Origin of the sequence: Streptomyces sp. NPDC091292, assembly GCF_044757265.1 — a bacterium.
Lineage (GTDB): Bacteria > Actinomycetota > Actinomycetes > Streptomycetales > Streptomycetaceae > Streptomyces.
In genome coordinates, this window is sequence record NZ_JBIVUQ010000013.1 from 110,798 (window position 1) to 166,912 (window position 56,115).

General features: G+C 70.4%; 56 protein-coding genes and 1 pseudogene (2 of these 57 only partly in view). 16 read left to right on the forward strand and 41 right to left on the reverse strand.

The genetic code is table 11. The annotated features are described in order from the left end of the window. Positions 1-68 carry the start of an NADH-quinone oxidoreductase subunit B family protein gene (locus ACIQNU_RS29630; protein WP_301983200.1) on the reverse strand. Its footprint begins 487 nt before the window's first position, so only the first 68 of its 555 coding nucleotides appear in the window; the start codon lies at positions 66-68; its stop codon lies off the left edge, out of view. Positions 69-104: 36 nt separating this feature from the next. After that, entirely contained in the window at positions 105-464 is a 360-nt protein-coding gene (locus ACIQNU_RS29635) for an NADH-quinone oxidoreductase subunit A (RefSeq protein ID WP_007490928.1), read from the reverse strand. A 916-nt stretch (positions 465-1,380) separates the two neighbouring features. Between ACIQNU_RS29635 and ACIQNU_RS29640 the strand changes: the two genes are divergently transcribed. Further along, on the forward strand, positions 1,381-2,202 hold the full coding sequence (locus ACIQNU_RS29640; protein WP_401372260.1) for a C40 family peptidase: 822 nt from the start codon (positions 1,381-1,383) through the stop codon (positions 2,200-2,202). A gap of 74 nt (positions 2,203-2,276) precedes the next feature. Here the strand turns inward: ACIQNU_RS29640 and ACIQNU_RS29645 are convergent, their stop codons facing one another. Beyond that, entirely contained in the window at positions 2,277-3,332 is a 1,056-nt protein-coding gene (locus ACIQNU_RS29645; RefSeq protein WP_401372261.1) for a hypothetical protein, read from the reverse strand. A gap of 33 nt (positions 3,333-3,365) precedes the next feature. On the opposite strand from ACIQNU_RS29645, the gene ACIQNU_RS29650 reads away from it, so the two are divergent. Together ACIQNU_RS29650 and ACIQNU_RS29655 are read left to right on the forward strand one after the other, a co-directional pair. Then, positions 3,366-3,608, forward strand: coding sequence for a hypothetical protein (locus ACIQNU_RS29650; RefSeq protein WP_146481737.1), 243 nt, complete (start codon positions 3,366-3,368; stop codon positions 3,606-3,608). Next, the gene (locus tag ACIQNU_RS29655) at positions 3,605-4,051 is read left to right on the forward strand and encodes a DNA-binding protein (RefSeq protein WP_401372263.1); all 447 of its coding nucleotides are present in this window, start codon (positions 3,605-3,607) and stop codon (positions 4,049-4,051) included. Before ACIQNU_RS29650 ends, ACIQNU_RS29655 begins: the two co-directional genes overlap by 4 nt. Before the next feature lie 60 nt (positions 4,052-4,111). Here the strand turns inward: ACIQNU_RS29655 and ACIQNU_RS29660 are convergent, their stop codons facing one another. Next, entirely contained in the window at positions 4,112-5,425 is a 1,314-nt protein-coding gene (locus tag ACIQNU_RS29660; protein WP_401372264.1) for a geranylgeranyl reductase family protein, read from the reverse strand. A gap of 97 nt (positions 5,426-5,522) precedes the next feature. On the opposite strand from ACIQNU_RS29660, the gene ACIQNU_RS29665 reads away from it, so the two are divergent. Then, the gene (locus ACIQNU_RS29665) at positions 5,523-6,086 is read left to right on the forward strand and encodes a GNAT family N-acetyltransferase (RefSeq protein WP_401372266.1); all 564 of its coding nucleotides are present in this window, start codon (positions 5,523-5,525) and stop codon (positions 6,084-6,086) included. 141 nt (positions 6,087-6,227) lie between these two features. Next, a complete protein-coding gene (locus ACIQNU_RS29670; protein ID WP_401372267.1) occupies positions 6,228-6,593 on the forward strand; it encodes a PASTA domain-containing protein in 366 nt (121 codons plus the stop codon). On the opposite strand, the gene ACIQNU_RS29675 is transcribed toward ACIQNU_RS29670, so the two are convergent. From ACIQNU_RS29675 to ACIQNU_RS29685, 3 genes and pseudogenes are all read right to left on the reverse strand, one after another. Beyond that, positions 6,577-8,880, reverse strand: coding sequence for a hypothetical protein (locus ACIQNU_RS29675; protein WP_401372453.1), 2,304 nt, complete (start codon positions 8,878-8,880; stop codon positions 6,577-6,579). The genes ACIQNU_RS29670 and ACIQNU_RS29675 overlap by 17 nt on opposite strands. 18 nt (positions 8,881-8,898) lie before the next feature. Next, a pseudogene (locus ACIQNU_RS29680) lies at positions 8,899-8,991 on the reverse strand (zinc-ribbon domain-containing protein); the annotation flags it as partial. Positions 8,992-9,066: 75 nt separating this feature from the next. Further along, on the reverse strand, positions 9,067-9,765 hold the full coding sequence (locus ACIQNU_RS29685; RefSeq protein WP_401372269.1) for a demethylmenaquinone methyltransferase: 699 nt from the start codon (positions 9,763-9,765) through the stop codon (positions 9,067-9,069). A gap of 193 nt (positions 9,766-9,958) precedes the next feature. Here ACIQNU_RS29685 and ACIQNU_RS29690 point away from each other — a divergent pair, with 193 nt between their 5' ends. Next, the gene (locus ACIQNU_RS29690) at positions 9,959-10,981 is read left to right on the forward strand and encodes a chitinase (protein WP_401372436.1); all 1,023 of its coding nucleotides are present in this window, start codon (positions 9,959-9,961) and stop codon (positions 10,979-10,981) included. Positions 10,982-11,003: 22 nt separating this feature from the next. On the opposite strand, the gene ACIQNU_RS29695 is transcribed toward ACIQNU_RS29690, so the two are convergent. The 4 genes from ACIQNU_RS29695 to ACIQNU_RS29710 form a co-directional block, all read right to left on the reverse strand. After that, positions 11,004-11,453, reverse strand: coding sequence for an imidazolonepropionase-like domain-containing protein (locus tag ACIQNU_RS29695; RefSeq protein WP_401372271.1), 450 nt, complete (start codon positions 11,451-11,453; stop codon positions 11,004-11,006). A 28-nt stretch (positions 11,454-11,481) separates the two neighbouring features. Next, complete coding sequence (gene mqnC, locus ACIQNU_RS29700) at positions 11,482-12,681, reverse strand: cyclic dehypoxanthinyl futalosine synthase (protein WP_401372273.1); 1,200 nt, start codon at positions 12,679-12,681, stop codon at positions 11,482-11,484. 92 nt (positions 12,682-12,773) lie between these two features. Beyond that, a complete protein-coding gene (locus ACIQNU_RS29705) occupies positions 12,774-13,499 on the reverse strand; it encodes a prepilin peptidase (protein WP_401372275.1) in 726 nt (241 codons plus the stop codon). 6 nt (positions 13,500-13,505) lie between these two features. Next, a complete protein-coding gene (locus ACIQNU_RS29710) occupies positions 13,506-16,505 on the reverse strand; it encodes a BTAD domain-containing putative transcriptional regulator (protein WP_401372277.1) in 3,000 nt (999 codons plus the stop codon). Positions 16,506-16,883: 378 nt separating this feature from the next. Here ACIQNU_RS29710 and ACIQNU_RS29715 point away from each other — a divergent pair, with 378 nt between their 5' ends. Further along, on the forward strand, positions 16,884-17,192 hold the full coding sequence (locus ACIQNU_RS29715) for a hypothetical protein (RefSeq protein ID WP_401372279.1): 309 nt from the start codon (positions 16,884-16,886) through the stop codon (positions 17,190-17,192). Positions 17,193-17,246: 54 nt separating this feature from the next. Here ACIQNU_RS29715 and ACIQNU_RS29720 read toward each other — a convergent pair whose 3' ends face one another. From ACIQNU_RS29720 to ACIQNU_RS29765, 10 genes are all read right to left on the reverse strand, one after another. Further along, positions 17,247-17,729, reverse strand: coding sequence for a pilus assembly protein TadG-related protein (locus ACIQNU_RS29720; RefSeq protein ID WP_401372281.1), 483 nt, complete (start codon positions 17,727-17,729; stop codon positions 17,247-17,249). Beyond that, positions 17,726-18,178, reverse strand: a complete 453-nt coding sequence (locus ACIQNU_RS29725) for a TadE/TadG family type IV pilus assembly protein (protein WP_401372283.1) — start codon at positions 18,176-18,178, stop codon at positions 17,726-17,728. Before ACIQNU_RS29725 ends, ACIQNU_RS29720 begins: the two co-directional genes overlap by 4 nt. Next, a complete protein-coding gene (locus tag ACIQNU_RS29730) occupies positions 18,178-18,558 on the reverse strand; it encodes a TadE family protein (RefSeq protein WP_389880941.1) in 381 nt (126 codons plus the stop codon). Before ACIQNU_RS29730 ends, ACIQNU_RS29725 begins: the two co-directional genes overlap by 1 nt. Positions 18,559-18,647: 89 nt before the next feature. Then, complete coding sequence (locus ACIQNU_RS29735) at positions 18,648-18,893, reverse strand: hypothetical protein (protein WP_389879899.1); 246 nt, start codon at positions 18,891-18,893, stop codon at positions 18,648-18,650. Between the two features lie 215 nt (positions 18,894-19,108). Continuing rightward, on the reverse strand, positions 19,109-20,035 hold the full coding sequence (locus ACIQNU_RS29740) for a type II secretion system F family protein (protein WP_401372286.1): 927 nt from the start codon (positions 20,033-20,035) through the stop codon (positions 19,109-19,111). After that, complete coding sequence (locus ACIQNU_RS29745; RefSeq protein ID WP_401372287.1) at positions 20,032-21,081, reverse strand: type II secretion system F family protein; 1,050 nt, start codon at positions 21,079-21,081, stop codon at positions 20,032-20,034. Before ACIQNU_RS29745 ends, ACIQNU_RS29740 begins: the two co-directional genes overlap by 4 nt. Before the next feature lie 8 nt (positions 21,082-21,089). Then, positions 21,090-22,397, reverse strand: a complete 1,308-nt coding sequence (locus tag ACIQNU_RS29750; protein WP_401372289.1) for a CpaF family protein — start codon at positions 22,395-22,397, stop codon at positions 21,090-21,092. Further along, entirely contained in the window at positions 22,394-23,233 is an 840-nt protein-coding gene (locus ACIQNU_RS29755; RefSeq protein WP_401372291.1) for a hypothetical protein, read from the reverse strand. Before ACIQNU_RS29755 ends, ACIQNU_RS29750 begins: the two co-directional genes overlap by 4 nt. 13 nt (positions 23,234-23,246) lie before the next feature. Then, positions 23,247-23,975, reverse strand: coding sequence for a hypothetical protein (locus ACIQNU_RS29760; RefSeq protein ID WP_401372292.1), 729 nt, complete (start codon positions 23,973-23,975; stop codon positions 23,247-23,249). Between the two features lie 369 nt (positions 23,976-24,344). Next, positions 24,345-24,986 carry a hypothetical protein gene (locus tag ACIQNU_RS29765; protein WP_401372293.1) on the reverse strand — a complete coding sequence of 214 codons (642 nt, stop codon included), beginning with the start codon at positions 24,984-24,986 and terminating at the stop codon, positions 24,345-24,347. A 211-nt stretch (positions 24,987-25,197) separates the two neighbouring features. Here ACIQNU_RS29765 and ACIQNU_RS29770 point away from each other — a divergent pair, with 211 nt between their 5' ends. From ACIQNU_RS29770 to ACIQNU_RS29780, 3 genes are all read left to right on the forward strand, one after another. Continuing rightward, the gene (locus ACIQNU_RS29770; RefSeq protein WP_401372295.1) at positions 25,198-25,851 is read left to right on the forward strand and encodes a hypothetical protein; all 654 of its coding nucleotides are present in this window, start codon (positions 25,198-25,200) and stop codon (positions 25,849-25,851) included. A 29-nt stretch (positions 25,852-25,880) separates the two neighbouring features. After that, complete coding sequence (locus tag ACIQNU_RS29775) at positions 25,881-26,885, forward strand: hypothetical protein (protein ID WP_401372296.1); 1,005 nt, start codon at positions 25,881-25,883, stop codon at positions 26,883-26,885. A 375-nt stretch (positions 26,886-27,260) separates the two neighbouring features. Then, positions 27,261-28,391, forward strand: coding sequence for a hypothetical protein (locus ACIQNU_RS29780; RefSeq protein WP_401372298.1), 1,131 nt, complete (start codon positions 27,261-27,263; stop codon positions 28,389-28,391). Here the strand turns inward: ACIQNU_RS29780 and ACIQNU_RS29785 are convergent. The 5 genes from ACIQNU_RS29785 to ACIQNU_RS29805 all read right to left on the reverse strand — a co-directional run bounded on the left by ACIQNU_RS29785 (position 28,381) and on the right by ACIQNU_RS29805 (position 31,857). After that, on the reverse strand, positions 28,381-29,412 hold the full coding sequence (locus ACIQNU_RS29785; protein WP_401372300.1) for a hypothetical protein: 1,032 nt from the start codon (positions 29,410-29,412) through the stop codon (positions 28,381-28,383). The two genes, ACIQNU_RS29780 and ACIQNU_RS29785, sit on opposite strands and share 11 nt — an antisense overlap. Next, positions 29,397-30,071, reverse strand: coding sequence for a hypothetical protein (locus tag ACIQNU_RS29790; protein ID WP_401372302.1), 675 nt, complete (start codon positions 30,069-30,071; stop codon positions 29,397-29,399). The genes ACIQNU_RS29785 and ACIQNU_RS29790 overlap by 16 nt, the downstream gene beginning before the upstream one ends. A gap of 173 nt (positions 30,072-30,244) precedes the next feature. Beyond that, positions 30,245-30,781 carry a hypothetical protein gene (locus tag ACIQNU_RS29795; RefSeq protein ID WP_401372304.1) on the reverse strand — a complete coding sequence of 179 codons (537 nt, stop codon included), beginning with the start codon at positions 30,779-30,781 and terminating at the stop codon, positions 30,245-30,247. A 35-nt stretch (positions 30,782-30,816) separates the two neighbouring features. Next, the gene (locus tag ACIQNU_RS29800) at positions 30,817-31,437 is read right to left on the reverse strand and encodes a hypothetical protein (RefSeq protein WP_401372306.1); all 621 of its coding nucleotides are present in this window, start codon (positions 31,435-31,437) and stop codon (positions 30,817-30,819) included. Positions 31,438-31,551: 114 nt separating this feature from the next. Then, a complete protein-coding gene (locus tag ACIQNU_RS29805; protein ID WP_401372308.1) occupies positions 31,552-31,857 on the reverse strand; it encodes a WXG100 family type VII secretion target in 306 nt (101 codons plus the stop codon). A gap of 244 nt (positions 31,858-32,101) precedes the next feature. Between ACIQNU_RS29805 and ACIQNU_RS29810 the strand changes: the two genes are divergently transcribed. Further along, positions 32,102-36,712: an FtsK/SpoIIIE domain-containing protein gene (locus ACIQNU_RS29810; protein ID WP_401372310.1), complete on the forward strand. Its 4,611-nt coding sequence runs from the start codon at positions 32,102-32,104 to the stop codon at positions 36,710-36,712. Positions 36,713-36,802: 90 nt separating this feature from the next. On the opposite strand, the gene ACIQNU_RS29815 is transcribed toward ACIQNU_RS29810, so the two are convergent. Both ACIQNU_RS29815 and ACIQNU_RS29820 read right to left on the reverse strand, forming a co-directional pair. Next, entirely contained in the window at positions 36,803-38,641 is a 1,839-nt protein-coding gene (locus ACIQNU_RS29815; protein ID WP_401372438.1) for a protein kinase, read from the reverse strand. A 285-nt stretch (positions 38,642-38,926) separates the two neighbouring features. Then, positions 38,927-39,739 (reverse strand): menaquinone biosynthetic enzyme MqnA/MqnD family protein, encoded by an 813-nt coding sequence (locus ACIQNU_RS29820; RefSeq protein ID WP_401372440.1) that lies wholly within the window; start codon positions 39,737-39,739, stop codon positions 38,927-38,929. Between the two features lie 383 nt (positions 39,740-40,122). Between ACIQNU_RS29820 and ACIQNU_RS29825 the strand changes: the two genes are divergently transcribed. Next, complete coding sequence (locus ACIQNU_RS29825; protein ID WP_006138897.1) at positions 40,123-40,326, forward strand: cold-shock protein; 204 nt, start codon at positions 40,123-40,125, stop codon at positions 40,324-40,326. Positions 40,327-40,491: 165 nt separating this feature from the next. Here the strand turns inward: ACIQNU_RS29825 and ACIQNU_RS29830 are convergent, their stop codons facing one another. Both ACIQNU_RS29830 and ACIQNU_RS29835 read right to left on the reverse strand, forming a co-directional pair. Then, on the reverse strand, positions 40,492-42,036 hold the full coding sequence (locus ACIQNU_RS29830) for an alpha/beta hydrolase (RefSeq protein ID WP_401372311.1): 1,545 nt from the start codon (positions 42,034-42,036) through the stop codon (positions 40,492-40,494). A gap of 106 nt (positions 42,037-42,142) precedes the next feature. Next, positions 42,143-44,026, reverse strand: coding sequence for an AMP-dependent synthetase/ligase (locus tag ACIQNU_RS29835; protein ID WP_401372442.1), 1,884 nt, complete (start codon positions 44,024-44,026; stop codon positions 42,143-42,145). Between the two features lie 190 nt (positions 44,027-44,216). Between ACIQNU_RS29835 and ACIQNU_RS29840 the strand changes: the two genes are divergently transcribed. After that, on the forward strand, positions 44,217-45,104 hold the full coding sequence (locus ACIQNU_RS29840) for a MaoC family dehydratase (protein ID WP_401372313.1): 888 nt from the start codon (positions 44,217-44,219) through the stop codon (positions 45,102-45,104). Positions 45,105-45,167: 63 nt separating this feature from the next. On the opposite strand, the gene ACIQNU_RS29845 is transcribed toward ACIQNU_RS29840, so the two are convergent. From ACIQNU_RS29845 to ACIQNU_RS29860, 4 genes are all read right to left on the reverse strand, one after another. Continuing rightward, positions 45,168-45,521, reverse strand: a complete 354-nt coding sequence (locus ACIQNU_RS29845) for a DUF4229 domain-containing protein (RefSeq protein ID WP_401372315.1) — start codon at positions 45,519-45,521, stop codon at positions 45,168-45,170. 75 nt (positions 45,522-45,596) lie between these two features. Beyond that, complete coding sequence (locus tag ACIQNU_RS29850) at positions 45,597-46,121, reverse strand: GNAT family N-acetyltransferase (protein ID WP_401372317.1); 525 nt, start codon at positions 46,119-46,121, stop codon at positions 45,597-45,599. 27 nt (positions 46,122-46,148) lie between these two features. Continuing rightward, positions 46,149-47,312 (reverse strand): aminofutalosine synthase MqnE, encoded by a 1,164-nt coding sequence (mqnE, locus tag ACIQNU_RS29855; RefSeq protein ID WP_401372444.1) that lies wholly within the window; start codon positions 47,310-47,312, stop codon positions 46,149-46,151. A gap of 49 nt (positions 47,313-47,361) precedes the next feature. Further along, positions 47,362-47,817: an Lrp/AsnC family transcriptional regulator gene (locus ACIQNU_RS29860; protein WP_030351341.1), complete on the reverse strand. Its 456-nt coding sequence runs from the start codon at positions 47,815-47,817 to the stop codon at positions 47,362-47,364. A gap of 160 nt (positions 47,818-47,977) precedes the next feature. Between ACIQNU_RS29860 and ACIQNU_RS29865 the strand changes: the two genes are divergently transcribed. Then, the gene (locus tag ACIQNU_RS29865; protein WP_401372319.1) at positions 47,978-48,115 is read left to right on the forward strand and encodes a hypothetical protein; all 138 of its coding nucleotides are present in this window, start codon (positions 47,978-47,980) and stop codon (positions 48,113-48,115) included. Positions 48,116-48,162: 47 nt separating this feature from the next. Here ACIQNU_RS29865 and ACIQNU_RS29870 read toward each other — a convergent pair whose 3' ends face one another. The 3 genes from ACIQNU_RS29870 to ACIQNU_RS29880 all read right to left on the reverse strand — a co-directional run bounded on the left by ACIQNU_RS29870 (position 48,163) and on the right by ACIQNU_RS29880 (position 50,906). Then, positions 48,163-48,879 carry a UbiX family flavin prenyltransferase gene (locus tag ACIQNU_RS29870; protein WP_401372321.1) on the reverse strand — a complete coding sequence of 239 codons (717 nt, stop codon included), beginning with the start codon at positions 48,877-48,879 and terminating at the stop codon, positions 48,163-48,165. Between the two features lie 93 nt (positions 48,880-48,972). Further along, positions 48,973-49,791 carry a family 1 encapsulin nanocompartment shell protein gene (locus ACIQNU_RS29875; RefSeq protein WP_401372323.1) on the reverse strand — a complete coding sequence of 273 codons (819 nt, stop codon included), beginning with the start codon at positions 49,789-49,791 and terminating at the stop codon, positions 48,973-48,975. Continuing rightward, positions 49,788-50,906 (reverse strand): Dyp-type peroxidase, encoded by a 1,119-nt coding sequence (locus tag ACIQNU_RS29880; RefSeq protein ID WP_401372325.1) that lies wholly within the window; start codon positions 50,904-50,906, stop codon positions 49,788-49,790. The genes ACIQNU_RS29875 and ACIQNU_RS29880 overlap by 4 nt, the downstream gene beginning before the upstream one ends. A 355-nt stretch (positions 50,907-51,261) precedes the next feature. On the opposite strand from ACIQNU_RS29880, the gene ACIQNU_RS29885 reads away from it, so the two are divergent. Then, the gene (locus ACIQNU_RS29885; protein ID WP_401372445.1) at positions 51,262-51,840 is read left to right on the forward strand and encodes a rhomboid family intramembrane serine protease; all 579 of its coding nucleotides are present in this window, start codon (positions 51,262-51,264) and stop codon (positions 51,838-51,840) included. 48 nt (positions 51,841-51,888) lie between these two features. On the opposite strand, the gene mqnP is transcribed toward ACIQNU_RS29885, so the two are convergent. Both mqnP and ACIQNU_RS29895 read right to left on the reverse strand, forming a co-directional pair. Then, entirely contained in the window at positions 51,889-52,812 is a 924-nt protein-coding gene (mqnP, locus tag ACIQNU_RS29890) for a menaquinone biosynthesis prenyltransferase MqnP (protein WP_401372327.1), read from the reverse strand. Beyond that, positions 52,809-54,260: a menaquinone biosynthesis decarboxylase gene (locus ACIQNU_RS29895; protein ID WP_401372329.1), complete on the reverse strand. Its 1,452-nt coding sequence runs from the start codon at positions 54,258-54,260 to the stop codon at positions 52,809-52,811. The genes mqnP and ACIQNU_RS29895 overlap by 4 nt, the downstream gene beginning before the upstream one ends. A gap of 88 nt (positions 54,261-54,348) precedes the next feature. Between ACIQNU_RS29895 and ACIQNU_RS29900 the strand changes: the two genes are divergently transcribed. Beyond that, positions 54,349-54,753 (forward strand): PLD nuclease N-terminal domain-containing protein, encoded by a 405-nt coding sequence (locus tag ACIQNU_RS29900; protein ID WP_401372330.1) that lies wholly within the window; start codon positions 54,349-54,351, stop codon positions 54,751-54,753. 48 nt (positions 54,754-54,801) lie between these two features. Here the strand turns inward: ACIQNU_RS29900 and ccsB are convergent, their stop codons facing one another. Together ccsB and ACIQNU_RS29910 are read right to left on the reverse strand one after the other, a co-directional pair. Next, entirely contained in the window at positions 54,802-55,926 is a 1,125-nt protein-coding gene (gene ccsB / locus ACIQNU_RS29905; protein WP_401372332.1) for a c-type cytochrome biogenesis protein CcsB, read from the reverse strand. Continuing rightward, positions 55,923-56,115: the final stretch of a cytochrome c biogenesis protein ResB gene (locus tag ACIQNU_RS29910; protein ID WP_401372334.1), read on the reverse strand. The gene runs 1,580 nt beyond the window's last position; only the last 193 of its 1,773 coding nucleotides appear in the window; the start codon falls outside the window, past its right edge; the stop codon is at positions 55,923-55,925. Before ACIQNU_RS29910 ends, ccsB begins: the two co-directional genes overlap by 4 nt.

Sequence of the window (56,115 nt, forward strand, 5' to 3'; positions counted from 1 at the left end):
ACCCAGCCCGCGGCCTGTTCGACGGTGGTCAGCAGAAAACCGCTCGGCAGCTTCTCTTCGAGTCCCATTGGTGGCCCCTAGACCCCTCTATCCCTCGCGGGTTCTCAGTCCCATTCCAGGCCGCCGCGCCGCCATACATACGCGTATGCGACAAAGACGGTGAGCACGAAGAGCAACATCTCCACGAGCCCGAAAAGCCCCAGGGCGTCGAAGGTGACGGCCCAGGGGTACAGAAAGACGATCTCGATGTCGAAGATGATGAAGAGCATCGCCGTCAGGTAGTACTTGATCGGGAATCGTCCACCGCCGGCCGGTGTCGGCGTCGGCTCGATACCGCACTCGTACGCCTCTAGCTTTGCCCGGTTGTACCGCTTTGGACCGATTAGCGTGGCCATGACCACGGAGAAGATCGCAAAGCCTGCCCCGAGGGCTCCCAGTACGAGGATGGGCGCATACGCGTTCACCGCTCCTCGCTCCTCTCAGTCGGCACTGACTGCTACGGCGGGTTGAACTCACCCGCCCCACACATCCCATGGATCCCACGGGCCCCGACCATCTCGTAGATCATCGCGGCTCTGAAGATCGTGCTCATGTGAAGCAGGTCACAAGCCCAACTGCCGTGCATCCTATGCCTGAGGGTCTGTGATCTGCGACACGGGGTCCTTGATCGTCCTTGTGATCTCCACCACCCGGCCTCGGATCATGGGCTCGGCGGGCCGACGGCCTTCGTACGCGAAGCGCCCGAGCGGTCACCAGACGCGACAACTTCCCTCATTACCCCTGGTAGATGACGTTTCGCACTATCAAGGGGCGAGAGTCGGAGGCAAATTGGCGCTGGACGCGTGGCCCTGATAGAGGAGTCCGTTCACACCTCGGGGGGAGCCGGGGGGACAGGTGTGGACGACTTGCGCGTGTGCACACATTCACGAGCGATCCGCCGCGCGCGACGAGACCCGGCGGCAGCCGACGGCATCCGACGACACCCGACGACTCCGATCGACACCTGCCGACACCCGGGAAGCCACCCCGACGACACCCGAACGGACCCGTCGCGCCACCCCCGCGCGCCACCAGGGTCACCCGCACCGCGGAACCCAACAAGGACGCAGCACATCGTGAGACCGTTCCGTGACCTGTGCCACACCTGTGAAGATCCGGGAATGCGGGGCTTGGCCATCTGTGTCAACGGGTGGTAAGTGCAGGGCAATTCGGACGTAAATCAGAAAGCCCATGATCACAGGCATGATCACCCATGTCCGCATTGCCCGTTACGGCGTCAATAAAGAGCGACACGCCCGGGATTCAACCAACCTGTGAGCCAACTGTGGCGCAGCACACGTTTCTTGAAGGTAACGGCGACCCCCTGATACCGGTTGTCCCATGTCCCACACCGCTCACATACCCAGCCACCGGAAGCCCCGCCGCAGTGGCTCGAAGCTCGCACTGCGCGCCGGAGTTGCCGGTGGCGTCCTCAGCACCCTGGCAGTGGCCGGTGCGGCCGGGCCGGCGAACGCCGCCGAGCCCGTGACCGAGACCATCGAACTGCCCACGCTCACCGCCGATCTGGCCGTCCAGGTCGCCCACTCCGCGAGCGCCACCCAGCTCGCCGCGGTCTCCTACGAACTCCAGGCCGAGCAGGACGCGGCCACCGCGAAAGCCGCGAAGCAGGCCAAGAAGGACCAGGCGGACGCCGAACGCAAGGCGGAGGCCAAGAAGAAGGCCAAGGCCGAGGCGGAGCGCAGGGCCGCGGAGGAGCGCGCGTCGCGCACCGCCGAGCGCACCACGCTGAGCGCCCCCGCGGCCCCGTCCGCCGCCGCCAAGGGCAGCCAGGTCTCCGTGCCCTCCAGCGGCAGCGTCGCGGCCGTCATCAGCTTCCTGAAGGCGCAGCTCGGTGACGCGTACGTCATGGGCGGCACCGGACCGAACTCCTGGGACTGCTCCGGCCTAGTCCAGGCCGCGTTCCAGCAGGCCGGCGTGAGCCTGCCGCGCACCTCGCAGCAGCAGTCGACGGCGGGTACGCAGGTCGGTACGTCCAACCTCCAGGTCGGCGACATCCTCTACTGGGGCGGCGCCGGTTCCGCGTACCACACGGGTGTGTACATCGGTAACGGCCAGTACCTCGACGCGGCCAACCCTGCCAAGGGCGTGGTCGTGCAGGATCTGTCGGGCTACCCGGCGAGCGGCGCCATCCGCGTCCTCTGATCACAGAACAGAACAGACACCGAGGGCCGTCCTTCCCCAGCGGGAAGGACGGCCCTCGGTGATCGTGCGAAGGATCAGGCGGCCGGGGTCCCCGTGCCGGCCCGGCGGCGGTTCACGGCGAACAAGGCCGTGCCCACACCCGCCGCGAGCAGCGCACCCGCGCCGATCAGCAGGACGCCACCGGCGCCGGTGAGCGCGAGACCGCCGCCCGAGTCCGTACCCGCGCCGGAACCGGAAGTGGAACCGGAACCCGAAGTACCACCGGAGGCAGAGCCACCCTCGTCGCCGCCGCCCGTTGAGCCGCCGGTCGTCCCGCCGTCCGTCGCACCCCCGGACGTGTCGCCGCCCCCGGTGCCCGTTCCGTCGTCCGTCGGGTTGAGGACGATCCACGCGGTGTTGTTGGACTTGTCGGTCTCCCGGGGGTCCTCCCAGCCGGGGAGCCCGACCTTGCCCTTGGCGTTCTTCACGACCTTGTCGATACGGAACTCGAAGGGGAAGGTCAGCGACGCGTCCTCCAGGAGCGGGGTGTCGACCCAGCAGAGGTAGCCCCGCTCACCGTCGTTCAACGTGGTGTACGTGCACCGGTCGGGGCTCTTGGTGGCCTTCGCGCCCTGGGGAACCTTGATGGTGAAGGCGATCGGCTCACCGCCGGAGCGCAGCGTGCTGATCCAGGCGGCCCCCTTGTTGCGGAAACCGACCGTCACCGGGACGGTGTCCCCCACGTCACCCTTGCCCGAGGCGCCGGTCACCGCCAGGTCGTAGGTGTTGTTGGTGGGGAAGTCCATTTCGGCGTACCGGGTGTAGTCGCCGGGCTCGGTGCCCTGGACCTCCTTCAGACCGAGGACGGGTCCGGTGCCGGGCCGGTAGTCCTTGGCGGACCGCAGGGCCTTGGCCTGCTGCGGCGAGACCGCCGAGAAACCGTAGTTGAAGATGTCGAACAGGGCGAAATCGGCGCTCTTCGCCCGGACGGGCTCCGTGACCTCATAGGCGGCGCCCGCCTTGAAGGTGCCGGGGAAGGTGCAGATGGCGGTCGTGCCCTGGCGCAGCAGGGAGCCGTCCGACACCGTCTCGTAGGAGCAGTTGCTGTACGAGTCGGGGAAGCTCAGCCCGCGCGAGCCGCCATCGGCCAAGAAATTTCCTACCAGTGGTGTTACGTTTTGGATATGAGCAGCCACGCAGCCCATCAGGCCGCCGAGCGGGCCGGTAAGAGATCCGTGTCGCTGGCGCAATCGTTGATCAAGGAAGTCGAAGAGCGCACCGGCAAGAACGGCTTTTCCTCCGTTGTGGCCGAAGCCCTGGAGGAGTGGCTCGCCGCGCAAAAGCTCCGCGAGGTCGTGGCCGCCGACCGCAAGGCGTTCGGCCCTGTCTCCGCCGAAGCGCGGCGGCAGGCGGAACAGGAGTGGTGAGCAAGCGCCTCAAGATCAAGGCCAAGAGCGAGGGCACGCTCGTCCTGGACGCCCAAGGGCTCTCGCTGCACGTCGACGGCGACGAGGGGATGCGGGCGCGCGTCGAGGTCGCTCAGCGCAGTGGCCGACGAGTGGCGCTGTCCGCCCTGACACCCCTGGAAGTCCGCCGAAGCGGAGAGGCCGCCAAGCGGCTGCAGTACCTACTGTCACGCTTCGACGTGAAACCGGTCAGCGACGCGGTGATGGACGCCGCGGCACAACTGCTGGACACCTCGGGCCTTGACGGACACGAATGCCTCGTGGACGCACTCGTGGTGGCCACGGCCGCGCTCTGCACACCCCCGGTGCTGCTCGTCACATCCGACAAGTCGCACATCCCGGCCCTCTGCAAGGCTGCCGAGGAACTTCCGGGCTCGCCGCACGTGAAGATCGTCAACGTCTGAGCGTGCAACCGTGTACGCCGGGCCGCTCGGCCTTGTGCCGCGCGACCCGGCCTCGAACGATCACGCCTTCGGAGCCACCTTGCTCAGCACGTTGATGATCCGGTCGCTGACGTCGCCGTGCGTCGGGTCCGTCAGGTTGGCCAGCATCTTGAGCGTGAAGCGCATCAGCATCGGGTGGGTCAGACCGCGCTCCGCGGCGAGCTTCATGATCTTCGGGTTGCCGATGAGCTTCACGAAGGCGCGGCCCAGCGTGTAGTAGCCGCCGTAGGTGTCCTTGAGGACCTTCGGGTAGCGGTGCAGGGCGAGTTCGCGCTGCGCGGGGGTCGCACGGGCGTGGGCCTGCACGATGACGTCGGCGGCGATCTGCCCCGACTCCATGGCGTACGCGATGCCCTCACCGTTGAACGGGTTCACCAGGCCGCCCGCGTCACCGACGAGGAGCAGGCCCTTCGTGTAGTGCGGCTGGCGGTTGAAGGCCATGGGGAGCGCGGCGCCGCGGATCGGCCCCGTCATGTTCTCCTCGGTGTACCCCCACTCCTCCGGCATCGAGGCGCACCACGCCTTGAGCACCTCGCGCCAGTCGAGTTCCTTGAACGCGGCGGAGGTGTTGAGGACGCCGAGCCCGACGTTGGACGTGCCGTCGCCCATGCCGAAGATCCAGCCGTACCCGGGCAGCAGCCGGTCCTGCGGGCCGCGCCGGTCCCACAGCTCCAGCCAGGACTCCAGGTAGTCGTCGTCGTGCCGGGGCGAGGTGAAGTACGTGCGGACCGCGACGCCCATCGGGCGGTCCTCGCGGCGGTGCAGGCCCATCTGGAGGGACAGGCGCGTGGAGTTGCCGTCGGCGGCGACGACCAGCGGGGCGTGGAAAGTGGCGGGCTTCTTCTCCTCGCCGAGCTTGGCGTGGACACCCGTGATACGGCCGGTGCGCTCGTCGGTGATCGGGGCGCCGACATTGCACCGCTCGTACAGGCGCGCGCCCGCCTTCTGGGCCTGGCGGGCGAGTTGCTCGTCGAAGTCGTCGCGCTTGCGGACGAGTCCGTAGTCAGGGAAGGAGGCGAGATCCGGCCAGTCGAGCTGGAGGCGGACACCGCCGCCGATGATCCGCAGACCCTTGTTACGCAGCCAGCCGGCCTCTTCGGAGATGTCGATACCCATCGCGACCAGCTGTTTGGTGGCGCGCGGCGTGAGGCCGTCCCCGCACACCTTCTCGCGCGGGAAGGCGGTCTTCTCCAGCAGCAGGACGTCCAGGCCGGCCTTGGCGAGGTAGTACGCCGTCGTCGATCCGGCCGGCCCGGCCCCGACGACGATCACATCCGCCCGATGTTCCGAGGCAAGGGGTTCGGAGGAGCGGGGTGCGGAGAGGGGCTCGGTCACGGCGGGTTCTCCCCAAGACTCGTAATCAGCGTGCCGACGGCACGGGACGTGTGCAGTCTATGAGGCGGTACTGATCAGCTAGCTGAAGGGCTGCCCTGTGAGCCGAGCACTCCCCGCCGTACAGCTGCGTGTCCCCACCGACGAGGACGCTTTCGCCTGGCACCGCGTCTTCGACGACCCCGACGTCATGGAGTTCCACGGCGGCAGGTCCGCGGAGCTTTCGGTCTACGAGGAGTTGACGGCACGCCAGCGCCGGCACGACGCCGAACACGGCTTCTGCCTGTGGACGATGCTCGGCGCGAGGGGCCCGAGCGGGGCGGCGGACGGGGAGAGCAGCGGAGAAAACGGCGGAGGGAACGGTGGGGAGATCATCGGATTCACCGGCGCGCAGCCGTGGCCGCACGCCTGGGGTCCCGCGGGCGAGATCGAGATCGGCTGGCGGCTGGGGCGCGCGTACTGGGGGCAGGGGTATGTGACGGCGGCGGCGCACGCGACCCTGGAGCGGGTACGGGCGGCGGGTGTCCGCAGTGTCGTGGCGATGGTCGACGCGCGCAACGAACGGTCCATCGCGGTGACGCGGCGGCTGGGCATGGAGCTGGCGGAGACGTTCACGGCACCGCAGTCGGAGCGGACCGGCCACTGCTACCGGCTGGACCTGTGACCGGACCGGTGACCGCCCGAGCCGGGTGAACCGTTGAACCGTTCAGGTACGGGGCGTGGTGGCCCGCGCACCGGACGTCGCGACAGTTCCGGCGGACCGGTGCGGAGGGCTACCCTTGCCGGTATTGCTGGGGGTGAATCCGTGCGCTTTACACCCAAGACACCGGAAGTGCGGGTACCGCGGTTCGTCGGCCTGATGGCGATGGACGCCCGGGAGACCGCCGCGGCGCGCGGCGTGCTGCTCGCCGCGCCCGACCGCCCGAACTTCGCACGCGTCGTCGTCGACTACGTCGTACGCCAGTACCCGCCGCCCGATACCGAGGTGCCGCGCGGCGCGGTGGTGACCGTGTGGTTCGACCTCGGCCCCGACGAGGGCGACGGCGGCGCGGGCGTCCGCGAGCCGCGCGTCCCGATCCCGCCGCCGGGCGGAGTGCGCCGCGAGATCGACGAGACCGGTGAGCGCGGTACGACTCCCGGTGAGTTCCAGCCGCTCACGACGGGTCCGTGAGCCGCCAGGAGTCCAGGGCGGTACGGAAGGTGGCGGCCAGGTCGCTGTCCCACAGGTCGTCGTGGCCGGTGAGGAGGACGGCGTACTCGGTACCGTCCGCGGCGACATACCCCTGGTCCTTGCAGTGGACGCTCTGCCCGGCCTCGTCGGTGTAGGTGTACTCCCAGACGGCGCCCGCACGCCCCTGGAAGCTGTTCTTCGACAGCCCCAGACGCCGGTAGTCGCTCTTGTTCTTCTTCGCGAGCGCCTCCATCTTCAGGAAGTTGTCGTACGAGGAGTAGCCCGCGTCCGGGATGACGCCGACGGTGAAACTCTCCAGCCCTGTCGACCCGGCGTAGGTGACCTGGCTGCCGTACTTCACGCCCTGGCGGGTCCAGACGTCCGGGACGGCGAAGGAGAAACCGAAGGGGTCGGTGACCCGTCGGTACCCCTCGGGCGCGGCGGCATCCGCCGCGTCGGCGGACTCGGAGGGGCCGGCGGCATCCGTGCCGGCGGTCAACTCCCCGGTGGGGTCGACCGGCAGACGCTCGGTACCGGTCGGATCCCGCGACACATCGGCGCTGTGGGACTCCTCGGTCCGGGGCCTGGGGTCGTCGCCGCCCCGGTCCTGCCACACCAGCACCCCGGCAGCGGCACCGCCTCCGACGAGGAGCGCCCCGGCGACGGTGGCGGCCCACACACCGGTACGAGCAGGCCGGGACGGCCCGGGGCTCTGAGGTCCGGTGCTCAGGTGGACGGGGTCGAGGGTGTACGGGGCAGGAGTGACGGGTGGTGTGTGAGTGACGGGTGGAGTGTGGGTGGCGGGTGGTAGGTGAGTGACGGTTGGTACGTAGGCGTCGGGCGGTACGGAAGCGTCAGGTACGGGAGTCCCGGGCGGCACGGGCCCGGTCGGCGGCACCGGAGACCCGAGCGGCGCCACGAACCGCCCCAACACCACGAACCGCCCCAGCAGCACCCCGCCCCCGACCCACGCCAGCCCGAACAGCAGCGCGTCCGACACGCTCGTGCCCACGTCGACCGTGCCGCCGACACCGATCAGACCGGTCGCATCGCTGGTCTCGGTCCCGAGCCCGCCGACCCCGGCGAGCAGCAGGAACACGCCCAGGAACACGCCTCCGGCGAGAAACCGCTCCCGCAGGTCGGCCGAGCGGCGCGCGGCCAGGGCGCCGAGCGTGAGCACGCAGATCGCGCCGAGCGCCAGCGCGCCCACGACGGCCCACGCGCCCCAGGCGTCGCCGAGCGCGGAGAGCCCGAACGACTCGTGCTCGTAGCCGCGCTCGCCGTACGCCGAGGCACCGCGCACTTCGGCCTCCACGGGGGCGCCCCAGGAGATTCCGAGCAGGCCGACGGCCAGGTTCGGCAGGACGAGGAGCGCGACGACGAGCGGCGAGACCCCGCTGCCGTCGAAGTCGGACGCGCTCGACCATTCGTCGTCCTGGGCGAGGACCACGAACGCGACGACCGAGCAGAGCACCAGGACCGCGCCGAGCGCCCGCAGCCCCGTACCGGTGGCGCGGACCAGCGCGTGGACGCCGGGCCGGGCGGCGAGCCAGGGGGCGAGATCGGCGCCGCACAGGACGGCACAGGCGACGACCAGGGACAGGAGCAGGGCGCCGAGCGTGGCGAGCAAGGGTGCGGACGAGATGTCCACGCCGGCGACCGAGGGCTGCGCGAACAGGGCGAGGGCCAGGACGGCGACGGTCACCGTCACGGTTACCCGGACGGCGGCTTCGAGCCCTTCCGTACGCCCTGGGACGCCCGGGTGACCCGGGACACCGAAGGAGCGGCGCGCGAGATTCCGGTTCCGCAGCACGCGTACGCCGATGTACAGCGCGAGCAGCCACAGCGCCGTCACAGTCAGCGGAATCACCGAGAAGGAGCCGCCCTCCGCGGGTCCCCCACCGCCTCCGTGCCCGAGGCCATCGCCGTAACCGGGCCCGTAGGGGCTGCCCGGCGACTCCCCGAAGACCCGGCTCTCCCGGATCGACAACCCGCCGCCGAGCCCCTGGAGCAGCAGCGCGAGCGCGATCCGTGTCCGGTCGGCGAATCCGACGAGGACGTGGTCGCCCTGCCCGTACGACGGGACGGCGAGCGCGAGGGCCGCGAGCACCAGCAGCCCCACGGGCCAGAGCGCGGCCCGCGCGGCCCCGGCCCAGTCCCCGCGAACCGCCCGCCCGAGGAAGGCCCCGACGGGCGAGGGCCGGGCGGGACCGGGGATGTGGGCGGGAGGCGGCGGGACACCCGGCACCGGAGGAGCGCCCTCCGGCACCTCCGGCACCTTCGGCACCGTCGGCACCCGCTCACGACCGCACCGCATACAGAAACGGGCTTCGTCCGGCGAGGGTGACCCGCAGTGCGGGCAGTACGACGTCACGTAACCCTCGGACACCGCATCCACGTGACCGGTTCCCGTCAAACAGGGTTCCGTTCAAGGAAGTTCCGTGGAGAACTCATCCACGTACGGCCGCCCGCGTCACTCCGCCGGCTTGAACCCCCGGTGCAGCGCCACGATCCCGCCGGTCAGATTCCGGTACGCCACCTTCGACCAGCCCGCCTCCACCAGCCGCGCGGCGAGCGCGGGCTGGTCGGGCCAGGCGCGGATGGACTCGGCGAGATAGACGTACGCGTCGGGGTTGGAGGAGACCGCGCGGGCCGTCGGGGGCAGGGCGCGCATCAGGTACTCGGTGTAGACGGTACGGAAGGGGGCCCAGGTCGGATGCGAGAACTCGCAGATCACGACCCGTCCGCCGGGCCGCGTCACCCGGTACAGCTCGCGCAGCGCGGTGTCCGTGTCCTGGACGTTGCGCAGCCCGAAGGAGATGGTCACGGCGTCGAAGGTGTCGTCCTTGAACGGCAGCCTGGTCGCGTCGCCCGCCGTGAACGGCATCCAGGGGTGCCGCCGTTTGCCGACCTGGAGCATGCCGAGGGAGAAGTCGCACGGCACGACATAGGCGCCGGTCTGCGCGAAGGGCAGCGACGAGGTGGCGGTCCCGGCGGCGAGGTCGAGGACCTTCTGCGCGGGCCGGGCGTCGACGGCCTTCGCGACCGCCTTCCGCCAGACCCGGTCCTGGCCGAGCGACAGCACGTCGTTGGTCAGGTCGTACTTCTCGGCCACGTCGTCGAACATCGAGGCGACTTCGTGCGGCTGCTTGTCCAGGGATGCGCGGGTCACCCGCCCATTGTGGCAGGGGGCACCGGACCGGCCGCGCAGGGCCTCCCGGCGCCCGTCCGGAGGCGACCCGGAGGCGGTTCGTAGGCGACCCGAGGCGTGCCGAATGTGAGACATTCCGTTCCATGGCCGGAAAAGGCCAGAAAAGAGCCAGAAAACGGACGACTCAGGAACGGATGTCAGCACGGTGCGGACTCTGCGGACTCTTCTGAAATCGGCCGCCGGACTCGTCTGCGCCGGTGCGCTGACCCTGACGGGATGCTCGTCGCCCTGGCCGCCGGGCCCGGTCGGCGCCCGCACCGCGAACCCGACCCGCACCCCCGGAATCGGCGCGTCCGCGAGGCCCACGGGACCGCCGTACACCCCGTACGTCAGCGCCACGACCGCCGCCGACACGGACACCGCGGGCTCCCCCGCCGCGTACAACCTGGCCTTCGTCGTGGCGGACCGGGCCAGTTGCACGCCCCAGTGGGGCGGGAGCGCCGCCGTGGACGATCCGGCGGTGTCGGCCCGTATCCGCGAACTGACCGCGCCGGGCCGTGCCGTACGGGTCTCCTTCGGCGGCGCGGACGGCACCGAACTGGCGCTGGCCTGCGAGAGCCCGTCCGCGCTCGCCGACGCCTACGCACGCGCGCTGGACAACGCCGACGCCACGGAGGCCGACTTCGCCGTCAAGGGCGCGAACCTCTCCGACCCGGTCTCGGTCACGCGCCGTCTGGAGGCCATCGCGCAGTTGCAGGAGCGGCGCGATCTGAAGGTGTCGTTCAGCCTGCCCGCGCTGCCGACCGGCCTGGAACCGGACGGGGTCGCGCTCCTCGAATCCGCCGACGACCACGGCGTGGACATCGCGGCGGTCAACGTCCTGGCGATGAACTACGGCACGTCCTACACCGGCGACATGGGCGACTACGCGATCACCGCGGCGACCGCGGCCCAGGCCCAGATCGGTTCCGTCTTCGGCCTGTCGGACCCGGACGCGTGGCAGCGGCTCGCGGTGACGGTCATGCTCGGCGTCAACGACGTACAGGGCGAGACGTTCACCCTCACGGACGCGACCCGTTTCCGCGCTTTCGCCAAGCAGAAGAACTTGGCCTGGCTCTCCTCCTGGTCCACCTTCAGAGACCACCAGTGCACCAACGGAGCAGCGACCCGCTCCTCGACGACGTGCAGCGGGGTGTTGCAGGAGCGGGGCGCCTTCGCCCGAGCCCTCTCCGGCTGACCTCGCCGGTTGACCTCTCCGGCTAGCGAAGCCGGTGCACGAGTCGCCCCGCGCACACCGTCGCCACGCACCCTCCACCCTCATCAAGAACGGCCAGATCGGCCCGCCCGCCCTCGGCAAGAACCGGCCCGGGTTCCGACGGCCCGAGCACCAGCAACCCGCCCCGCTCGACCGCAGACCTCACGGCCGCCGACTCCACGTACTCACCGACCACCCCCACCACCCCCGCCCGCAAAAGAAGATGCACCCGCTCCCGAGGCGTCGGCGCGTCCGGCAGCGCCCCCACGTGCACCCGCCCGGGTCCGAGCACCCCGCCCCACTCCCGCACCCGCGCCCCCGGAAACCGCTCCCGCAGCGCGCCGAGCGCCCCGATCCCGGCGATCCGGTCACCCCGTACGGCCACGGCGGCCCCGGCCAGAGGCTCCGCGTCCCAGGCGACCCGTACGGCGTCGGCGGTGTGAATCGTCAGCACGACAAGGCCGCCCGTCAGCTCGGTCGCGTCAGTTGGAGGCGAGCAGCTTCAGCTCGGGGTGCGCGGTGCCGCCCGCGATGGCGGTGGACGAGATGTGGGACTGCACCCGGTCGTCCACGGGGTCGTTCGCCGGGTCGTCGTGCACGACGAGGTGTTCGTACGTCGTGGCCCGCTGCGCCGGTACCCGCCCCGCCTTGCGGATGAGGTCGATGATCTCCATCCGGTTCGACCGGTGCTTGGCGCCGGCCGACGAGACGACGTTCTCCTCCAGCATGATCGACCCGAGGTCGTCCGCGCCGTAGTGCAGCGAGAGCTGGCCGACCTCCTTGCCGGTGGTGAGCCAGGAGCCCTGGATGTGGGCGACGTTGTCGAAGAAGAGCCGCGCGATGGCGATCATCCGCAGATACTCGAAGAGCGTCGCCTGGGTGCGGCCCTTCAGGTGGTTGTTCTCGGGCTGGTAGGTGTACGGGATGAAGGCCCGGAAGCCACCCGTCCGGTCCTGTACGTCACGGATCATCCGCAGGTGCTCGATGCGCTCGGCGTTGGTCTCGCCGGTGCCCATCAGCATCGTGGACGTGGACTCGACGCCCAGGCCGTGCGCCGTCTCCATGATCTCCAGCCAGCGCTCGCCGGACTCCTTGAGCGGGGCGATGGCCTTGCGCGGGCGCGCGGGCAGCAGTTCGGCGCCCGCGCCCGCGAAGGAGTCGAGTCCGGCGGCGTGGATGCGGGTGATGGCCTCCTCGACGGAGACACCGGAGATCCGGGCCATGTGCTCGACCTCGGACGCGCCGAGCGAGTGGATGACGAGGTCCGGGAAGTCCTTCTTGATCGCCGCGAAGTGCTTCTCGTAGTACTCGACGCCGTAGTCCGGGTGGTGCCCGCCCTGGAACATGATCTGCGTCCCGCCCAGCTCCACGGTCTCCGCGCAGCGGCGCAGGATGTCGTCGAGGTCGCGGGTCCAGCCCTTGGCGGTGTCCTTCGGAGCGGCGTAGAAGGCGCAGAACTTGCACGCCGTCACGCAGACGTTCGTGTAGTTGATGTTCCGCTCGATGATGTACGTGGCGATGTGCTCGGTGCCCGCGTACCGGCGGCGGCGTACCGCGTCGGCCGCCGCGCCCAGGGCGTGCAGCGGGGCGTCGCGGTAGAGGTCGAGGGCCTCTTCGGGGGTGATCCGCCCACCGGCGGCGGCACGGTCGAGGACGGACTGAAGGTCGGCCTTCTCGGTCACCGGGAGGTCCCTTTCCTAAGGGTGCGGACGGACCGATCCAGCGTACGCCAGCCTCTCCCGCACCCCGACGCCAGGCGTCATCGGCGCGGTCGTCAGGCCCCGTACGCGCCGAGTACCAGCCCCACGAAGGCGCCGCCGAGCAGGAACGGGCCGAACGGCATCGACGTCTTGCGCCCCGCCCGCCGCACCACCACGAGCCCCATCCCGTACAGCGCGCCGAACAGGAATCCGGCGAAGGTGCCGAGCAGCAGGACCGGCCAGCCGTACCAGCCGAGTACGGCGCCGAGCGCGACGGCGAGTTTGACGTCGCCGAAGCCCATGCCGTTCGGGTTGATGAGGAACAGGACGAAGTAGCCGGCGCCGAGGGCGAGGGCGCCGTAGAGGGCGGTGAGCCAGGTGCCGGCGTGTTCGGGGAGCAGGGCGGCGGCGCCGAGGAGGGTGAGCGCGGCGGCGGCGAGGGGGAGGGTGAGGACGTCGGGGAGGCGCTGGACGGAGAAGTCGACCACGGCGAGGAGGACGCCGACGGGGGCGAGGAGCAGCCAGACGGGGAGTTCGGGGCGGGCGCCGGTCGCGGCGGCGAGGGTGGCGGTGACGAGGGCGGTGGCCAGGGCCACCCCTGTCGTGCCGGGGCCGAACCGGTCGCCCGATGCACACCGGGCGCGGCCCAGCCAGCTCCCCAGCGGGTGCCCTTCCGGGCAGGTGGTACGCCAGTCCTCCTCGGGCGGCACGGAGAGGCGGTACGCGGCTCTGGGCACGAGCGTCCCTGCGCACAGGCCCCATAGAGCCGAGCAGACGATCAACCAGGCATCGAGATCCACAAGGCGTCAGCTCACGGCTGTCACTGCTGAGCGCCATGTCGGGAGGAGTTCGTCGAGCAGGGCTTCCGTTCTGGGGGGCACGCCCCGGGCGCCGCTCCTCGCCACCAGGTCCGCCGCGACCCGCTTCAACTGCTCGTCGTCGCCCGTCGCGTGCGTCGCCCTCAGCAGCTCGTTCCACAGGCGTTCGTCGCCCGGCGCGGAGCCGAGCGCCGCGGTCAGGGCCTCGATCGCCTTCTCGGCCCGGTCCCGCTCCAGGTGGAAGGCGGAGAGCGCGAGCCCGATGTCCGCCACGAGCAGCGGCAGTTGTGCGTCGATGATCTCGTGCGTGAGCCAGCCGTACCGCCCGGCCGCCCGGTCGGCGAGCAGCGGCCCCCGTACGAGGACGAGCGCGTCCGTGAGCAGCCGTCCGCGTACCTGCCTGCTGCCGGCCCCGCGGCCCTGCGTCGCCTCGTGGTACAGCGACCGCAGGACGTCCAGGTCGGACACGACGGTCCTGGCGAGGGTGAGCCGGCCGGTGTCGTCCGTGCCGAGGCGGGCGGTGCCGTCCGGGTCGGTGCCGAGCCAGGTCCGCAGGCGTTCGACCAGCGCGTCCCGTACGTCCTCGGTGACCCCGCGCGGCCAGAGCGCCGACGCGAGCACGCGCGGGTGGACGCCCTCGCGGTGCAGCAGGAGCAGCGCCAGCGCCTCGTGCATCAGCGGGCTGCGGTCCCCGTCGGGCGCCTCCAGGCCGATGATCTCGTACGGGCCGACCAGCCGCGCGTACACGGCGGGCCTGCCCTGTTCGCTGACGTCCACGAGGAACGGCGGCCGGGTGGCCGGGCCGCCCGCCGACGAGGGCTCCGGGTCGGCGTCCGAGAACAGGTCGACCACGGCCCGCTGCTGCTCCATCGGCAGCCGCTGCGCGTCGAGTTCGAGGCCGAGGAGCGGGGCGAGGAGCTTGCCCTCGGTGGTGATCTCCATCTGCCAGGCGGCGCCCGGCAGATCGCCGCTCTCGGTGCCGACGAGGTAGCCGATGCCGAGGCGGCTTGCGTCGGCGGCGAGTTCGGCGAGCTTGATCGCGTCGTCGGCGTCGGGCTCGGCGGCCAGGAGCACCAGGTGCGGGGCCCAGCGCGTGTGCTGCGCGGGGCCCGTACGGCCGGTGAGGACCGAGTCGTGTCCGGCGGCGCCGAGCGCGCCGCGCCGCTGCCGGGTCTCGGCCTCCATCGTCTCGATCAGGGCCTCGATGTCGTCGAGGTGGCGCAGCCGGTTGGGCGCGAGCGGGGTGAGGTCCTGGCCGAAGCCGACGAGCGTGATGGTCATCCGGTCCGACCAGCCGTTGGTCGCCAACTCGGCGGCGACGGAGGCGAAGACGGCGGCGCGGTCCTGCTCGGTGCCGCTCAGCGAGACGATGCCGGGCACCGACTCCAGGTTCATCAGGAGCCGCGAGTCGTCCAGGGTGCCGAGGCTGACGAGGCCCGGGTAGGGCGCCGCGGTGTCGACGTCCTCGTACTGCTCGCCGTCGGCGCGGGCCAGCATCCAGAACGTCTGGTCCTGCCCGAGCTGCCACGGCGTCGGCGGCTTTCCGGCGGGCTGGGCGAGCTGGAGGTGCAGATCGCCGTTGCTGAGCCACGCCGCGTACACGGTCGGCAGCGGCCGTGACTGCTCGCCGAGCGCGGCGGCGAGGCCGCGCAGCGAGCGGTCGAGGAGGCGTACGCCCTCGGGGTCGGCGCCGATGAGGAGCGCGTCCTGCGCGTCGGCGGCGGCGCCGGTCGGCGTGGGCGGCTCCATGCCGCGCCGCCCGCCTATCGCGCCCATCGCGGACTGCCAGAGCGCGGCCCGGCGCCTGCGCCCCAGGGCGCCGAGGAGCCCCGCCGCGAGCAGCGGGGCGCCGATCAGGGCCTCGGGCAGACCGAACGAGAAGCCGTCGCTCTCGGCGGCCGGGGTCGCCTGCGCGGGCGGCGCCTGCTGGTCGCCCTGCTGACCCTGTCCGTCGCGGTCCGCCGGGCGCTGCGCGGGTATGGAGATGTGCGCGGTGTCCCGGTCGACGGACCCGCCGCCCTTCTGCCCGCCACCCTGCTGACCGCCGCCCTGCTGCCCCGCGCCCTGCTGGTGGTCGCCGGACTTGGCGTAGTCGGATATCTGCCGCTGCACCTCTTCGGAGACCTTCGGCGCCTCGTCGGGCATCTCCACGAGGTCGCCGCCACGGGCGTCGGCGGGCATCTCCATGATCCAGCCCGGCCGGATCAGACTGGCCTCGGAGAGCCGCGAACCGTCGGGCTGCACCCGGTCCTTGTTGAGCTGGTAGATCTCCTTGTACCGGCGGCCGTCGCCGAGGTGGCGCTCGGCGATCTCCCAGAGCGAGTCGTGGTGGCGGCCCTCGGGCGGCTGGATCCGGTAGTACTTGGTGTCGCCGTCCTTGGCGGTGCTGCCGCCCGCCGCCTCGGCCTGCGCGGAGGCGTTCTCCGCCTGCTCGGCGATGGCGCTCGCGGTCTGGGCCGCGGACTGCTGCTCCTGCCCGAAGAGGCCGCCCGGCGTCTGCTGCGCGGCGGCCGACGGCGCCTTCTGGTTGCCTTCGAGCGACTGCCCGAGCTGCGAGAGGCCGGGCGCGAAGCTCGCGGCGGTCGCGGTCACCAGGAGGAGCGCGGCGATGAGTTGCCGGGCGAGCAACTGGCTGGGGCCGGAGCCCGGTACCCGGCCGGGCACCCCGACCCCGGAGACCGCCGCCTTCACCTCGACCAGCACACACGCCGTGAACTGCGCCCAGGCCAGCCACACGACGGCGGTGAGCACCTTGATGAAGGTGTCGACCGTGATCTCCTGCTGGAGCCAGTCCATGGACGGCGCACCGCTGGGCAGCGGCGAATCCAGCAGCGTCGCGAGCGCCACGGGCACCGCGACGACCAGACCGAGCAGCGCGACGAACGCGAAGAACGCCTTCACGAAGTCCCCGGCCGACCGCTGCCGCGGCAGCGGCTGCGGAGTGCGCCGGCTGTTCGATCCCGTCGAGCTGGAGGTGCTGCGCGCCATGGCGGGTTCCTGGTGTCCTCTGGGGGGCGAGACGTAAGGGGGTACGGGGTGCGGGGGTACGGGGTGCGGGGGTGCCGCGAGACGTTCGGGCGAGACTACTGAGATGGTACGGACGGTGTCGAAGACCAGACACCCCACCGACCTGCGACAAGTGCCCTTTTGCCAGCTTGCTCCGGATTCCCGGTCCGCATTTCCGGCCCCCCTTTCACGATTCATCCCCAACCACGCCAGGGGGCTCCGGCACGGTTCCCACTCCCCCTCGGCCACTCTCCTCGGCCACTCCCCTCGGCCGCCCGGCGCTCTCGCCCGCTGTCGGTGCCGGGTCGTACCCTTCACGAAGGGGCTGACCGCCCGCCGACGCCAGGAGGGGGACCTGACATGGGGAAGCCGGATCTCGCGCTGCCGCTCAGCGACTTGGAGGACTACGGGGGACGGCTGAGGTCGATCAAGACCCGGTTGAACGGCACGAAGAAGCTCTTCCAGTCGTACGAGGACGACCTCGGGGACAAAGGGGTGTACGACGCGTTGGACGACTTCGAGTCCGGCTGGGAGGACGGCCGCGAGGACATCTCGCAGCAACTCACCGCGCTCGCCGACATGTCGGACGCCGTGGTACGCGAGTTCAAGAAGCTGGACGACCAGCTCGCCAAGGATGTGTCGGAGGGCGTGAAGACGGAGGAGAAGTGAGGGCCGGGGAGCCGGGGGTGAGTGCCGGTCAGCCGGGGGCGGGGGCCGACTCCGTCATCCCACCTGGTTCTCCGCGACCGCGCGGCCCCGCACCACGACCGACCCGCCGTAGAACACCCCTGTGAACACCGGGTCGTACGTGAGTTGGATCTCCACCTCGACCTGCTGGGCGCCGGCCGCCACGCAGTGGCTCGCCGCGATGTCCGCGCCGGTCATCCCCATCTCCCGGGCGAACGCCTGCACGCGCGCCCCGCAGTTCTGGTAGTTGATCGGCGCGCCCTCGGCCCCCTCGTACAGACCCGCGGTGTCGACGTCCTGTGCCGCGTACCGCGCGGCCTGCTCGGCGATGTCCGCGGCGCGTTCCCGCTTGGAGATGGACAGACCGCCGTCGATCACGAACGCCGACAGGGAGAGGAAGACCAGGGCGAAGATGATGACCGCGCCGGCGCCCGAACCTCGGTCGTCAAGACGGTCCTTGCGCGCCGCGAGCCACGTACCGAACGCGCCTGCCCGCCTCCCCCGTACTACGGGTCTCACGCCGACCTCCGGTACGGGTCCAGCGGCGAGCTGAAACTCGCGCTCAGCGTGGTCGGGATGTCCAGGCCCAGCATCGCCAAGCCCCGTACCTCACAGCTGACCTCGACGGTGAAGAGGGTGTCGGGGGCGAAGCCGGAACTGGTCTGCTCCACATTCACCGGGCCGGAGCAGACGTCCTCCAGGTCGGCGTTCGCCGCCTTCTTCGCCTCCGCCATCGCCGTCGCGTGGTCCTTCTGGATCGAGCCGGCCCGTGCCGCGTCCCTGGCCGCGCCGTCGATCGCGCCGCGTCCGTCGACGAGTTGGCCGAAGGCGACCAGGACCAGGATGAAGAGGATCATCACCGGGGCGAGGATCACCACCTCGATGGTCGAGATCCCCCGGTCGCCGTCCCTGGAAAATCTCCGGCGGGCCCAGTCTCCCGGCGCCCCCTTGGCGATACGGTCCCGCATCACCCACCCCCCTCTTCCACGAACCGCTCCACCGGCCCCGACGACTGCGCGTGCACCGTCAGATCCAGGCCGGGGAACACCGTGGGCACCCGTGCCGTGATCTCCACGCCGACCGTGTTCGGCTCCGGCTGGAGCGTCGTCACGCGGGGCGAGAGGACCAACTGCGGGCCGAGCTGCTGGATATAGCTGTCGACCACGTCCCGCGCCTGGCCGCGCCACGCGCCGGGGTTCTCGTCCGCCGTGGCCCGCGCCTTGCGGGCGCCCGCCTGGGCCGCCGCCTGCGCGACGTGGTCGGCGAAGAAGTACAGACCGAACTGCACCGTCGCGAAGATCATGAAGAAGAGGACGGGGGTGAGCAGCACGAACTCGATCGCGGTCATGCCGGATTCGCCCCGGGTGGAGGCTGCCTCCACCCGGCGGCGTACCCACGTCCGCACGCGCCGCACCACGGTCCCTTTCGCCTCCGGTCTCAGCAAGTACCGCTCTGGTTGGCGCCCTTGATGCAGTCGCCGACCTTGTTGGCGCCGTCGCTCAGCGCGGCGTTGATGATCGCGGCGACCACGCCGACGATCGCGACCACGACCGCCGAGATGATGACCCACTCGACGGCGGACGCGCCGCGGTCGAGTTCGCCGGAGCGGGCCCGCCGCACTCGGCCCTGGAGAAAAGTGATCAGGAAGTCCACAGTCGGGTGGCTGAAGCGCCGTCCGTTCATTGCTCAGTCCTTTCAAGAATTCGAGAAGAAGACGGGGGGATGGGGGCACGGTTCACTCGGATCGGACAGTTCTCGCCGGCCGGCGCCGGATCGCATCGCATCGGAACGGATCGGATCGGACGGGTCGGCCCGGATCGTACGGAACGGTCCGTACGGGCCGACCGGGGACCGCGTGCCGGACATCCCCCCTGCATACCCGGAACACCCACGCGGCCTCACACCTGGAACACGCGCACCGCCGCCGGAAAGATCAGGAAGACCAGGAAGCCGGCGCACAGCAGGAGCTGCGCCACCAGCATCGACTGGGACTTCTCGCCCGCGCTGCCCTCGATCTCGGAGAGTTCGCGATGCCGCATCGTCTCCGCACGCGAGGCCAGCGACTCACGTACCTTCGCTCCGTCGTCCGCGACCAGCGCCAGCGACGCGGACAGGTCCTTCAGTTCCTCGACGCCCAGTTCCTCACCGAGCGAGCCGAGCGCCTGCCACTGGCTGATGCCCGTGATCCGCGCGTCGGCGAGCGCGTTGCGGATCCGGTGCGTCGCCCAGCCGTCGGACACCTCGGCCGCCGCCATCAGCGCCTCGGGCAGCCCGCGCCCGCCGGCCAGGCTCATCGACACCAGGTCCAGATAGGCGCCGATGACCCGGCGCAGATCGCGCCGCTTGTCGGCCGCGTCGCGCCGTACTTCGAGGTCGGGCAGGAAGAAGAAGAGGAGCGCGAAGACGAGGGCCAGCCACACCGGGATGACCGGGCTGCTGCCGAAGCCGAGCGTCCACACGACCGCGAACAGGAAGGGGCCGAAGAACAGTCCGGCGGCGGCGAGGAGCACCTTCGTCGCGAGGAAGCGTTCCCAGCTCCGGTCCAGGACGGCCAGGTCGGCCCGGAGCGACCGCTGTTCCCAGCCCTGCTGGAGGTAGAACTCGGCGACCCGGTTGCCCACCTGGGACCGTACGCCCGCCAACCGCCCGGAGTCCTGGTCGGCGGTGCGGTGCGACGACTCGTACGCCGCTCCGCGCGCCCGCATCGCGTCGATACGGGCCACCGTGGCGACCGCGCTGCGCTTCGACGGCATCAGGGCGCGGATCAGCGCGAAGACGCCCAGGCCGAGGACGGCGCCTATGACGATCGGCATGGTCAGGCTCATCGGCGTACCGCCCCTTCGCTCTCGGAGGGACCGGCGGGACCGGTCGGCGGACCTTGCGGGCCTTGCGGGCCCTGCGGGCCTTGCGCCGCGTGCGGTGAGCGCGGCCGGACGAACTGGACCGCCGACTCGTCGTGCACCAGGAACCGTTCGGGCGTCTCGATGGTGGACAGCTTCCGCAGCCACCAGAAGCCGAGCGCGAACAGGCCGCAGACACAGACGAGGACGAGCTGTCCGACCGCGGTGCCGTAGGGCTCCACGAAGTCACGGTTGAAGATCGACAGACCGAGCACGAAGGCGACCGAGACGGCGACGACGATCTGTACGGAGCGCCGGGTCGAGGCGCGCTGGGCCATGACCCGCTGCCGCATGTCGACCTCCTCGCGCGCCGACTTGGCGAGCGCGCCGAGCACCTGGCGCAGACCGGGGCCGCGCAGCCGGGCGTTGAGGATGAGCGCGGCGACGATGATGTCGGCGGACGCGTCGTCGATCTCGTCGGCGAGCTGCTGGAGCGCGTCCGGCAGCGGGGTGCGGGAGCGCAACCGGTCGACCAGCGCGTCCAGATGGGGGCGCAGGACGGGTGCGGCGGCGCGCGCGGATGCCGGAATGGCCTGCTCCAGGCCGACGGCTCCGGCGATGGTGTCGCGCAGCGACTCGGTCCAGGAGGCAAGGGCCTCGACGCGCTTCATCGCGGCCTTCTCCTCGGACGCGCCGCCGAACAGCTTGTCCCAGAAGAAGACGAGGACGCCCGACGCGATACCGGCGACGGCCCACCGGGTGAGCAGCAGGACGGCGAGGCCGACGCCGACCGCGAGGGAGCCGCGCTGCCCCGCGAACCGGATCAGTTCACTGGCCCGCTCGCTCGCCTTCTGCTTCTCGTGCTCGGGCTTGACGGGCAGTCCGCGTACGGCGACCACGAGCAGCGCGAGTCCACCACCGACGGCGACACCGCAGCCGAGGCCGTACAGGACGGGGGCCGAGAACAGGCCGCCCATCGAGCCGAGCGAGCCCAGCGCGGCGAGCGTATGCGTGTTGATGGCGGTGCTCATGCCGGTGCTCACCCCCAGCTTCCGGACGGCCGGTAGCCGTAGACGGCGAGGTCGTCGATGCAGGAGATCGGTGCGTGCGGCACGATCCGGCCGTCCGACGCCTCGGCGAACACCTCGCTGGACAGGACGCGTCCGTCGACGCCGTTGACTTCTCGGACCGAGGTCACCATGCGCTGCAGCCTGCCGCCGCTCTCGAAGTTGTTGCGCCGCTGGATGAACACGACGAAGTTGACGGCGCCCGCGACGAGCATCTGGCTGGCCTCGATGGGCAGCCGCTCGTTGGCCTGGAGCGCGTAGGTCGAGATGCGGTTGAACACCTCGCTGGAGCTGTTGGCGTGGATCGTGGACAGCGAGCCGTCGTTGCCCTGCGACATCGCGTTGAGCATGGTGACGATCTCGTCGCCCAGGACCTCACCGACGATGACGCGCGACGGGTTCATACGCAGTGACCTGCGGACCAGCTCCGCCATCGAAATGGTGCCCTGGCCCTCGGAGTTGGGCAGCCGCTCCTCGAACGCGACGACGTTCGGATGCAGGTCCTGGAAGGTGTCGAGCCCCAGCTCCAGGGCGCGTTCGACGGTGATCAGCCGCTCGTGCGGCGGGATCTCGTTGGCGAGCGCGCGCAGCAGCGTCGTCTTCCCGGCGTTGGTGGCGCCCGCGATCATGATGTTCTTACGGGCCCGTACGGCGCAGGCGAGGAAGTGCGCGACCTCGGGGCTGATGGTGCCGTTGCCGACGAGGTCGGCCATGAACACCTTGCCCATGCGGGCGCGCCGGATGGACAGCGCGGGCCGCCGGGTGACGTCCATGACGGCCGAGAGGCGGGAGCCGTCGGGCAGCCGCAGGTCGAGTTGCGGGTTCGCGGAGTCGAAGGGTCGCGAGGACAGACCGGAGTAGGCGCCGAGGATCTGGATCAGCTCGATCAGCTCCTCGTCGCTCTCGGCGACCGGCTCGCCCTTCACCTCCTGGCCGTTGGCGTAGCCGACGAAGACCTGGTCGAAGCCGTTGATGTCGATGTTCTCGACCTCGGGGTCGTCGAGGAGCGGCTGGAGCCGTCCGACGCCGAACAGCGCGGCGTGCACGGCCGCCGCGTACTGCTCCTCGGTCTCCGCGTCCAGCGGGGTGCGCCCGGCGTTGATCTCCGTACGGGCGTAGTCCTCCAGGATCTGGGCTATCACCGCGCGTGCGTACTGGCGTTCGTCCTCGCTGGACATCGGCGTGACGCCCGAGACCTGGTCGAGGCGGCGCTGCTCGGCGATACGGTCGCCGGCCTCCTGCCGGAACCGCTTGACCAACTGGTGGTCGACGGCACTCATCGACCGGCTCCCGACGCGGGTCCGCCCGCGGGCACGGCCCAGGCGGCGCCGAACTGCTGGTAGAGGTCGACGGTGACCTTGCGGGCCGAGCGGATGAGCAGCGACTTGTCGAGCCGGCCGCGCCTGCGGCCCGCCAACTGCTCGGCGCCCGCCGGGTCGTGGGCCAGGGTGCCGACCACGCGGGCGCCGGACTGGGCGGCGACGAGCATGTCGTTGACCTGGTGGACGATCTTCGCGGACTCGCCGGGGTCGGCTATGAGGATGACGCCGATGAGCGGGGTGCCGAGGGACGCGACCCCGCGGGTGCCGCCGTGCAGCTTGGCGGAGAGCGCCGCCGCCCGGTCCCGTACGCGGGCGATGGCCTCGGGTTCGGTACGGGATATCAGCAGCACGAGCGCGGCCTGCGGGAACAGTTCGGTGACCGGGGTCTCGCCGCTGATCCGGCCGCAGTCGGCGATGACGTCGGCGGGCGCGTGCGGCGAGTCGGCGAGCTGCGAGAAGGCGCGGCCGAGCGTGGGCCACAGCCCGGCGAGCCCGGCGGCCTGCTCGGCGACCCCGAGCCCGACGAGCACTTCGAGCCCGCCGCTCAACGGCTGTACGTGGTCCCAGAGTTGGTCGGGTACGAGTCCGCGGCGCGCGGTCGCGGCGATGGACAGCATCCCCGTGTTGGGGTTGAGCTGCCCGCCGTGCGCGGCGGCGCTGCGGTACACGAGGTCGCCGCCCGCCGGGTCGGTCTCGGCGAGCAGCGCCCGCCGCGGCCAGACGGCGGCGAGCGCGACGGCCGCGGTGGTGACCCCGGGGGATCCCTTGTCGGCGGCCAGAGCGATGAGTGCCATCTCTGCCGCGCGCCTAGCCGGCGGAGCCGCTGGACGGTACGCGGACGATGGCGACGTCACCCGCGGCGGCGGCCCGTGCGAGGGCGGGCACGTCGGCGGAGTCCACAGTGACGGTGACTGGCAGGTTTGTGCTGCTGATGGTGCCGTCGCTGGTGACCTTGACGGAGGCGACGACGGCGTCGGCGACGAGGGGCGTGGCGCTCGTCCCGGTGGAACCGGAGGTGCCGTCCTTGCTGTCGCCGCCGCTGCTGTCCCCGACCTGGTAGGCGGTGACGATGTCACCGGGCTTCAGACCGCTCGGGTACTGGCCCTCCTTGAGGGAGAGCCCCACGTTGGACTTGCCGGCGGGCAGTTCGTTCTTCACGTTGAACATGTCGCCGATGACGACGGTGCCCTTGTAGACCTTGGACCTGGCGTACAGCTTGACCAGCGTGTCCACCTGGGACCACTTGACGTAGTTGACGTCGCCGTCGTCGGCGACCATCACGGAGGTCAGCTTGGCCTTGGTGACGAGTTCACCGGCCTCGATGTCCTCGGTGGCCTTGACGACCTCGATACGGTCGCCGGCCCGCAGGACGAGGACGGTGGCGCCGAGCGCGCCGACCAGGATGAGCAGTACGGCCAGAGCGGCCAGTGCCGGTTTGCGCTCGCGAGGCGGCGAGGGAAGACGCTCACCGACCGGGGGCTGAACCGGCGCGGGTGACCGGTGACTGCCCGCCCCCGCACGCTCTTGGATCTTCACGCAACTGCTCCCCGTACACCCAAGAAGAATTCGGTCAATTGACACACTTCACATGTCTGGGGCCGTTAATCCGGCCCCAGGTCTACTGTCAAGTCATCGCACCGTATCAGCAGCACATAAGGCCCTCAAGGCGCGTCGGGGGTCGCTGAGTCCGCACCCCGCATCGTTACTCACGCGCAATCGGGGGCGGTCGGTTCCCGGGGGTTGGGGAGGGGTGCGGGAGGGGTGCGAGGGGACCTTTCCGAGCGCGCGGCCGGGGGCGGAAATATGCTCCCGCGAACTCAATTCCTTTGCACGCCGCGCACATTCACCACACCTTCACCACGCGATCGCCACAGGGGGTGAGGGGGCGAGGCGGACTGGTCTGGGCTACTCCACGAACCGGAAGGTGGAGGTGACGGCGTCGAACACATCGAAGAAGGACTCGGCGAGGTCAAGGACTTGGCTGCTCCCGGCGACGAGCGCGACCTTGCCTTCCTGGCCCGGCACGGGGATGAAGGTCTGCATGAGTACGGCCCGGATGGTGCGGGTGTCGTTGGGTACGGGGACGTCCTCGATGCCGTACGTACGGGCGGCGGCGCCCACGCCGGGTATGTCGACGGTGGTCACCTTCCGCCAGGCGTCGCCCTCACGCTTGGCCTCGCGTACGGCGAGTTGGCCGGCGATGGTCTGCGGGTCCGTGGACAGGGGCTCACCGGACTGCTTGCGTCCGCCGACCAGGGAGACGGTGACGGACCCGGTGATGGGGGTGTCACCACCGAAACTCTCCGCCATGCAGCCGCAGTAGAGAGCGCCGGACTGCCAGGCCTCACGGGCCGACTTCTGAAGGAAACCGGTGTAGACATCCCGATACGGGGCCAACTCCGGGTGCTGCCGGACGCGTTCGTTGACCATGCTGCGAATGGAGTCGTCCCGCGACTCGGGCCGCACGTCGAACTCCCACCAGGTCTCGGGCACCTTGATCCGGAACCCACCGCGCTCGACGGTGAGGGTCTCCATGTAGCGGGCCATGGTCTGGGGTTCCCCGTTTCGGTCGATCGGTCGTGTGCGTGTCGGCGGCTCGGCGTGCGCCCCGATTCTCGCAAGGGCGGGCGGGGCGTGGGGAGGGCGGGGCCGAATCCGTACGGCGTCCGCACGGCGAAGTTCACGGTGGCGAAACCGCGAGCCCCGCGGTTAACGTCGTGACTCCTTGACCACGCCCTCGCCCCACCGGGAGTCGACCGTGAAACGCCGCACCCTGCCCGCCGCCACCGCGCTCACCGCGACCGCAGCCTTGCTGCTGACGGCATGCGGGGGTGATGGTGACGAGTCCGCCGATAAGGACAAGATCGCCGGTGCTGAGAAGAGCGCCGACCCGACCCCAACGCCCAGCGCGAGCCCCTCCGACTCTGTACAGCGCCCCGAGATCATCCTCCCGAACGACATGAAGAACGTCTTCGAGAATTGGAAGGCCGGGAAGCCGGTCGAGGATGCCGTGTTGTCCGATGCCTCACAGCAGATCAATGCCACGGACGCGGCTATCGCCGCCGCCGACCCCGACTCGGCGGCGCTCGGCTTCTACCTCGACGGTGACGCTCTCGTTGGCGCGGCGGATTGGGTCAAGGGGTACGTGGATGGTGGCAACACCTTCACTGGGACTACGCGATATTTCAAACCCGAGCTGGAGATCTTCGACAAGGACACGGCAGGGCTCGCCTACTGCTCGGATGAGAGCAAGGCGTTCGACAAGAACCGTAAGACCGGAAAGGTCAAGAAGACCGCGGTGACCGATAAATCGTACGTCACGTACAGCACCCGCCTGGAGAAGAACGACAAGGGCGTCTGGCAGACCACGAGCCTCCAGTCCGAAAGGGGCAACGCGAAGTGCACTCCGTAACCCCGCGTGGACGATGGATACTCGTCGGCGTGACTGCTGCGGCGCTGCTCGCGAGTTCAGGAACGGCTCTCGCGGACAAGGGCGACGGCAATTCACGCGGCGGCGAGGCGACACCGACGGGCAACAGATCCGGCAACGACATCAGCTCGCAGATCACCTACAGCGGACAGACCAGAGGAAGCGGTAAGTCCTCCCGCCCTGTGACCCCGGTGAGCGACTGGACACCTCCCGCCTGCTGGTACGAACCCCGTACGGCGCAGCAGTTCTCCCAGTCCACGGAGGCCGGCTACGAGGAGACAATCAACACTCCGGGCCAGCACAGTTACGCCAAGAGGGCGGTCGGTGAGTTCCGTGAAGACTACAAGGACGGAACGTACAAGAACTACAACCTCGACATAGCCGACGAGGGCAATTTCTGGGTCCCGGTACGCGACCCGGACAGGTGGACAGATCCGGAGGCCCAGGCCTGCAACAGGCTGCCGTTCTGGGTCGAGAACGGCGATCCGCCGAACGTTCCGAACGCCGTAACCCCCGAAATCCTGGCCGCCCTCGCCTACAACCAGATCGAACTCCCGAACACCGAAGTGACATTGGCACCGGAGAATGTCACAAAGGTGAATCTCCCGACCTGGGCCTGGCTCGACAAGGCGAAATTCAAGCCGGTTTCCGTCACCGCGCGGCTGGCCATCGGCGGCCTGAACATCGAGGCGACGACCACCGCGACACCCCGCTCACTGAAACTGGAACCGGGCACGAGCGACGCGAAACTGCACCCCGGCTCGGGAGAATGCGGATTCGGCGCGGACGGCAGCATCGGCACCCCGTACCAGAGGGGCGACGCGGGCAAAACACCCCCGTGCGGCCTCACGTATCTGAGGTCGTCGGGCGCGGACGCCTACCAGTTGAAGGCCACGGTCACGTGGGACATCAGCTGGACAGGCACAGGCAACCCGAACGCCACGAACCTCCCCGCCGGCACCTTCGGCACAGAACAAGCCATCACAGTCGAAGAAATCCAATCCATCAACCGCTGACCCAACACCCGACCCGACGGTCGCCCTTGCCCACGCACCGGAGTCGGCCAAGGGCAACCGTCGACGGGCTCACCGCGCGAAGCAGAGGCGGCGTGCCTGACATCCGCCGCCCGGGATCGCTGCGCGGGACGGCTCCCGGTACAGTCCTCACGCCTGCCCTCCCCATCCGTGAGGGAGCTTTCAACTCGCTTTTCCGGTAAGGGAGTCAGCCCCGTGTTCAGTGGCCCGTTCGGCTTGGTTCGGGTGGGGGTTCGGGTTGTTGTCGGGGTGGTTGTGGTTGTGGTCGTTGTGGGGGGAATCGCTCTGGGGGGTTTGTTCGGCGGGGTCGCTTTTGCCGATGCGGGGCGGCGGCCCACTCCTGGGGGGTCGCTCGGAGTGGGGCAGAAGATCGCCGATGCGTTGCGGGTGTCGCCCGTGTACGTGGATCCGGCGTACGCCGAAGCCGTTCCGGACGCCCGGCGGCTCCGTCTTGTCGCGCAGATCCGGACCACGCACCTTCCGATCAAGGTGGCACTCGTCCCGCTCGCGAAGGGTGACGCCTTCGACGGGGATCCGGGCGTCCTCGCCCAGGTGCTGCACGACCGGATCGGGGGCAAGAGCGACGACCTCGTCCTCATCACCGTCGGCGACGGTGACTGGCTGGGCGGCAAGGAGTGGCCCGACGGCAAGTACCAGGCTCAGCACGCGGTCGACGCCGTCGCCCTGCTCGGCGACACCCGGAACGCCGGTCTCGCCGACCGCGTCGCCAAGGCCGTGGAGTTGGTGGCCGGAGGCGACGGCGACACCGTCTACGCGCAGGCGACCGCCGACCTCTCGCGGGACGACGACCCCGGTATCCCCTGGGCACCGGTCACCCTCACGGCCGCCCTCCTCGCCGGCTGCGCCCTCTACTACGCGCGCCGACATCGTTTTCCTCAGCACAGCCAGCACGGTCAACTCTTCTCGCTGGCCCCCACCGACGACACCGGTACCCGAATCGGCGAACTCCGACGCCGAGCCGAAGCCGAGGTCGACGCCCTGGGCCGGAGGGCGCACGCGGCGAACCCGCCCGCCCCCCGCGCGCTGGACGCCTACGAGGCCGCCCGTATCGTCCTGCACGGCGCCCGGGGCGCGGCCGATCTCGCCGGCGCGCTCGCCCTGGCGGCAGCCGGTCGCGACGCCCTCGCGCCCCGGCCCCGGAGCGGACCCCCCGAACCCGGCCACCCGCTCTGCCACTTCAACCCCCTGCACGGCCGCGCGCCCCACCGCACCACCCGCGACGGCTCCCGTATCGCGGTCTGTACGGCGTGCCACGCGGCCGTGCGCGCCCGGCGCGCGCCCGACATCCTCGCCGACGAGGGTCCCGACGGGCGCACGGTCCCGTACTTCGACGTCCCGGCCGACCACAGCGTGTGGGCCGCGACCGGCTACGGCTCCCCTCTCACCACGGGCGACGACAACGAGGGCTACGGCGACGGCGATCTCGTCCGGCGCGTACGCCGCGCCCTCGGCCTCGTCACCGGTTGACCGACTGGATCTCCTTGACGGTGACGTCCTGCTCGTACGTCGACAGCCCGTCCGGCAGCGGCGGCTCCTGAGCGGGCCCGTCCGGGTCGGCCGAATCGGTCCACGTCACCTTCCAGGTGATGGACGCCTTGAAGGGGTACGTACCGCTGCCCGACGACCGCCGGTAAGTGACATTGCACCCGGCGTCCCCGCTGTCGACCTGATAGCCGCCCTTGCCCTTGGCGAGGTCGTAGGTGCAGGTCTGCGGGTCGGCGTCGTCCGTACCGGCCTCCACCCTGAGAGCCACGGGTGTCGCGACGGTGGTCGCGGCCATCTGGACGCCCTTGTAGTTGATGCTGGCCGTCGTCCAGACCCGGTCGAAGTCGCCCTCGAAGGCCACGCGCGTACCGAGGTTGACTACGAGCCGGTCCGCGGTGGGCTTCAACTGGACCGGCGGAGCGGGGAGTTCGGTGGCGTTGTACGCGAGCTGGGACAGCTTCTCCGGTGTGATCTTGTTCGGGTCCGGCTGCGGATCGGCGGGCGGAACCCAGATCTCCCAGTTGTCCGTGGTGATCGGACACGCCTCCTGGTACGTGTCGTCCCGGAAGGCGACCTTCCACCACAGGCCGTCGTCACCCTTGTGGTACTTCTCCTCGTCCCGCTTCTTGGCGTACGTCGCCGCGGGCTCCTGGGCGCCGTTGTACGCGCTCTTGATGAACTCCTCGTACTCCTCGGGCGTGTACTCGGGCTCGTACCAGCAGACCGGCGGCTTCCAGTTGGTGTTGACCGGCCGCACCGGCGTGGTCTTACCCCCGCCGCCGGGGGTGTGCCGGTCGAGGTTGATGTGCGCCCCGATGGTGCCGTTGCCGGAATTGCCGCCCCGGTTCGGCGGCTTCGTCCCGCCGCTGTCGCCCTCAGTGCGGCCACTGCCGGCGTACGCGGGTATCGCGCCGCCCAGTACCACGCTCAGGCACACGGCGGTCCCGATGCCCACTGCCACCCGGCGGCGCCCCGTCCCCCGTGCCCTCATCCCCGTACGCATGCCTCGACCCCCTTCTTCCAGCTCACCGAACGCACTTGCCAGTCACCCTTGGGGCCCTGCGCGGCCTCCAGGGTGTTCAAGATGAAGTCGTCCTTGCTCGGTTCGGTCCGGTGGATCTTCCCGCTCTTGATCTCCTTGTCGAACCCTTCGCGCTGGTCCTCGCAGTAGCGCACGGCCGCGGACTTCCCCTGGAGGTCGGTCACCTCGAAGTCGTAGTACGCGTACGTGCCGGTGGCCGTGAGCCCGTCCTTCTTCAGCCGGTCGATCTGCTCGCCCCAGTAGGAGAGGGCGGGCATCGCGAAGTACCGGTTCATGTTGGGCGTCTTGCCGTCGCCCTTGGCGAAGCCCTCGTTGAGCGCCCGTACCGCATAGCCGATGTCCCGGACGAGGGCGTCCTTGGCGGCGTCCTGCGTGGGCTTGGCCGTGACGTCGACCTTGAGGTCCGACGGCAGGTCGAAGGTCGGCGCATCCTTTTCCACCGTGGCCGAAGTGGAGGGCGACGGCGACGACTCGCCGCCGGACTCCGCCCCCTCTATCTTGTCGTTCCCCGAACCGCCGGAACCGCCACCGGAATCGCCGCCGCAGGCCGTCAGCGTCAGCGCCGCCGCGGTGAACAGCCCGGCCGCGACCGTCGCGGCCCGACCTCGCGTGGTCAGCATCGTTGTCTTCCCCCAGGATTGGTCGTCACGGTGGTCGAGTGGCGTGGCCGGCGGCCCGCTCGGAGGCCGGTCGTGGGCGTACCCACCGATGATGGCACGGCAGGTACATGACGGGACAAGGCGTTCCAGTGGACAGGGACCGGACTGTGGAGAGGCTGTTACGAGGCGACCGCTCACCGGTTCCTGGCCGTGCGGCTCCTGCCCTTGCCCTTCTTCCGGAGTCTCCGTATCCGCTCCCGCTCGGCCAGCGACGCGGCCTGGGCCCGGCGGCCCCGGACGAGGACGGCGGCTCCGCCGAGCACGGCGAGCATGAGGACGTAGGCGAGGAGTGCGGTGCCGGAGCCAGGTATGTAGGCGCAGCCCTCGCGGTAGGAGGGGCAGTTCTTCCCGGGCAGCGAACCCAGGACGAACAGAAACGCGGCAAAGCCGAGCCCCCAACCCAACCCTCTGACGACCCGTCCGGCGAACCCCTCACCCTGAACGCGCCACCCGGCGACGGCACCACCCAGCGTCACGAGCCCGCAGAGCGCCCCCACGGCCCATCCCCCGCCGGGCACCTCCAACAGGACAGGCGCGACCCCGCGGGCCACCGCCTTCCACCCCCCGACAACCACGACGACCCCGCCGACCACGACGACGACCCCGAACACAATGCCGAGCAGCGCGACCCCGTCCCGCCCTCGATTTCCCCCACGCACCCCATCAGTCATCACTACTCACCCCCCGCCTCCTCCAACGGCCCGCCTCAGTCCTCGGTTCCCCTCGATTCGGCTTCCACCGGGACGACTTGCATACCGGCCACCAGATCGTCGGTGATCCGAATCAGCTCGTCGTGTTCGTGCACTCGCTGCCAACTGACGGTGACCACGACGATGGAGTCGAACCCCGAGGGAAAAACGGCGTATTTGACGAACTCACCGAGCGGACGACGTTGACCGAACATGCCCTTGACTCGCACCAACGCGTGCACGCGAACCGCCTGCCCCGCAGCGTGATCGAGGTACGTGACTTCCGGATCACCCGCAATGGTCGCGTTGGACCAGTCCAGGAGGAGAGGCGTGACCTCGCTGGGCGAGGGCCTCGGCACACCGTCCTCGCCGTACGAGTCGACCCTGAGATCGGCCAGCGCGACCACTCCGGGCGTGTAGTAGGCCGCGGTCATGATCGGGTCGTCACTGTTGAGGCCCATCGCCCGGTCGACCAGGTCGTCGAAGAGTGTGCGGCTGTCGACCGACAACCCGGAGGGGTCGAACTCTCTCATCACAGCGCCCGCGAGTCCCATGGCCTCGGCCCTTGTGCCGCCTTCCAAGGTCAGGCCGACCCATCCGTCCTGAAAGCTGAAACGGCACTCGTAGTCGTCAGCCACAGGGGCACTGCTCTCCATCGCGTTCTTGAAAGCCGCTTCGAGAAAAACCCGGTGCGACGGGTCGCCTTCGATGGCGTGCCCGTCGCACCGGGATGTTCCAACTGCCCCGCAGGGTCAGCCCTTGACGCCCTTGGCCAGCTCGTTGTCCAGGTCCTCGTACGCCTTGGCGGCGTTCGTCAGGAACTTGGCCATGCCCGTGAGGCCGTCGATGGTGTCCTTGGCGCCCTTCTTGAACTCGGTGAAGGAGTCCTCGAAGGCCTGCGAACCCTTGCGGGTGGTGTAACCGTCCTTGACGAGACCCTGGATGTAGCGCTCCAGCGCGTCCAGCTTCTCGTCGATCTTGTCCTTGGCGTCCGTCAGCTTCCCGGCCGCCTTCTCCATCTCGTCATATGTGATATCCGCGTCTTTGCCGCCGGCCATGTGGCGTCCTCCCTCTCAACTTGCCCCAGGGCCAACCCCCGTGGCTCCGGTCGCGGAGATGATGCGATCGTCCGCTGAGCCGTCAGCTTACGCACGACGCTTGCACGAGCACACCCCGCGCCTGCAACAGCCCAGGAACAGTTATCCACAGGCCGCTGCCCCCGTGTCGCACCGAGCGGCTAAGGTCAAGGACATAGGTGGACCGCGTGTCGGAAGCGGTCACGGGGGCCTCGGGAGGACGATCGTGCGCCTGACTCTGACCGTCGTCGATCCGCTCGGCGGCGCGCAAGCCGACGTCGTGCTCGACGCCGATCCGGAGTCCCCGGTGGGGGACATCGCGAAGGAACTGGCGGCCCATGTCGGCTATGCCGGTGGAGCGCAGATCATCCCGATCGGCCAGCACCAGGCGGCCGGTGGGGGTGCGCCGGTCGCGTACGTCGACGGTTTCCCGGTCGATCCGACGGCCACGATCGGTACGTCGCCGCTGCGTGAGGGAGCCGTCGTCAGCCTGCACGACCCGGCGGGCTGTCTGCCGGGAGAGCCGACCGGCCTGGTCGAACTGCGGGTGGCGAGCGGCCCCGCCGCGGGGTCGGTCCACCGCCTCGGCATCGGGCGGTACGACATCGGCAGCGGCCCCGCCTCGTATCTGCGGATCGACGACCCGGAACTGCCCCAGCGGGCACTCACGTTGTCAGTTGCAACCGATGGAACCTGCCAAGTCGCCGTACATGGGGACAAGGACGGCACCACCCTCGACGGCGAGAAGATCGAGGACCTGGAGAACTCCGCGGACTTCGACGGCTCGAAGAACGGCGCCAAGGGCGGCACCTGGCCGCTGGGCGCGCAGGTCGCCGTCGGCAACACCCTCCTCGAACTGGACCGCTATCAGCCGCCGAACGCCGCGCTGAAGTGGTCCGAGGACGGCGCGGGCCTGGACTACAACCGCCCGCCGCGCCTCTCGCCGCCCGAGCGGCAGACCCGGTTCAAACTGCCCGCTCCCCCGCGCGACTTCGAGGCGCGCCCCCTGCCCTGGCTGATGGCGCTGACGCCGCTGGTCGGCGCCTGCGTCGCGGTAATGATCTTCGGCCGCTGGTACTACATGATCATGGCGCTGCTCAGCCCCCTGATCCTCTTCGGCAACTACTTCATGGACAAGAAGCACGGCCGGAAGTCCCATGCGAAGCAGGTCAAGGAGTACAAGGAGCACAAGGCGCGCATCGAGAAGGACGCACAGGACGCCCTGGTCACCGAGCGCGTCGACCGGCGCCAGGCGGTGCCCGACCCGGCGAGCGTCCTGTCGATGAGCACAGGCCCCCGCACCCGCCTCTGGGAGCGCCGCCGCACCGACCCCGACCATCTGCTGCTGCGCGTGGGCACCGGACAGCTCCCGTCCGAGGTCGTGCTCGACGACCCGGAGCAGGACGACCACAAGCGCGAGGTCACCTGGACCATCGAGGACGCCCCGGTCGCCATCGCGCTCGGCGACCGCGGAGTGATCGGCGTCGCGGGCCCCGGCGACGCCCCGCAGGCCATCGGCCGCTGGATCATCGCCCAGTCCGCGGTGCTGCACAGCCCGCTGGACGTCCAGTTCTACGTCCTGACGGAGAACAGCGCCGAGACCACCTGGGACTGGGTCCGCTGGCTCCCGCACTCCCGCCCCTCGGGCGGCCAGGACGCGAACATCCTGATCGGCACCGACGCCGAGACGGTCGCCGCCCGCATCGGCGAGCTGACCCAACTCCTCGACGCCCGCCAGAAGGCCTCGAAGGACAACGGCCGACAGCAGATGTTCAGCGACCCGGACATCGTGGTCGTCTGGGACGGTTCGCGCCGCCTCCGCTCGATGCCCGGTGTGGTGCGGCTGCTGCGCGAGGGCCCGTCCGTCGCGATGTACGCGGTCTGTCTGGACGCCGAGGAGCGGTTCCTGCCCGGCGAGTGCCAGGCCGTCGTGGTCGCCGAGCCCCGGCCCGACCTGGACTCCGACCCGTCCCCCGCCGGCACGCCCGCGACGCCCGCGCCCGCGCCCCCCGGCGGCTTCCCGTCCTTCCATGCCTGGCACGCGGCCGATGCCGACGACAGCGGCACGGGTTCGGACAAGCCGCTCGAACTGCGGCTGCGCGTCGAACAGACCGGCACCGCGCGCGTCCGCAAGGTCCGCCCCGACTTCGTGTCGGCGGCCTGGTGCGCCCGGCTCTCCCGGTCGCTGTCCCCGCTGCGGGACATCAGCGGCGAGACCGAGGACTCGGCGCTGCCCGGCTCCAGCCGCCTCCTGGACGTCCTGCAGTTGGAGCCGCCGACGGGCGACGCGATCACCGCGCGCTGGCGCATGGGCGGCCAGTCCACGATGGCCGTGGTCGGTGAGTCGTACGACGGTCCGTTCGGCATCGACATCCGCCGGGACGGACCGCACGGCCTCATCGCCGGTACGACCGGTTCCGGTAAGTCGGAGCTGCTCCAGACCATCGTCGCCGCGCTCGCGGTGGCGAACACCCCGGAGAACATGACGTTCGTCCTCGTCGACTACAAGGGCGGATCGGCGTTCAAGGACTGTGTGAAGCTGCCGCACACCGTCGGCATGGTCACCGACCTCGACGCCCATCTCGTGGAGCGCGCCCTGGAGTCCCTGGGCGCGGAGCTGAAGCGGCGCGAGCACATCCTGGCCGCCGCGGACGCCAAGGACATCGAGGACTACCAGGACCTGGCGCGCCGCGACCCGTCGCACGCGCCGGTGCCCCGGCTCCTCATCGTCATCGACGAGTTCGCGTCGATGGTGCGTGACCTGCCCGACTTCGTCACCGGCCTGGTGAACATCGCCCAGCGAGGCCGCTCCCTCGGAATCCACCTGCTCCTCGCGACGCAGCGGCCGAGCGGTGTGGTCTCGCCGGAGATCCGCGCCAACACCAACCTGCGGATCGCGCTGCGCGTGACGGACGGCGGTGAGTCCAGCGACGTCATCGACTCGCCGGAGGCCGGGCACATCTCCAAGAGCACCCCGGGGCGCGCGTATGTCCGCCTCGGGCACGCCTCCCTCGTGCCGTTCCAGTCGGGCCGTGTCGGTGGCCGCCGCCCCGGCGCCGCCGATCCGCAGCTCCTCGCCCCCTGGGCGTCCGCGCTGAGCTGGGAGGACCTGGGCCGGGCCACGCTGGTGAAGCCGAAGGCGGAGGCCCGCGAGGAGGAGGAGATCACCGACCTCAAGGTCCTGGTCGACGCGGTGAACGACGCGAACGCCACGCTGGGCATCCCCCCGCAGCACAGCCCCTGGCTGCCGGCGCTCTCTGAGACCCTGCTCCTGGACGACGTCCCGCAGCCCGCGGCCCCGGCCACGCCGTCCGCGCTGACGCCCGCCGCGTTCGGCATCGAGGACCTGCCCGCCGACCAGGCCCGCAGGCCGGTCGTCGTGGACTTCGCCAGCTTCGGGCACCTCCTCATCGGCGGCGCCCCGCGCAGTGGCCGCTCGCAGATCCTGCGGACCATCGCGGGCTCCCTCGCCCGCACCAACTCCACGGCCGACGTCCATCTGTACGGCATCGACTGCGGCAACGGCGCGCTGAACGCCCTCACCCGGCTCCCGCACTGCGGCGCGGTCGTCGCCCGTAACCAGACGGAGCGGGCGGTCCGGCTGATCACCCGCCTCAAGGCCGAACTGACCCGCCGCCAGGACCTGTTGGCGGACCAGGGGTACGCGGACATCGGTGAGCAGCGGGCGGCGGCGGCCGAGGAGGACCGGCTGCCGCACCTGGTGATCCTCCTGGACCGCTGGGAGGGCTGGCTGCCGACGCTCGGCGAGTACAACCACGGTGAGCTGACGGACGAGTTGCAGACGATGATGCGCGAGGGCGCCAGCGTCGGCATCCACGCGGTCATCACCGGCGACCGGCAGATCCTCCTGGGCCGCATGGCGTCCCTGACGGAGGACAAGTACGGCCTGCGGCTCGCGGACCGCTCCGACTTCACGATGCTCGGCATCAACGCCCGCAAGGTCCCCGAAGAGATCCCGCCGGGCCGCGGCTACAAGAACGAGGCGGGTACGGAGACACAGTTCGCGCTCCTCGCCGAGGACACCACGGGCCAGGGCCAGGCGGCGGCGCTCGGCGCGATCGGCGAGGCGGCGGCGCAGCGGGACACCGATGTCCCGCGCGCGCGGCGGCCGTTCCGGGTGGATGTGCTGCCCACACGCGTGGGGTTCACGGAGGCGTGGGAGATGCGGGACCCGGAGGCGTCCCGTTCGAAGCTGTGGAGCCTGGTCGGTATCGGCGGCGACGACATCATGGGCTTCGGCCCGGACCTCTCGCAGGGGGTGCCGACGTTCGTGGTGGCAGGCCCGGCGAAGTCCGGCCGCAGTACGACCCTCATGAACATGGCCCGCTCCTATCTGGAGCAGGGGGTACGGCTGGTGATCGCGGCGCCCCGGCCGTCGCCGCTGCGTGAACTGGACGGCAGGGAAGGCGTCCTGAAGGTGTTCACGGACGACGACATCGAGAGCGACGACTTCAACGAGGCGACCGAGTCGGCGACGCCGGACGAGCCGATCGTGGTCCTCGTGGACGACGGCGAGATCCTGGAGGACGCCGACTGCGAGCGCGAGTTGAAGCGGCTGGTGCAGCGCGGCGGTGAGCGGGGCCTCGCCCTTGTCATCGCGGGCGACGAGGAAGAGGTCTGCGGCGGCTTCTCCGGCTGGCAGGTCGAGATGAAGAAGGGCCGCCGGGGCCTGCTGCTCTCGCCGCAGGACTCGGGCGCGGGCGAGCTGATCGGTATCCGTACGACCCGCAGCATGGTCGGCGGCCCCATAGCCCCCGGCAAGGGCCTGCTGCACCTGGGCGACGGCGAACCGCTCACGGTGACGACGCCTATGTGACGGGGGGGCAGGGACGGCAGGCGGCGGGTGGAGGGTGGCGGGGTGGGGCGGGGGTGGGCAGGGGGGAGGGGGAGGGGGGAGGGGAACCCCCTATTCGACCTTGTCCATCCGGGCCTCCGGATCCCCGGCCTCCGGATTGTCCGTCCGGTACGTGAGCTGGTCGCCCTTGGGTGTGAGGCGGACCTCGTGGTCGCCGGTCGTGCATTGGGAGCCGTTGGAGTCGGCGGCGCGGCCGGTGGCGACGATGCCGTCGGCGGTGGCCTTCTTCAGGATGAGTACGGCGTCGCAGACCCCGCCGATCGGGTCGGTCTGCCGGAAGGTGCCGAACTCCTTGCCGACCACGCCCTGGCGGACGGTCACCCGGAAGGTACCCATCGGCAGCGACCCGTCCAGCGCGACACCGGGACCCTCCCAGGTGCCGAGGAAGGACGCCGGTACGGAGGTGGCGGCTCCGTCGGGGCTGCTGCTGGTGGGCTGGGGTGCGCCCGTGGCCGCCGGTGGCCCGCTGCCGGTGTCGTTGCTGCTGTCGCTGTCCCGCCCCGGCAGCAGATCGAAGACGAACACCGATCCGACGGTGACGGCGGCGAGCGCTCCGGCCACCGCGAGGGCGACCGTACAACTGACCCTGCGGCCCCGGCCGTTCGGCCCTCGGGACGCGGCGAGGGTGAAGGACAGCCCACCGGAACCGGAATCCGGTCCGGACCCCGGACCCGGCCCGGCGCCAGCCCCCACCCACTCCTGCGCACCGGCGATTCGCGGCGAGGGCACCCCACCCCGGGCCACCTCACCGGCCGCCTCACCGGCCCCACCAGCCCCACTCACCCCACCGTTCGTATACGGCCCGGCCCCCTGCCCGTACGAGGGGTCCGGTGGCCCGAACACCCCGCCCGCCGGCACCCCACTGACCGACACCCCGCTGAACGACACGGGCCCGGAGTGCCCGGAAACCTTGTCACCCCCATACGCAAAGCCCCCGCCCCCAACCGCACCCGCACCCGCACCCCCACCCGGCGGCACATCCCCGGTCGCCTCCAGGTCCAGCAGCCCCACCGCCGACCTGCTCACCTGTTCGACCAGCGGGCCGGGGAGCCAGCCCGTCGAGATCAGGCGGGCCGGTCCCTCGGGGGTCAGCCGGTGGGCGAGGTCGGCGGGGGTCGGCCGGGCCGCCGGGTCCTTGCTGAGACAGGCGGCCACGGTGTCGCGCAACGCACCCCGTACCGCGCCGAGTTCGGGCTCCTCGTGGACCACCTTGTACAGCAGTGAGGCCGACGAGTCACCGGGGAAGGGGGGCGCGCCCGTGGCCGCGTAGACGAGGACCGCGCCGAGTGAGAAGACGTCGGACGCGCCGGTGGTGCCCTTGCCGAGGATCTGTTCGGGGGCCATGTAGCCCGGGGACCCGAGGGAGACGCCGGTCGAGGTGAGCGAGGCGGTGCCGTCCGTGGCGCGGGCGATGCCGAAGTCGATGAGGCGGGGGCCGTCCAGGGCGAGCAGCACATTGGACGGCTTCACGTCGCGGTGGACGAGCCCGAGCGCGTGTACCCGCGCCAGCGCCTCGGCGAGTCCGGCGCCGAGCACCCGTACGGTGTGCTCGGGCAGCGGAACGGGGCCTTCCGGGCCGTTGACCGCGCGGGACAGCGAGGGCCCCGCGACATAACCCGTGGCCACCCAGGGGACGGACGCTTCGGGATCCGCGTCGAGTACGGGCGCCGTCCAGTCGCCGCCGACCCGCCGGGCCGCGTCGACCTCCCGCTGGAAGCGGGCGCGGAACTCCTCGTCCAGCGCGAAGTGAGGGTGGACGACCTTGACGGCGACGGTTCGGCCGCCGGCGCTGCGGCCCAGATAGACCCGTCCCATGCCGCCCGCGCCGAGCCGGCCGAGCAGCCGGTAGGGCCCGACGGTCGTGGGCTCGCCGGGATCCAGCGGTTGCACGGTGCTCGGCTGCACGGTGGTGGCCTCCCCCAGAAGCACGGATCCGCGCCCGGAGCCGGGTCCGCGCGCACAGCGGCCAGCGTAGTGCGGACCGCCCCGCGCGAAGACCTGGCCCGCGGCCCGCCGCGCCTCTCCCCCTACCACCCCGTAACTCCGCACCGCCAAAGGCGAGTTGCCGCGCAAATACCACGACGGCAATCCCCGAAAGCCTGCCGAAGGAAAAACAAACGGGGATACGGGGATTACGCACCGGCGAATTCGGCCGCGACCCCCGCCACGGCCCGGCTACGGCTCCAGCAGTCGCACCTTCACATCCGCCGGGAACCCGGTCGTCGGCCCCACCCGGCGGGCGAACTCGGAGACGGCGGCGAGCTGCGGCGCGGCGAATCGGAAGTCGAGCGTCGTGAAGTACCGCTCCAGGGTCTCCTCGTCGAATGTCTCCCAGCGGGCGGCCTGCTCGGCGACCTTGGCGACCTCTTCGAGGGAGACGTCCCGCGAGGCGAGAAACGCCTCGTGCACCTGCCGTACGACGACGGGCTCGCGCTCCACGTAGTCGCGGCGGGCCGCCCACACGGCGAAGACGAACGGCAGGCCCGTCCACTCCTTCCACATGGTGCCGAGGTCGTGCACGTCGAGGCCGAGACGGGGCGCGTAGTGCAGGTTCGCGCGCAGCGCGGCGTCGCCGATGAGGACGGCGGCCTCCGCCTCCTGCATCATCAGGCCGAGGTCGGGCGGGCACGTGTAGTAGTCGGGCCGGACCCCGTGGCGCTCCGCGAGCAGCAGCTGGGCGAGCCGGACGGAGGTACGGGACGTGGAGCCGAGGGCGACCCGGGCGCCGTCGAGCCGGTCGAGGGGGACCTGCGACACGATCACGCAGGACATGACCGGGCCGTCGCAGCCGACGGCGATGTCGGGCAGGGCGACGAGCTGGTCGGCGTGTTTCAGGAACTCCACCAGGGTGACCGGGCCGATGTCGAGGTCGCCCCTGATCAGCCGCTCGCTGAGCTTCTCCGGGGTGTCCTTCGACAGCTCCAGGTCGAGGAGGGTGCCGGTCCGCGCGAGGCCCCAGTAGAGGGGCAGACAGTTCAGGAACTGGATGTGGCCGACGCGCGGCCTGGTACGGCGAGGGCCCGGACGGGGGGTGGTGTCCGGGCCGCTGAGAGATTCCGCGGGAGAATTGTCCACATCGGGAGGCTAGCCCCCAGGGGATACGGTGCACGGCCCAGGGTGCCGGTGGGGTCCGGCGGGGCTTCGAACGTCAACCCGATCGGGGTCACTCAAACATCCGGGTGACGTGATCTTGGCCTCTATCGCTTTCGGGAGCCACCGTGCTAGGCTCGCCGCAAGTTGCAGTTTGGTTTCCCTTGCAGTACAAAGCCTGCGGAGCATGTAACCCGCAGGCTTTTGTCGTTTTCAGACTTTTGCAGTTGTCTCAACAGCAGGTTCTGGAGCAGGGCAACCCTTTGGCCCAAGGAGGGCTTATGGCTACCGGAACCGTGAAGTGGTTCAACGCCGAAAAGGGCTTTGGCTTCATCGCCCAGGAAGGCGGGGGCCCCGACGTCTTCGTCCACTACTCCGCGATCAACGCTAACGGCTTCCGCTCCCTTGAGGAGAACCAGGCCGTGAGCTTCGACGTCACGCAGGGCCCGAAGGGTCCGCAGGCGGAGAACGTCACCCCGATGTAACTCGGGGTCCCGAGGCCACTCGGGATCTGATCCGGAACGGATGCTGTACCCAAGGAGCCCTGCACCTCCCGCCCAGGCGGAAGGCAGCGGGGCTCCTGCCTTTCCCTCCGGGGGCTCCGGGGGCTATGCGCGGAGGTACGTCCGCCGCACCGGGCGGCTGTCCCGTCACCGGGGCGTCAGGTCGTCGGGTGTCTCCGGTGGGGCGGAGCAGGATGAGCCTGTCGGGGGGAGGTCGCCTGTGAGGAAGAAGGTGTCGACCTTGTTCCTGACGCACTTCGATGACAGGTACGCTCCGTGCCCCTCGCCCCGGTTGTCCAGGACCACCGCCGCATCACCGAGCCGCTTCGCCGTCTCGACCGTCCAGCGGTACGGGGTCGCCGGGTCGCCCCGGGTGCCGACCAGGAGGAGCTTCGGTGTGGGGACGTTCCGTATCGTCCGGATGAAATCGGTGCCCTTGGGTTGACCCACGCACTGGAGTATCCGGCTGAACTGCGCCGCGCCGAACACCGGTGACACGTCCTCGTACTGCTGGAGCAGCCGGGCGTACTTGGTCTCGTCGCCGAGGTCGGCCGCCGTCATCCGGTCGGGGTCGTCCGCGCAGTTGATCGCGGTGAGGGCGGTCTCCGGGTTGTCCGAGGGGACGGTGGGTTCCGGGGCGCGCGACACCGATGCAGGGGCGCCGCCGAACATCAGGCCCGAGGGGTCGCCGTTGTCGATCAGGTCGTTCAGTCCTCGGGACAGGTAGGGCCAGTTGGCCTGTTCGTAGAGGGCGGCGCCGAGCGTGTTCACGAGGTCGGGGCCCGCGAACTCGAAGCCGTCGCCGAGTGGGATCGGGTGCGCGTCCAGGTCCCGTACGAGCGCCACGATCTTCTCCCGCGCATCGCGGGAGTTGGAGCCGAGCGCGCAGTCCTTGCGCGCCGCGCACCAGGCCGCGAAGTCGTTCAGGGCGGTCTGCTGGCCCTGGGCGCCCACGAGGCCCTGCTCGGTGAGCGGTTCGGTGAGCGTGTCGACGCCGTCGAGGACCATCCGCCCGACCTTGTGCGGGAACTGCGCCGCGTACACCGCGCCGAGCCGGGTCCCGTACGAGAAGCCGAGGAAGTTGAGTCTGCCGTCGCCGAGTGCCTGGCGCATGACGTCCATGTCGCGTGAGACGTTCATCGTGCCGACGTACGGGAACACCGGTCCCGACGCCTTGCGGCACGCGTCGTAGTACGCGGTGGCCGCCTTGAGCAGGGCGTCGGGGGCCATCCCCGCGATGTCGGGGCGCTGGGCGCTCCCGCAGGTCACCGGGGAGCTGCGGCCTACTCCGCGCGGGTCGAAGGTGACGACGTCGTAGGCGTCGGTGAAGTCGTTGAAGGTGCGGCCGAAGTCCGCGAGGGCGCTGATGCCCTCACCGCCGGGTCCGCCGAAGTTCAGAAGCAGCGACCCCTTCGGGTGCGGGGTGCCGGCCGCGATCTTGGCGAGGGCTATGCCGACCGTGCCCTTGCCCGGGTCCGCGTAGTCGAGGGGGACGGTGACCGTGCCGCAGCGCATGTCCTCCGGGTTGTCCGGCAGCCCTTCGCAGGGGCCCCAAGTGATCCTCTGGCCGTAGAAGCGGGTCAGATCGGGTCCTGCGCCGACCGCCGCCGCCGACGGGGACCCCGTGACCGCGGAACCCGCCGCCGTCAGGGTCAGGACGGCGGCAGCGGCGACCACGGAGCGTGCACGCATGGCGACCTCCTGAAAGGTGCCCCTGGGCATCAGGGTAGGGGCGGGTCCGGCGGGGCGCCTGTTCACTCACTCTCCGTGATCACACGACAGTGAGTGAGCGGAGCCCTCACCGCCGGTACAACCCCTCGATCACCCCCGCGAAGTCCCGCTCGATCGCGCCCCGCTTCACCTTCAGCGACGGTGTCAGATGCCCCGACTCCTCCGTGAAGTCGACCGGGAGGACCGCGAAGCGGCGGATCGACTCGGGGCGGGACACCTGTTTGTTGGCGTCGTCCACGGCGCGCTGGAGGATGTCGAGGAGTTCCGGATCCCGGGTCAGTTCATCGGCCGTGGCGGTCTTGCGTCTCATCCGCTGCCAGTGCGCGATCCCCTCCGCTTCGAGGGTGATCAGCGCGGTGATGTAGGGGCGGTTGTCGCCGACGACCAGGCACTGTCCGACCAGCGGATGCGCGCGCAGCCAGTCCTCCAGGGGCGCCGGGGCCACGTTCTTGCCGCCGGTGGTGATGAGCAGGTCCTTCTTGCGGCCGGTGATGGTGAGGTATCCGTCGGCGTCGAGCGCGCCCAGGTCCCCCGTGCGCAGCCATCCGTCGGGGCTCGCCGGTGTGACGCCGCCGGCCCCCGGGTTCCAGTACCCCCGGAAGACCTGGCCGCCGCTGAGCAGCACCTCACCGTCCCGCGCGATCCGCACCCGCGTACCGGGAAGTGGCCAACCCACCGTGCCCATACGGGGTTTCAGAGGCGGCGTTACCGTCGCGGCTGCCGTCGTCTCGGTGAGCCCGTACCCCTCGAAGATCTCGATTCCGGCGCCCGCGTAGAAGGAGGCGAGCCGGTGGCCCAGCGGGGAGCCGCCGCAGATCGCGTACCGCACCTTGCCGCCGAGCGCGGCGCGGATACGGCGGTAGACCAGCGGATCGTAGAAGGCGCGGGCGAGCCGGAGGCGGGTCGTGGGGCCGGGTCCTGTGCCGTGCCGCTGCCGCTCGACGGCCTCCCCGTACTGCTGCGCGACGGCCGCCGCGCGGTCGAAGGACGCGGCCCTGCCCATTTTCTCGGCGGTGGCCCGGCCGGTGTTGAACACCTTCTCCAGGACGTACGGGATGGCCAGCAGGAAGGTCGGGCGGAAACCGGCGAGATCGGGGAGCAGTTCGTCCGTGGCGATGGCGGGCGCGTGGCCGAGCCGGACCCGGGCGCGCAGACAGCCGACGGCGACCATCCGCCCGAACACATGGGCGAGCGGCAGGAAGAGCAGGGTCGACGCGGGCTCGTCGGTGAGGGACTTGAAGACGGGGTGCAGGAGTTCGATCGCGTTGTCGACCTCGGCGAAGAAGTTGCCGTGGGTGAGCGCGCAGCCCTTGGGGCGGCCGGTGGTCCCGGAGGTGTAGACGAGGGTGGCGAGGGTGTCGGGGCCGAGCACGCCCCGCCGTACGGAGACCTCCGCGTCCGGCAGGTCCCCGCCGCGCTCGGCGAGTTGGCCGAGGTGGTCCTTGTCGAAGACCCACAGGTGCCGCAGGTCGGGCAGCCGGTCGCGCTCGGGCCCGAGCGCGGACGCCTGTTCGGGGGACTCGACGGCCAGGGCGACGGCGCCCGAGTCCTGGAGGATCCAGCGGAGCTGGAAGGCGGACGAGGTCGGATAGACCGGCACGGTGACCAGCCCGGCGGCCCACGCGGCGAAGTCGAGCAGCGTCCACTCATAGGTCGTACGGGACATGATCGCCACCCGGTCGCCGGGCCGCAGCCCTTCGGCGATCAGGCCCTTGGCGACGGCGAGCACCTGCCCGGCGAACTCGGCGGCCGTGACATCGGCCCACGCCCCGGTGGGTCCCTTGCGGCTGAGGACGACGTCGTGCGGGGCGTCACGGGCGTTGTCGAAGGGGATGTCGGCGAGCGAGCCATGGGTCACGGGGGCGACGAGCGGCGGGACATACGCCTCGCGGACCTGACCGTCGAGCCGTTTGAGTTCGGGTGCGGTGCTGCGGACCGGGCGGCGGGCCAGGTCGGGGACTCGGTCGGGGACTTGCTGGTAGGCGTCGTCGGAGATGTGGCGGTGGGAGTCGTCGGGGACCTGGTGGCGTGACACGGGCGGCTCCTTGTCGTGCCGGGGCATGAGACTCGTCTCGACCAGCTCCTGACCCCTGAGTAACCTTACTCAGAAGTAAATTTAGGGCCGAGGGGTGAGTTGGACAATGGCCAAGGGTCATCTGCGCGTCACGGGCACAACAGCGGACCGTTTCCCCACAGAAACCCCGTCACTACTTCCGTCCTTCATACGCGGCGCGTCCCGCTCACCGTTCAAACGGCCGCGCCCCGACGCCCCGTTACCGTCCGGCCGCATCACGCTGTCCGCCCTCCGCGCCGACACCGGACGGCTCGCCGCCTACGAGCGTGTCTGCGGGTTCGCGACCGGGCGGGACGCGCTGCCGGTGACGTATCCGCACGTCCTCGGGTTCCCGCTCGCCATGCGGCTGATGTCCGCACGCGACTTCCCGCTGCCGCTGCTCGGCCTGGTCCACACATCGATCGAGATCACCCAGCGGCGGGCGATCGGCCCGTCCGAACCACTCGAACTCACCGTGTACGCGGAGGGGTTGGCGGCGCATCGGAAGGGTACGGAGGCGACTTTGGTGACCGGGGTGCGGGTGGGGGGTGCGGGGGTGTGGGAGTCGCGCAGTACGTATCTGGCGCGGCACAGGACTCGGGCGGCGGACGTCGTGGCTACCGCCGGTACCGGCTTCGAAGCGCTGCCGGTTCGCGCGGAGTGGCGGCTCGCCGGGGATCTCGGTCGGCGTTACGGCGCCGCGTCAGGGGACCGCAACCCGATCCATCTGCACCCGCTGAGCGCCCGCCTCTTCGGCTTCCCGAGGGCCATCGCGCACGGCATGTGGACGGTGGCCCGCTGCCTCGCGGCCCACGGCACGGACGGTCCCGTACAGGTGCGGGCCGACTTCAGGGCGCCGGTGCTGCTGCCGGGGACGGTGACGTACGGGGCGCGCGGACCGGCGTTCGACCTGCGGAGCGGTGAGGGCGGCGGGCGGCTCCATGTGCGGGGCGAGGCACGGCCGTTGGAGGGCTGAAACCGAACGCCTGGGACGAGAACGGCGCCCCGGATTCCGGGGCGCCGTACGGAAGAGCGGGTGTCAGCCGGCCTGAGCGGTGCGGCCGGTGCTGGCGCTGGTGCCGCTGCCGGTGGTGCGGTTCTGCGCGGCGGTGGCGCGGGCCGCGTCGTCCGCCAGGTCCTCCTGGGTGCGGTTCGCCTCCATGCTCGCCTTCGCCCGGTCGATCCGGCCGACGACCTGCTCGGACGCGCGGTCGCGCTGTCCCCGCAGGAGGACGAAGCTCAGGGGCGCCGAGATCACCATGGCGAGCAGGAGGACCCACAGGAGGTTGGAGCCGCCGAGGCCACGCGGGAGTACGCCGGCGTAGACCAGGCCCCAGACCACCACGAAGGAGCCCGCGAAGACTCCGAGGCGCATCAGCGTGTAGCGGAGCATGTCAATCCACTCTTCCGTTCAGAAAATGGGCGCCTTCCCAGTGAAGCACGGGGCCTTTGGCGAGCGGGACTCGGGTCAGGCCAGGGTCAGCAGCATGGTGATGTCGTCGCGGTCGTCGCCCGGCGCCACCCTGATCCCGCCGGGCACCCGGCCGACCTCCTTGTAGCCGCACGAGCCGTAGAAGCGTTCGAGCCCGTGGCCGCCGCGGCAGCCGAGCCGTATCGCGTCGACGCCGTCCAGGCCGCGCGCCGCCCGCTCGACGGCGGCCATCAGGTCGCGCCCGTACCCCTTGCCCTGGTGCCGTGGATGCACCATCACCGTGTACAGCCACACCCAGTGCCGCATCAGCCGGTGGCTGTTGTGCGCGAGGAACGCGGTCGCGGCGACGGCGCCGGTGTCGTCCCGGCCGACGAGCAGCCGGGTGCGCCCCTCGGCCATCGACGTGAGGTGACGCAGCCACTCGGGCCGGATGTCGTCGGTGGTGACGGGCGGGACGAAGCCGACGGCGCCGCCCGCGTTCGACACGGCCGCCCACAGGGCGAGCACGCCGTCCCGGAGTTCGGGCGCCGCGGGCGGGTCCAGTTCGAAATGGAGCGTCATGGGACAGGTACTCGGTCTCTCTTGCCGTCAGACCCGCATGGCCTGCGGGGTCTCACGACGATCCGGGTCCGGACCGTCGTACTCGCGGATGATCTCGTACCGCGTGTTGCGCTCGACCGGGCGGAAGCCCGCGTCCCGGATGAGGTCGAGCAGGTCCTCGCGGGTCAGCTTGTTCGGCGTACCGAAGTTGTCGGCGTCGTGCGTGATCTTGTACTCGACCACCGAGCCGTCCATGTCGTCGGCGCCGTGCTGGAGGGCGAGCTGGGTGGTGTGGATGCCGTGCATCACCCAGAAGCATTTGACGTGCGGGACGTTGTCGAAGAGGAGCCGCGAGACCGCGAAGATCTTCAGGGCCTCGGCGCCGGTCGCCATGCTGGTGCGGGCCTGGAGGCGGTTGCGGACCTTGCCGTCCTTCATGTCCACGAAGTCGTGCTGATAGCGCAGCGGGATGAAGACCTGGAACCCGCCGGTCTCGTCCTGGAGTTCGCGCAGCCGCAGGACGTGGTCGACGCGGTGGCGGGGCTCCTCGATGTGCCCGTACAGCATGGTCGAGGGGGTCTTCAGACCCTTCTCGTGCGCCAGGCGGTGGATCCGCGACCAGTCCTCCCAGTGGGTGCGGTGGTCCACGATGTGCTGGCGGACCTCCCAGTCGAAGATCTCCGCGCCGCCGCCGGTCAGCGACTCCAGACCGGCGTCGATCAGCTCGTCCAGGATCTCCGACGCGCTCAGCCCCGAGATGGTCTCGAAGTGGTGGATCTCGGTGGCCGTGAACGCCTTGAGCCCGACGTTCGGCAGGGCCTCCTTGAGGGCCTTCAGCGAGCGCGGGTAGTAGCGCCAGGGCAGCGTCGGGTGCAGGCCGTTGACGATGTGCAGCTCGGTGAGGTTCTCGTTCTCCATGGCCTTCGCCAGGCGGACGGCCTCCTCGATCCGCATCGTGTACGCGTCCTTCTCGCCCGGCTTGCGCTGGAAGGAGCAGTACGCGCACGAGGCGGTGCACACATTCGTCATGTTGAGGTGCCGGTTGACGTTGAAGTGCACCACGTCACCGTTCTTACGGGTCCGCACCTCGTGCGCGAGGCCACCGAGCCACGCCAGGTCGTCGGACTCGTAGAGCGCGATCCCGTCCTCACGGCTCAGCCGCTCGCCGGCCGCGACCTTCGCCTCCAGCTCCCGCTTGAGCCCCGCGTCCATGCCCTTCACGTCCTACCTCTTCCTGTGAGCGACCTGCACCACCGTACGCTCAGACCTCTTCGGGCAGCTCCCCGACCCGGTTCTCCCACTTCGTGGAGAGCACGATCGTGGTCCGTGTACGGGACACGCCCTTGGTGCCGGACAGCCGGCGGATCGTCTTCTCCAGTCCGTCGACGTCGCTCGCGCGCACCTTGAGCATGTACGAGTCGTCGCCCGCGATGAACCAGCAGTCCTCGATCTCGCCCAGGTCCCGCATGCGCCGCGCCACGTCCTCGTGGTCGGCGGCGTCCGACAGGGAGATGCCGATGAGGGCGGTGACCCCGAGGCCGAGCGACGCGGAGTCGACGGTCGCGCGGTAGCCGGTGATGACGCCGGCCGCCTCCAGACGGTTGATCCGGTCGGTGACGCTGGGGCCGGAGAGGCCGACGAGGCGGCCGAGTTCGGCGTAGGAGGCCCTGCCGTTCTCCCGCAGGGCCTGGATGAGCTGCCTGTCCACGGCGTCCATAGGTCCGATGCCTTTCATTGTTCAGCCGTCCCGCAAGTTTACGTGTAGAATCTAAGGCATGCAGGGGTGAAACCCTGCGAATCTCTCAAGATTCGCGAGATTTTCCCGCGAATCATCACCCGGCGAAGCTTCGCCGCATCGCCGTAGACACCTGTTTGGAGTGAGCGTCCCCGTGTACACGATCGAGATGGCCTACGCCCGTATGCGTGAGCTTCAGGAGCTGGCCGACCGCTCGCGTGCCCACCGGCCCACCACGGCGCGCCGCGCGGGTAAGAAGCCGTCCGCGAAGAAGCGCTAGCCCTTGATCCGGGGCGAGCCCGGCCGGGTGGCACCTGCGGGAGTACGTCATTCCGGCCGTGTGCCACGGCCCAGTTCTCCCACCCAGCGGCGGTACAGCCGGTGCGGCACCCCGGCCGCGTCCAGCGCCCGCCCGGCGACGAAGTCCACCAGATCCTGGATGTGCGTCGCCCCCGCGTAGAACGCCGGTGAGGCGGGCAGCACGACCGCGCCCGCCTCGTCCAGCGTCACGAGATGCCGCAGCGTCTGCCCGTTCAGCGGGGTCTCCCGGACGGCGACGACCAGCCGCCGCCCCTCCTTCAGCGTCACGCTCGCCGTGCGCTGCAACAGGTCCTTCGACAGGCCCAGCGCGACCCCGGCCACACACGCCGTGGACGCGGGCACGATCAGCATGCCGCGCGTCGGGTACGAGCCCGACGACGGACCGGCCGCGAGATCACCGGCGGCCCAGTGGCGTACGGCGTCCAGATCCGGTGCCGGGAAGGTGCCCGGCTTGCCGTCCGCGCCGCGCGTCAGCCACTCGCGCAGATCGTCCCGCCAGTGCGCGTCACGGAACGCGATGCCCGTCTCGTCGAGGAGGGTCAGCCGCGACGCGCGCGACACGATCAGGTCCACGCTCTCGCCCGCGGCGAGCAGGGCCCGCAGTACGGACGCGGCGTACGGGGTCCCCGAGGCGCCCGACACCCCCACGACCCAGGGCCGCCGCTCGCCCGGCCCGCGCCGCTCCCCTGTCTCCGTCTCGTGCTCCGTCTCCTGCTGCTCCACAGGTCCGAGCCTATCCGGCGTCCCGGGGGAGGGGATCGGGGGCCGAGGGGGCGGTGCCCTGATGGTCGACGGACTCGGTTACTCCGGACTCGGTTACTCCGGATTCGGGGGTGCGGCCGGGGACAGGGGCACGATCGCCTCGCTGGTGTGGACCAGGAAGGTCAGGGACTCCTGGAAGTACAGGGTGATGCTGGTCGCGTCGTGGGACAGGTAGCCGATGGACAGGTCCTGGCCGAGGCGCAGTTCGAAGTCGCCGCCGCGCGCCGAGAGCAGGAACGCGCCGTCGATCGCGGGCGCCCACACGATCTCGCCGTCGAGCAGCCGGGCCAGATGCTCGTGGATCGGGTACCCGTGGTCCGATGTCTCGCTGACGGCGGTGTACGCGTCGGCGCTCAGCGCGAGCGTGTACGGGCCGCCGACCCCGGCGAGCCGCAGCTCCGACACGGCCTGGCTGACCGCGTCCGGGTAGGCGCGGGCGTCCCCGGGGAGCACCAGCGGCGGGTTGGACGAGCTGGCGCGGATCCCGGTGATGCCCGCCGCCGAGTACCCCTCGAAGATCGCGCGGTCCTCGGCGAACGCGATCCGCCGGGCCGCCTCCTTGACCGGCTGCCAGTCCGCGTCCTGCGCACCCCGCTCCACGTCGTCCACCTGCTGCCGGTGCACGGTGAACGGAACCCGCAGCTCCACCATCGGATGGGCGATCCGGGTGTGCGCGACGACGTCCTCGGCGGGCGGTGCGACGGGCGTACGGTGCCCCGTGCCGACGGCGGCCAGCTCGGGCCCCGCCGCGTCCGGCACGTCCACGATGCGGCGCGCGGCGACATGGCGCTTGAACGTGCGCCGCGCCTCGTTCTCCAGATCGGCCCAGGCGGCGGCGGAGATCGGGGCGAGTTCGCGGTGCAGATTGTTCATGACAGCGCGCTCCTCTTCAGGTCGCCGATTCCGAGGGAGTCGTCGGCGGGGACGGGGATGGCGGGAGTGGCGGAGACGGGGGCGGGCTCGGAGACGGGGGCCGGCTCGAAGGCGGGCTCGGTGGTGGCTTCCTGTGCGGCGGACGCGCCGGGTGCGGGGGGCGGGTCGTCGAGGAAGTCGGCGGTCGGCGCGTAGAACAGGGTGCCGGTGACGGCGGTCGAGAAGTCCAGGATGCGGTCGTGCGTGGACGGCTCACGCCCCAGGAACATGTTCCGCAGCATCTCCTCGGTCACCTCCGGAGTCCGCGCGTACCCGATGAAGTACGTGCCGAACTCGCCCTGCCCCGGGCTGCCGAACGGCATGTTGTCGCGCAGGATCTTCCGCTCGGTGCCGTCGGGCTCGGTGATCGTGGTGAGGTCGACATGCGAACCGGGCGCGTCCAGCTCGACATTGGTGAGCTTCGTCCGCCCGATGATCTGCTCCTGCGCCTCGACCGGAAGCCCGTTCCAGCCGTCGAGATCGTGCACGTACTTCTGCACGACGACGTACGAGCCGCCCGCGAAGTCCGCGTCCTCGGCGCCGACGAGCGCGGCGTCGTCCGCCACCGGCCCGGTCGGGTTCTCGGTGCCGTCCACGAAGCCGAGCAGATCGCGGAAGTCGTAGTACGCGAAGCCCGTGACCTCGTCCCGGACGGTGACCGAGCCCCGCAGCCGCCGCATGATCTGCGCGGCCAGACCGAAACAGAGGTCCTGTCCGGTGGCCCGGATGTGGAAGAGCAGGTCACCCGGGGTGGCCGGGGCGTGGTGGCGGGCGCCCGTCAGCTCGGTGAAGGGGTGCAGCTCGGCCGGGCGCGGGCCGTCGAACAGCCGGTCCCACGCTGCGGATCCCACCCCGGCCACACAGCTCAGCCCGTCGTCGGGCCGTCCGAATCCAAGGGCGCGCACCAGCCCGGAGAGATCGGCGAACAGATCGCGTACGGCGTCCTCGCCGCCCGGGTCGACGGTGAGGACGAGAAAGTGTGCGGCCCTGGTCAGCGGGCCGAGGACGTCCTGCGGAACGGGTTCCGAGGTCGGCACGGTGGATCCTCCCGGTCTTCGTTCCGGCACGTCGGTCATTCCGGTCACTCATTCCGGTCATTACGGGAGGAACGCGTTCCGTACCGGACGGCACCAGCATGCCCGCAGCCGCCGGGGCCTGCATCCCGTACGCGGCACCGGACGGAACCGGACGGAACCGGCTGGAACCACGGCGGAGAGCCGGGCGTTGAGGAGGACAGGGACGGAAGAAGCGGGGCGGGGAGCCGGTCGAAGAGCGCGGGCGGAACGGGCGAGGGGAACGGGGAGGACACCGATGGCATACGACACACCGAGGCCGTACGGGCCGTACGGCACCCCGGGCGAGCGGCCGGGCGGCGGGCGGTTCCGTGGCGGGAGCGGCGGGACCGGCGGGAGCCTGCGCGGTGCGCGGGCGATGACGGCCGGCAAGGTGATGGTGGCCTGGGTGGCGCTGCTGTGGATCCTGGAGGGCGTCGACACGGCGACGAACCACGCCCTCGACACCTACGGCATCACACCGCGCCGCTTCACCGAGCTGCGGGACATCGTCCCCGCGGCGTTCCTGCACGGCAGCTGGGACCATGTGGCGTCCAACAGCGTGCCCCTGCTGGTCCTCGGCTTCATCGCCGCCCTCGCGGGGATACGGAGATTCGCCGCCGTCGTCGCCACGGTCATCGTGGTCAGCGGCCTCGGCGTCTGGCTGACGGCGCCGCCGAACACGGTGACGCTGGGCGCGTCCGGTGTGGTCTTCGGCCTCTTCGGCTATCTCCTGGTGCGCGGCTTCGTGGACCGCAGACCGCTGGACATCGTGGTGGGTGTGATCGTCGCCGCGATCTACGGCTCGATCCTGTGGGGCGTACTGCCGACGGACTCCGGTATCAGCTGGCAGGGCCATCTGTTCGGGCTGATCGGCGGCGTCCTCGCGGCCTTCGTGTTCCGACGGCCCCGGGAGATCCCGGCGGCACCGCGCACGGCACCTCCGTACATAACCTGACCGGCCGAACGGGCCACCGGACCCTCGGACCCTCGGACTCTCAGACCGTCAGACCGTCAGACCGCGCACCAGCAGGTCGAGCAGCGCGCACACGAACAGGGCGATCCCGATGAAGCCGTTCGTGGTGAAGAAGGCGCGGTTCAGGCGGGAGAGGTCGTGCGGGCGGACGATGGAGTGCTCGTAGAGGAACGCCACCGCGACGATCACGAGACCGAGCCAGAAGAAGAACCCGGCACCGGTCGCCAGCGCGTACCAGACGAACAGCGCCATGGTGATCACATGGCACACCCGGGCGCCGTACAGCGCGGCCGGAATACCGAAGCGGGCCGGGACCGACTTCACCCCGTGCGCGCGGTCGGCCTGGACGTCCTGGCTTCCGAAGATCAGGTCGAAGCCGCCGATCCAGATGCCGACGGCGAGTCCGAGGATCACCGCGTCCCAGTCCCAGGAACCGGTGATCGCGAGCCAGGCGCCGACCGGGCCCATGGCCTGGGCGATGCCGAGGATGGCGTGCGGGAAGTTCGTGAACCGCTTGCCGTAGGGGTAGACGACCATCGGGACGACCGCGATGGGCGCGAGGGCGAGACAGAGGGGGTTGAGCAGGGCGGCGGCGCCGAGGAAGAGGACGACGGCGACGAGGGCACCGGTCCACGCGGAGCGTACGGAGACGGCGCCGGTGACGATTTCGCGGCCGGCGGTGCGGGGGTTGCGGGCGTCGATCTCGCGGTCGATGATCCGGTTGCAGGCCATCGCGAAGGTCCGCAGCCCGACCATGGCGAGGGTGACGAGCAGGAGCCGGCCCCAGTGGATGTTCCGGTCCCACTGGAACATGGCGGTGAGGGCGGCGATATAGGCGAAGGGCAGCGCGAACACGGAGTGCTCGATCATGACGAGCCGCAGGAACGCCTTGACCCTGCTGTCCGGTGCGGCGGATCCCGATCCTCCGATGAGCCCTTCGGCGGCGGAACTCACAGGCCGTACTCCTTCCAGCGCCGGTCGACCGTGGCCGCCGTCTCCGGGTCCGGCAGGACCATGTCCGGCCAGCCGCCGTCACGCGTGTAGCCCTCCTCGGGCAGCTTCCTGGTGGCGTCGATTCCGGCCTTGCCGCCCCAGAACTGCTGGTAGGAGGAGTGGTCGAGGTGGTCGACGGGGCCTTCGACGACGGACAGGTCGCGGGCGTAGTCGACATTGCCGAGGGCGCGCCAGGCGACCTCGAACAGATCGTGCACGTCGCAGTCGGAGTCCACGACGACGATCAGCTTGGTCAGGGACATCATGTGGGCGCCCCAGATGGCGTGCATGACCTTCTGGGCGTGCTTCGGGTACTTCTTGTCGATCGAGACGATCGCGCAGTTGTGGAAGCCGCCGGCCTCGGGGAGGTGGTAGTCCACGATGTCCGGCACGACGATCTTGAGGAGGGGGAGGAAGAACCGTTCGGTGGCGCGGCCCAGGGGGCCGTCCTCCAGCGGGGGGCGGCCGACGACGGTCGACTGGAGGAGCGGGCGCTCGCGCATGGTGACGCAGTCGATGGTGAGCGCGGGGAAGGGTTCCTGCGGGGTGTAGAAGCCGGTGTGGTCGCCGAAGGGGCCTTCGGGGAGCGTCTCGCCGGGTTCGAGCCAGCCTTCCAGGACGACCTCGGCCTGGGCGGGGACCTGGAGCGGCACGGTCTTGCAGTCGACCATCTCGATGCGCTTGCCCTGGATGAAACCGGCGAAGAGGTATTCGTCGATGTCGCCGGGGAGGGGGGCGGTGGAGGCGTAGGTCACGGCGGGCGGGCAGCCGAAGGCGATGGCGACGGGCAGCTTCTCGCCCCGGCGGGCGGCGACCTGGTAGTGGTTGCGGCTGTCCTTGTGGATCTGCCAGTGCATGCCGATGGTGCGGCGGTCGTGGCGCTGGAGCCGGTAGAGCCCGAGGTTGCGGATGCCGGTGTCCGGGTCCTTGGTGTGGGTGAGGCCCAGATTGAAGAAGGAGCCGCCGTCCTGCGGCCAGGTGAACAGGGCGGGCAGCGCGTTCAGGTCGACGTCGTCACCGCGCAGCACCACCTCCTGCACGGGTCCGTCCTTGACCTTCTTCGGCGGTACGTGGGTCATGGCGCCGAGCTTGCCGAAGGCCTCGCGGACGCCGGTGAAGCCGTGCGGCAGCTCCGGCTTGAGGAGGCCGCCGATCCGGTCGCTGATCTCCGCGTACGACTTCAGGCCGAGGGCCTTGAGGAGGCGGCGGTCGGTTCCGAAGACGTTCATCGCCAGGGGCATCGAGGATCCCTTGACGTTCTCGAAGAGGAGCGCGGGGCCCTGGGCCTTGTTGACCCGGTCGACGATCTCCCCGACCTCCAGGTGCGGGTCGACTTCGACCTTGACTCGCTTGAGATCGCCCTCGCGTTCCAGTGCGCGGAGCAGGGACCGAAGATCGTCGTAAGCCATGCGGTCCAGTATCCGGTACCGGTTACCCTGGCCCCGTCACCGGGGCCGCGCTGCGGCCCACCGTCACATTCCGGGGGTTCGGACCACCATGCTCAGGCTGCTGCCCACTCTGCTGGTACTGGCGCTGTGGATCTACGCGTTCATCGACTGCCTGAACACACCGGAGGAAGAGGTCAAGCACCTTCCGAAGGTGGTGTGGGTGATCATCGTGCTGCTCTTCGGCACGGTGCTGATCGGCCCGATCGCCTGGCTGGTCACGGGCAAGGTCCGCAAGGCCCCCGCCGGCGGTGCGACGCCTTCGGAGTGGCACCGCAACCACCGCACGGAGTTCGTCGCCCCCGACGACAACCCGGACTTCCTGAACTCCCTCAAGGAGGAGAACAGGAAGGACGAGGCCCTGCTCAAGGACTGGGAGGCGGACCTCCGCCGCCGCGAGGACGACCTGCGCCGCAAGTCGGACACCCCGGAACCGGAGGACGACCCCAAGTCGTAGTGATCCGGGGGGGTCCGGCGGCGTGGGGGCCGCCCCCGCAGTACCGGTTTATACGCCTGCGTAAGAGTGCTTGCCCGTCACGAAGATGTTGACTCCGTAGTAGTTGAACAGCCAGCAGGCGAAGGCGATCAGGGCGAGGTAGGCGGCCTTGCGGCCCTTCCAGCCCGCTGTGGCTCGGGCGTGGAGGTAGCCCGCGTAGGCGACCCAGGTGATGAAGGACCAGGTCTCCTTGGGGTCCCAGCCCCAGTAGCGGCCCCACGCGTCGCCCGCCCAGATCGCGCCCGCGATGATCGTGAAGGTCCACAGCGGGAACACGGCGGCGTTCACGCGGTACGAGAACTTGTCGAGGGTCGCCGCCGCGGGCAGCCGCTCCAGGACCGACGTGGCGAACTTCCCGGGCTTCCCGCCGCTCACGAGCTTGTTCTCGTACGAGTCGCGGAACAGGTAGAGGACCGTGCTGACGGCGCCGACGTAGAAGACCGCGCCGCAGAAGATGGCCGTCGAGACGTGGATCCACAGCCAGTACGAGTGCAGCGCGGGCACGAGCTGGTCGCTGGAGGTGTAGAGGACGGTGACGGCGAGTCCGAGATCGAGCAGGACCGTGGTGATCAGCGGGAGCCCGATCCAGCGGACGTTCTTCTTCAGCAGGAGCAGGCTGAGGTAGACGCCGACGGCGACCGTGGTGAAGGTGATGTTGAACTCGTACATGTTGCCCCACGGCGCGCGCTGCACCGACAGGGCGCGGGTGACGACACCGCCCGCCTCGACGAGGAATCCGAGCGTGGTGAGCGAGACGGCGATCCGGCCGTAGAGGTCGCCCTGCGCGTCACCGCCCGACGCGCCGGGGCCGTCCGGCACGTCACGGGCGCCCGCGGCGGACCGGGTGACGACCTGGGGCCGCTCCAGAACGGTCGTACCGCCCGCGGACTTCACGGTCACGGCGGGCCCGGCACCGGCACCGGCCGCCTTGGCACCGGCCGCCTTGGCACCGGCGGCGGAGGCACCGGAGGCCGCGGTCAGCGCGGCGGCCGTACGGCCGACCTTGCTGCGGCTGCCGAAGAGCCACTCGGCCATGTGCGCGAAGAACGCCAGCAGGTAGACGGCCATCGCGGAGTAGATCAGCACATTGCTGATCTGCGCCAGGTTTTCGTTGGTTGCGGCGGCGAGAGTCACTTCTCTGCCCCTTCGACAGGTACGACTGGGGTGTCGGGGTCTGAGGCCGTGGGCGGGCTGCCCCCGGTCGAGGTGGGTGCCGTGGGTGCCGTGTCGTGCAGGGCACCGGCGAGTTCGGAGAGTTCCTCGGGCACCTTCGCGGACTCGCTGCGGCCGAGCCCGGCCATCTCGACGACGGTGACCCCGTCG

What these genes read in the sequence shown, in the direction of transcription:
- ACIQNU_RS29765 (WP_401372293.1), bottom strand. Translation starts at nt 24,986, where the DNA reads ATGGCCCGCTACATGGAGACCCTCACCGTCGAGCGCGGTGGGTTCCGG.
- ACIQNU_RS29845 (WP_401372315.1), bottom strand. Translation starts at nt 45,521, where the DNA reads ATGCTCCGCTACACGCTGATGCGCCTCGGAGTCTTCGCGGGCTCCTTC.
- ACIQNU_RS29715 (WP_401372279.1), top strand. Translation starts at nt 16,884, where the DNA reads ATGGGGAAGCCGGATCTCGCGCTGCCGCTCAGCGACTTGGAGGACTAC.
- mqnE (WP_401372444.1), bottom strand. Translation starts at nt 47,312, where the DNA reads ATGGACGCGGGGCTCAAGCGGGAGCTGGAGGCGAAGGTCGCGGCCGGC.
- ACIQNU_RS29745 (WP_401372287.1), bottom strand. Translation starts at nt 21,081, where the DNA reads ATGAGCACCGCCATCAACACGCATACGCTCGCCGCGCTGGGCTCGCTC.
- ACIQNU_RS29650 (WP_146481737.1), top strand. Translation starts at nt 3,366, where the DNA reads ATGAGCAGCCACGCAGCCCATCAGGCCGCCGAGCGGGCCGGTAAGAGA.
- ACIQNU_RS29850 (WP_401372317.1), bottom strand. Translation starts at nt 46,121, where the DNA reads ATGACGCTCCATTTCGAACTGGACCCGCCCGCGGCGCCCGAACTCCGG.
- ACIQNU_RS29725 (WP_401372283.1), bottom strand. Translation starts at nt 18,178, where the DNA reads ATGCGGGACCGTATCGCCAAGGGGGCGCCGGGAGACTGGGCCCGCCGG.
- ACIQNU_RS29840 (WP_401372313.1), top strand. Translation starts at nt 44,217, where the DNA reads ATGGCCAAGGGTCATCTGCGCGTCACGGGCACAACAGCGGACCGTTTC.
- ACIQNU_RS29790 (WP_401372302.1), bottom strand. Translation starts at nt 30,071, where the DNA reads ATGCTGACCACGCGAGGTCGGGCCGCGACGGTCGCGGCCGGGCTGTTC.
- ACIQNU_RS29750 (WP_401372289.1), bottom strand. Translation starts at nt 22,397, where the DNA reads ATGAGTGCCGTCGACCACCAGTTGGTCAAGCGGTTCCGGCAGGAGGCC.
- ACIQNU_RS29880 (WP_401372325.1), bottom strand. Translation starts at nt 50,906, where the DNA reads ATGACCGACGTGCCGGAACGAAGACCGGGAGGATCCACCGTGCCGACC.
- ACIQNU_RS29895 (WP_401372329.1), bottom strand. Translation starts at nt 54,260, where the DNA reads ATGGCTTACGACGATCTTCGGTCCCTGCTCCGCGCACTGGAACGCGAG.
- ACIQNU_RS29710 (WP_401372277.1), bottom strand. Translation starts at nt 16,505, where the DNA reads ATGGCGCGCAGCACCTCCAGCTCGACGGGATCGAACAGCCGGCGCACT.
- ACIQNU_RS29805 (WP_401372308.1), bottom strand. Translation starts at nt 31,857, where the DNA reads ATGGCCGGCGGCAAAGACGCGGATATCACATATGACGAGATGGAGAAG.
- ACIQNU_RS29825 (WP_006138897.1), top strand. Translation starts at nt 40,123, where the DNA reads ATGGCTACCGGAACCGTGAAGTGGTTCAACGCCGAAAAGGGCTTTGGC.
- ACIQNU_RS29875 (WP_401372323.1), bottom strand. Translation starts at nt 49,791, where the DNA reads ATGAACAATCTGCACCGCGAACTCGCCCCGATCTCCGCCGCCGCCTGG.
- ACIQNU_RS29740 (WP_401372286.1), bottom strand. Translation starts at nt 20,035, where the DNA reads ATGAGCCTGACCATGCCGATCGTCATAGGCGCCGTCCTCGGCCTGGGC.
- ACIQNU_RS29785 (WP_401372300.1), bottom strand. Translation starts at nt 29,412, where the DNA reads ATGCGTACGGGGATGAGGGCACGGGGGACGGGGCGCCGCCGGGTGGCA.
- ACIQNU_RS29735 (WP_389879899.1), bottom strand. Translation starts at nt 18,893, where the DNA reads ATGAACGGACGGCGCTTCAGCCACCCGACTGTGGACTTCCTGATCACT.
- ACIQNU_RS29730 (WP_389880941.1), bottom strand. Translation starts at nt 18,558, where the DNA reads ATGACCGCGATCGAGTTCGTGCTGCTCACCCCCGTCCTCTTCTTCATG.
- ACIQNU_RS29900 (WP_401372330.1), top strand. Translation starts at nt 54,349, where the DNA reads ATGCTCAGGCTGCTGCCCACTCTGCTGGTACTGGCGCTGTGGATCTAC.
- ACIQNU_RS29795 (WP_401372304.1), bottom strand. Translation starts at nt 30,781, where the DNA reads ATGACTGATGGGGTGCGTGGGGGAAATCGAGGGCGGGACGGGGTCGCG.
- ACIQNU_RS29860 (WP_030351341.1), bottom strand. Translation starts at nt 47,817, where the DNA reads ATGGACGCCGTGGACAGGCAGCTCATCCAGGCCCTGCGGGAGAACGGC.
- ACIQNU_RS29755 (WP_401372291.1), bottom strand. Translation starts at nt 23,233, where the DNA reads ATGGCACTCATCGCTCTGGCCGCCGACAAGGGATCCCCCGGGGTCACC.
- ACIQNU_RS29885 (WP_401372445.1), top strand. Translation starts at nt 51,262, where the DNA reads ATGACGGCCGGCAAGGTGATGGTGGCCTGGGTGGCGCTGCTGTGGATC.
- ACIQNU_RS29640 (WP_401372260.1), top strand. Translation starts at nt 1,381, where the DNA reads ATGTCCCACACCGCTCACATACCCAGCCACCGGAAGCCCCGCCGCAGT.
- ACIQNU_RS29830 (WP_401372311.1), bottom strand. Translation starts at nt 42,036, where the DNA reads ATGCGTGCACGCTCCGTGGTCGCCGCTGCCGCCGTCCTGACCCTGACG.